The organism is Mongoliibacter sp. (genome assembly GCF_007692705.1).
Lineage (GTDB): Bacteria > Bacteroidota > Bacteroidia > Cytophagales > Cyclobacteriaceae > Mongoliibacter.
This window is the reverse complement of the sequence record NZ_REBN01000277.1, coordinates 1-44031: the sequence shown is the minus strand read 5'-3', so window position 1 is coordinate 44031 and position 44031 is coordinate 1. Positions and strand designations below refer to the sequence as shown.

The window sequence follows — 44031 nt, the reverse complement described above, 5'->3', positions numbered from 1 at the left end:
AATTCCTTCAACAATAGCATTTCTCCAAGAATTGAAAAATCTGTAACCGGGACATTGTGAATATTCAATTCTCTTAGGTTTACAAATATAAGCATAGGTCTCAAGGTTGAGATTGAAACCCTTTCAATAGAAAGTTTGGGGCTAGAAGTCCACAAGTGCAATGTTTCCATGTCAGGATCTTCAGACCCTTTGAAATATCCTTTGAGCAATGATTTCCACCTATCTTCCAAATTATCCCACCAATCTGTAAGAATTGAAGTCCTGTAGATCAAATGAAGATCAGGCATCATTTCCAATAGGTCAGGAACTTCAGCCTCTTCGATTGGAGCCGCATCCACATTTAAATATTCCAGTTTTTTCAAACTATGCAGATCAGTTAAAGTAGCTACAGCCGCCTTGGAAAAATCAAGATAAGTAAGCTCAGAAAGGTTAGCTAAGGGCTGTAAGGATTTAACTTTGGAATTCCTGCCCGATATACTAGTCAAGGTTTTGATGTCGGAAAGTGGAGCTAAATCCTGAATTTCTGTATCATCAAAGTTAAGGTGATTGATTTTTCTGAATTTTAAAACCGGTCCAAGACCTTTGATTGCAGATCCTGATATATCCAATGAATCCATACCAACGGTATAAGTCAAGCTTTCAACACTTGGAGTATTGTTTATTAAATCGGGATTAATTTCACCTAACACCTCTCTCCAAGCTTCCGGAAGACCCTCCCACCAAGTTTGTAGATTCTCTACATGGTGCATCAAAAGAACTCTTCTATTTCTTCTGGAAAACATATCCGCGCTGGCTTCTGAAATCCTGGTTCTATCTGCATAGACTCTTTGCAGTGAAGGGTTGTCATTTAGAGGAGAAATATCAGTTACCTCTGTCTGATTAATGTTTACTACTTTCAATTTAGAAAGTGCCGATAAAGGACTGATCTCCACAATATTGGTTTCCTGAAGATTGATTTCTTCAAGGCTCTCCAACTGACTTAACATTTCAAAATTAATCAGGTAATTATTGCTGATATCCAAATACTTGAGATCGGTTAGCTCATTGATATTCTCTACATTATTGAAACCACTTTCACTTAAATTCAAATGCCTCAAAGCAGAGAATGAATTCAATACCCCAAAGCTCATTATTGGAGTTTTCACTGCTCTTAATGTATGCAATTGTTTTAAATTGCCAAGTTCACTAAGATCTTGGATCTGAGTACCTGAAATATCCAAGACAGTAAGTTTATCTGAATATTTTATAAATTGTATATCCTCGGTTGGCGTATTTGCAATATTAAGATAGGTCAAAAACGTCACATTACTGATAGGATTCAGCTCTGTGATTCTGGTATTGCTAATATCTATGTATTTGAGGTCTCTAAGTGCTTCTATAGGTTCCAGATCAACCACATATTGGTTACCTGACATATTTATGCTATCAAGAGTACTTATCTTATATAAATGATCAAGAGTTACTGAATCACTTTCGCTCAAACCAATTTTTGATCTGAAATAACTTTCCCATGTATAAGAAACTGTTCCCCACCATTCTTGCAACTCTTCATCTCTACTGAGTTTTGTAGTATACATGCTGGCTATTTTGAGTTCATTTGTTTTTGGATCCACATTGACCTCAATAAACCTTTGTTTGGTATTGGTGATTTTTTCTTTATTGAGTCCCTGAGCTTCCAAAGTCCTATCCATGGATACTATAAAAGATAGCTCACCATTATCTCTTTCAAATGGCTTTACTTCTCTAATTTTAAATTTGAAACTAGCATCCCTGAAGAAAAACTCAATATCCTTGAGATAAGCTGTAATATCTTTATTTGTGATTACTTTTCTATCCAGTAATAGGTCGTCTTCAACCTGAACTTTCCCATCACGGAAAATCTTCAAATAACTTTCTCTTATAATAACATCCTTATCTCTGGCAGGAGTATCCTTACTTCCTACCGTATTCAGGAAATATTCTAAAAATTTCACTTGATCTTCTACTTTCTGACCAAGGTCCTTGACCTCTGATTTATTGTAGCCGCCAATGTCTTGGCTAAATACAAGTGAGGTAGTGCCAAGAAAAGTCAAGAAAAGCAGGAATAGAGGACTATTTCTGGTCATATATATATCTTAGTATAGATTCTTTATCTCCAGGGTTCAACTTTACCAGATTACTGATTAGCCAGCCTGTATTAAAACCTGGTCTATTGAATTGATTCAATTCAAAATACCAGTTATTGATTTGGAAGAAATGAAACTTCACATCATTTATTGTTTCAAATTTGATGCTACCTTTTTTCATCTCATAAAGAAAAAGCGTTAAATAATCCGGATCATACTCTTTAGGAGTATAAGCTTCGGGGGTATCTGAATCTTGAAATGCCTTCCTCAGGTTCATAAATCCAAGTTCATGGCTCAAAGGATGTAAGAACCCTTTAGCATCTCCCTCAGGCTTTTTGAATATATCTTTAAATGGCTTGAAAACAACTTTATCGATCACCCATTCATAACCCAATCCTTCCGGCTGGATTTTTAGGAATAAAGTTACATTTTCTCTTTTTCCCTTATATGTGAACACAGAACTGACTTCTGCGAACCAGTTTTCACGGTGAAAATGAATAAATTGAGGATAATTTTCTGATAGTACTTCGCTCAAAAACTGTTTCTTGGTTTCTGAATCAACTGAAGAAGTTTCATTATCGAAAAGTATACTTATAAATTTACCTCTAAGCTCTCTGTCTCTGTATAAGGGATCACCTTCATAATAGCGCTTATCCCCTTCAACAGATTCTTCAGCATTGAAGCGTCTGAAAAATTGATTTACTTGTTTGGTGGAAGCTGCAAATCTCCCATCATCTTTGGGTTGGCCGGGGCTATACAAACCTTGCCCCGGCGCCAACTCAACAGATAATATTGTAACTAATACTACTAAAATTAATTTTCTCATGCGGAGGTTTCAGTCACTCTGATATCACCCAACATTACATCCCAGAACTCAATGGTTCTACCTGCAATTTGAGTTTGTTTTTTCTCAACATAAATGGTGATATCCTTTTTGGTGGTATCTCTATAGTTCAAGCCACTTTCCAAAGAAGTACCTTCAAACCTTTGATAAACAGTAACTACACCTACATATCTTCCATCAGGCTGTCTTTCAAGATCGGAAATATAATGGATGTCGTACCAAGTAATATTTACCCTATCATAGTTAAGTGCCATCAGCCTTTCGAAGTATCTTCTTACTTTATAGTAAGCGATCTCTCTTCTACTCAAAGAAGAAACTCCCATTTCAGCATCTGGCGCAAAAAGCTCTTCTGCCCTGTCCATAACTCTGTTTGCTTCCGAAAACTGAGTTTCTTTACTGCCTATGATTGAGATATATTTAGACAAATCTTTCACCTTCTCTAGTGCAAGTGAATCAATTGCCTGCTTCCTTGCGGGACTAATATTGTCTGACTGCGCTAGGGAAACGACTGTCGTTGTAAAAAACAAAAACAGGAATAACTGGATAATTTTTTTCATGGTGATTTATTATTTCAGAATTATTTTTTTCTACGAAGTTCAAGCTCAGAGACTCTTCCGTTGTTATCAAGTCTGATGTCAGAGATGAAGTTAAGGTTCTTCTTGGTGTCCTTCAGGTAATTAAGATACTTATTGATGGTCGTAGGCTCATCATAGTCTTTAATTCCATTCTCTTCATGGATAACAATCAAAACAGGGGTGTCTTGGTTTGAAAACATTCCCATAGCTTCTGAAATTGTTCTGTTTGCAGTGTCGACATTTGAGGAATTGGAAATACTTGAGAAGTAATTTTCCAATTTACCTACTGCTACTTCCTCAGCAGAAGGTTGTGGCTCGGCAGCCGGCGGTGTCGGTGCAGGTTCTTCAACTGGAGCAGGTTCTGGAGCTGCTACAACTTTCTTTTTGCTTTTACAAGCTCCCATTGCTAACAAGCAGAACAATGCTAAGGTCAACAACCTGCTCAGGGGTGATTGGATGGTTCTTTTTTTCATTTTTGATCTTATTGTTTTTGTTTTTTTTGCTGATCGATTCCACTAAAAGCAAAAAGCATTCCATAGAATCGATGTTTATAGATCTATTAAGGTATTTTAATATCTGCAACTGAAATTCAGGTATTTCGATTACTTATTCGATCAATGGCGCAAATGTAAATGAAAATTCCAATTATTTGCATCATTGAAATTTGAGGAAATTAAAATTATTTTTTCACTTAAAAAAGTCATGCTGAAATTCAACATGACCTAATTCTTTGAATGGTATTATAATCAATTGAAAATTTCCTTCAATTTGTTCTCTAAAGATGGCCCTCTCAAATCTTTTGCTATGATTTTCCCCTCAGGATCAAGCATATATGTAGCTGGAATTGCATTGATTTGGTAAAGAGATGCTGCCTCTGAATTGAAGTACTTCAAATCTGAGACGTGCGTCCATGTAAGCTCATCATCCGCTATGGCTTTGACCCAAGCCTCTTTGGTCCTATCCAACGAAACACCGAAAACCTCGAAACCTTGATCTTTGTACTCATTGTATAATCTCACCACATTTGGATTTTCCTCTCTACATGGCCTACACCAAGCAGCCCAAAAATCAATCAAGACATATTTACCTCTCAAATCAGACAAGTTCACTACATCTCCGTCTGGATTAGGAAGCGAAATATCAGGTGCAGGTTGACCTACTGCCAAAATTCTCATCTCCTCTAATTGAACCATAAGGTTTTGTACATCTTTGAAGTCTGGATATTTTTCAGCCATTTTGGTTACTGTTTCATCCAAAAACTCAAAGTCTGATTTCGGATTGATCATGGCAAAAGACTGCAAAGCAGCAAAACTTCCATCCATTTCTCTAACCAATTCTTTAACCTTTTCCGCATGGCTTTGTTCTAGTTCAAGTGCATCTTGCTGCACCTTTCGTACCTTCTCCTGATCTTTGGCCTTCATCGCATCCATATATACCGTATTGAGGTAATTGATGTTACCTTGGTATTCTGCCATCAAAGCATTGATTTTCTGTACATTTTGCGAGTCATCAGAACCACTTACCTCCAAGCTGGTATCATCAGCAAAGTTGTAGGATATCTCAACATCCTGGTCATAAAGTGCCAATTTCACCTCTTTACTTCCCATCAGGTTTAGTAAATAAAACCCTGGTCCATCCAGTATTAAATTGTACTCAAACTTACCAGAACTATTGACAGGTATTTCAGCTATCTGCTCAGGAGTATCTTCATTGATGTAGGCAAGAACCACTTGCCCTGAAGGTATATTTTCCAGCTTGCCAGAAATTTTTACACTGCCATCAAACTCTCTTTTTTCACTTTCTCCACATGCCATTAAAGACATAGTGAAAAAAAGTAACAGGATATTTTTTATAGTTTTCATGTGTTTATAATTTGCTTTTCAGAGGTCACCCCGATGGATCGGGGCAGGCTATGGAATCTCTCCACCCCGATAGCTATCGGGGTCATCCCAGTATGTGAGAGTTGTTTCATGCCTGCCTGTCCGGTAGGCAAGCTCATTTTCATATGATTATAATTATTCTTCATTGAGCACTACATCCCAAGTACGAGTTGTAATCTATATTTTATTTTCTGTTCAATATATTTAATCTATTCGATAGAAATAATCGTATCGAATCACTAAGGCAGGAATGCTAACTTTAAGATGGACGGCTGAGATATTCTACCATCTAATAATTATCAGTTATCTAATAATTCTGACAATAATTTTGTAGCTACTTTTGGATCTGCCTTGCCCTGAGACTTTTTCATTACCTGTCCCATAAACATACCCATCAGACCTTTTTTACCTGACTTATATTCAGCTACTTTTGCTTCATTTTCAGCAAGTATACCTTCTACTATAGGTTTTAAGCTACTTTCGTCACTCTCTTGAATCAAGTTGAGCTGCTGCGCTATTTCCAGAGGTGAAAGCTCTTTTTTCTGAAGCATTTCTGGATAAATTTTTTGAGAAGCTACAGAAAAACTGACTTTGCCGTCATCTACTAAAGCAATCAAAGAAGCTAATTTTTCAGGACTTATGGGAAAGTCCTCCACGTGAAGGGTCAATTCATTGAGGTAAGACTTTACAGGACCCATCATCCAATTGGAAGCGGCTTTATAGTTTTTGGTTTTGGTACAGAGTGCCTCAAAATACAAGGCAATTTCCTTGCTATCCGTCAATACACCCGCATCGTATTCAGGTAATCCAAACTCATGAACAAACTTATGATGCAGTTCCCTCGGTAAGGATGGCATGGCTACTTTAATACTTTCAAGCCATTCTTCTGAAACAACTACAGGACTGAGATCAGGTTCCGGAAAATACCTGTAATCATTCAAGTCTTCTTTGGTCCGCATACTAGCAGTAGTTCCCGTTGTCGCGTCAAATGTCCTTGTTTCAGATATGATTTCTACACCTTTCTCAATCAATCCAATTTGTCTTTCATATTCATGTTCAATGGCTCTAGATACGTTCCTAAAGGAGTTCATGTTTTTAACTTCTACCTTTTTACCATATTCCTGCTCTCCTCTGATCCTAACGGAAATATTTGCATCACATCTCAAAGAACCTTCTTCCATATTGCCATCGCAAATATCGAGGTATCTGACAAGTTTTTTGATCTCTACCAAAAATGCATAAGCTTCTTCTGAAGACCTGATATCTGGTTCAGATACTATTTCGATAAGAGGGACTCCTGCCCTATTGAAATCTACAAGCGTATCAATTTCCCCAGCAAGGTGCATGGACTTACCAGCATCTTCTTCCATGTGGATTCGGGTGAGGGTTACTGATTTTTTGATACCATCAGAAAGCGATACTGGCACTTCCCCACCTACGCAGATTGGACCCTTGTCCTGTGTAATCTGATATCCTTTTGGAAGATCGGGATAAAAATAATTCTTCCTGGCAAAAATATTCTTTCTAGTGATTTCCGAATTACAAGCCAATCCCATTTTAATCGCAAATTCCACTGCTTTCCTATTCACTTTAGGAAGTGTTCCGGGATGCCCCATTGTTAATACAGAAATTTGGGTGTTAGGAAAATTCCCAAACTCTGTTGAATCAGTGGCATACATTTTACTTTTAGTAAGCAATTGTGCATGGACCTCAAGGCCCACTACCAGTTCATATTTATCTTTTAATTCTGCTGAAAGCATATTCTAGTTCTGTATTGTTTTAAAAACATTGGTCAAAAATGGAGGCAAAATCCACTAAAACCAAATTGATTTACTTAAAAGGCTTTAAGACCCAAACAATTCCTCTGCCTTAGTGATAACATTACTCAAGCCAGAGAGGTTCTTTCCTCCTGCCGTAGCGAAGAAAGGTTGTCCCCCGCCACCACCTTGGATTTCTTTGGCCAAATCTCTTACAAAATTGCCTGCATTAAAACCTTTTTCTTTAACAAGCTCTTCATCGATGATTACTGCTATCTGCGGCTTACCATCTATATCAGCAGCGATCACTGCCAATACTTTTGTAATTTCATTTCTCAGCTCGAAAGCCAGCTTTTTCAATGCATCCGCTGAAGGTAAAGTTACTTTTGCGGCAATAAAATTATATCCATTTACTTCCTTAACCGTCTTGATTAATTCTCCTTTTAATGCACCCGCCTCTTTGGTATGAAGTACTTCGATTTCTTTCCTCAATTCATTCCTTTCATTCAACAGCACTTCCAGAGACTTTTTAAGGTCTTTTGGGCTTTTGAGCAATTCCTGTATTTCTCCAAGTAACTGTAATTGCTGATTGACATACTCTTCAGCTACTTTAGCAGTAATGGCCTCAATTCTCCTTACTCCTGCTGAAATAGAGCCTTCTGAGACAATTTTAAAAATGCCAATTTCACCTGTAGCCCTGACATGGGTGCCGCCGCAAAGCTCAACAGAAAAATCTTTGTCAAAAGTAATCACTCGGACATAATCACCGTATTTTTCCCCAAACAAAGCCGTAGCACCCTGTTTCTTTGCTTCTTCTATTGGAATATTCCTTTGCTCATACAAGTGTATATTTTCTCTGATTTTCGAATTGACGATCATTTCTACCTTTGAGACCTCTTCTTCTGTCATCTTGGCAAAATGAGAAAAATCAAATCTCAACAATGACTCATTTACCAGGGAGCCTTTTTGTTGGACATGATCGCCAAGCACCTGCTTGAGAGCCGCATGTAAAAGGTGTGTTGCAGAATGATTATTCATCGAAGCTTTTCTCTTTATTGCATCAACTTCTGCCATAAACTCAGCACTTGGATCAGATGGAAGCCTGTCCACAAAATGAACGGTAAGGTCATTTTCTTTTTTGGTATCCAAAACTTTGATGGTCTCGCTAGAAGATTTTAAATAACCTTTGTCTCCTACCTGTCCACCACTTTCAGCATAAAATGGGGTTTTGTCTAAAACAAGCTGAAAACGATCCCCTTTTTTATCTTTTATTGCCCTATACTTGATTATCGAGCTTGACGCAGTTAAAGCATCATAGCCAACAAATTCAACAGCCTCTTCAGGACGGATCAAAACCCAGTCTCCTGTTTCTTGTTCTGCCGCGGCACGAGACCTGTTTTTCTGGATTTCCATTTCAGCAGCAAAGCCTTTTTCATCTACTGACAACCCATTTTCTCTTGCTATCAAAGAAGTTAGATCCAAAGGGAAACCATAAGTGTCATACAATTCAAAGGCAACTTTACCAGTGATAAATCCAACTCCAGATTTTGCCTGTTCTTCTTTGATTTGCTCAAGTTTTTTTAGTCCATTGTCCAAAGTCCTCAAAAAAGATGCTTCTTCTTCCATGATTACTTTGGCTATAAAATCCTGCTGAAAAGCAACTTCGGGAAAAATATCTCCAAAATTCTCGGCTAGCAGAGGCATGAGTTCATAAAGGAATGGTTTCTGTAGACCCAGAAAGGTATAGCCATACCTAACAGCTCTCCTTAAGATTCTCCTGATAACATACCCTGCTTTATTGTTGGAAGGAAGCTGTCCATCTGCAATTGTAAAAGCAATAGCCCGAATATGATCCACAATCACCCTCATGGCTATATCCAACTTTTCATCCTTTCCGTATTGCTTACCTGATTTTTCTTCCAACAAATTGATAAATGGCGTGAAAATATCAGTATCGTAATTGGAAGACTTGAATTGAATGGCGCGAACAAGTCTTTCAAATCCCATTCCTGTATCTACATGCTTGGCTGGCAAATCCTTCAAAGACCCGTCTGATAACCTATTGAACTGCATAAAAACCAAATTCCAGATCTCAATGACCTGTGGGTGATCATTATTTACCAGCTCATATCCACTTAATTCCTCGATTTCTTTATCCGGCCTCAGGTCAATATGAATTTCTGAGCAAGGTCCACAAGGACCTGTATCTCCCATTTCCCAAAAATTATCCTTTTTATTCCCAAAAAGTATCCTGTCTTCAGGAACTATATTTTTCCATATATCGAAAGCTTCAATGTCTTTACCCAATCCATCTTCCTCATCTCCACCAAATACAGAAACATAAAGTCTCTCCTTTGGAAGGTCATAAACATTCGTTAAAAGTTCCCATGCCCATTCGATGGCCTCCTTTTTGAAGTAGTCTCCAAATGACCAATTTCCGAGCATTTCAAACATAGTATGGTGATAAGTATCCACACCAACTTCTTCTAAATCATTGTGTTTACCTGAAACTCTTAAACACTTTTGGCTGTTAGCTACTCTCGTGACTTTCGCCAGTTCATTGCCTAGAAAGAAATCCTTAAACTGATTCATACCAGCATTGGTAAACATCAGCGTTGGATCATTTTTGACAACGATCGGAGAAGAAGGTACAAATTGGTGCTGCTTGGATTTGAAAAATTCGATAAAAGTACTTCTGATCTGTTTGGCTTCCATGTAAGCTTTTGACTATGTTCGGATTGTATTGATTATTGTCTATCTTTGCGGACTTTAAAGTGGAATCACCCAAGCCCATAAGGGCTACAAAATTATAAGAATTAGCCTGCAAATTGTAATGAGTAGAATAAAATATTACTACGACCCTAAATCCTGTAAATACGAAAGATATAAAAGAAGCAAATGGGACACCCTCCTCAATGGACTGGGATTTTTGTCTTTGTCTTCTGTTTTGGCAATCGTATTTATCATTGTTTTCAACTTTTACTTCGATAGCCCCAAAGAGCTTTTGCTGAAAAGAGAAAATTCTGAACTGAAATTCTATTACCAACTTATGGAAGAGGAGGTTGGGAAAATGAATGACATGCTTACAGACTTACAACAGCGTGACGACAACCTTTACCGTATCATTTTCGAATCAGAGCCAATAGCCCCTGAAATAAGGCAAGCTGGAGTAGGCGGATCAGACAAGTACAAAGAAATCAGAGAAAAAGGTCTTAATCAGGAAAAAATGATCATTTCGCTGAACGCTAAAATAGATGCGCTGAAAAGACAAATGTATGTGCAGTCGGTAAGTTACGATGAAGTATCAGAATTAGCTTTGAGAAAAGAAGAATATTGGGCATCCGTCCCGGCTATTCAGCCCATATTGAACGAGGACCTCAACCTATTGGCTTCGGGTTTCGGCATGCGTGTACACCCTATCCTTAAAGTACGGAAATTGCATACAGGAGTGGATTTTGCCGCTCCAAAGGGAACTCCGATCTATGCCACAGGAGATGGAATAGTCAAAACCGCCAAAACTATTTTTGGTGGCTATGGCAAATATGTTGAAATAGACCATGGTTTTGGTTTTGTTACCAGATATGCCCATATGAATGATTTCAAAGTGAGAGCTGGTCAGAAAGTCAAAAGAGGAGATCAAATAGGTACTGTTGGCAATACAGGCTCATCAACTGCTCCACATGTTCATTACGAAGTGATCAAGGATGACAGGTTTGTCAATCCTGTACAGTATTTCTTCAAGGATCTAACTCCCGAGGAATATGACAAAATCCTCGAGCTGGCTTCTAAAGAAAATCAATCTCTCTCTTAAGTTTGTCCATACCGAATTTGCCTAATATGCGAAGAAGCCCTACCACATCAGTCAGGGCTTCTTTATTTTTAAAAGAATCTCAAAACTGTCAATCCCCTCACTTTAACAAAATGTTTCGTATTCCATATTACAATTATTGATTTCATAATTTGTTTTGAACAATTCCTCCATTTTCATTCTCATACTTATTTTTAAAAAAGACTTTGAAAACAGAGCCTTTTCCCAATTCACTTTCTACCTCAATACTTCCTCCAGCATTGGTGATAATTTTTTTGGCTAAATAAAGGCCCACACCACTGCCTTCCACATGGTCATGCGCCCTTCTGAATCTTGAAAAAATCTCATGCTTTTTATTATCTGGGATTCCCAGGCCATTGTCATGAACAGATAAGATGATCCCATCATCTGATTTTTCTGTTTTGATGGTCATCTCAGGTGCCCTATCATTTGCTTTGTATTTGATGGCATTACTCATCAGGTTAGATAGAATTCCTCTGAGATTCTTTCTTGTAAAGGGAATTTCAGGCACCTTAAGATCCAGTTTTATAGTTGCTTTGGATTTGATTATTTTATCCTTCATGGTACGTTCAATGTCACTGATGAACCCCTTCAGGTCAATACTTTCATAGGCGTCTAACTCCTGCTCTATTTTGACGATATCAGAGAGCTCGTCTATAATGTGGGACAGGTTTGAAACAGATTGACCCATCATTTCTGTCAGTTCCAATTCATCATTTGACTGAAGTTTTTCTGACTCCTTTAGATACTGTACCAATGAAGTCAAGCTTGCCAATGGCCCTTTCAAGTCATGGGAAACTGAATAGATGAAGGTATCATGGTCCGCGTTTATCCTGAAAAGTTTGTCCTGGACATTTTTCAGCTCTGTTATATCGTTGAAGGTAATAATGACCCCATTTGCCTGATTATTCTCCTGTTTGATGTAGGGCAATGCCTTCATCTGATACCACCTGCCTTCCACAGTCTGCACTTCCTTTTCTACCGAATCACCGTTGGCAATTACTTTCCAGATATCATCTATCAAGGTTGAAAACCTGATATTGGTGGAAATATCGCTTAAAAGTCGTCCAATATCACTTTCTTTCAGGTTCACCTGCCTGATGGCAGAAGGAGTGAATTTTCTTAGAACAAGGTCTTTGTCCACGTACAGCTGTGCATTGATAGTGGACTTGAAGTAATTGTTCAGATCATCATTCAGCTCAGCCAGTTCCTTGATTTTCAATTGATATTCATTATTCACTGTCTGCAATTCTTCATTGACAGACTGCAGTTCTTCATTTGTGCTTTGCATTTCCTCATTACTGGATATTAGCTCTTCATTATAAGATGAAATATTGTCATTGGAAATGGCCAGTGCCTCATGCGCCTCTCCCAATCTGTGTTTCGCCTCTGCAAGTTCTTCTTTGATATCTTCCATATATCGCTTGGTATGGGCTTCCATTCCAAAGATTTCAACATCTTTATTAGCGATATTCTTTGTTTGTGCATCACTGAACAAAATAAGGGTTACATTTTGTGATGTATTATTTTCCGATAGAAATGGTTTGATAAAAACATTCACATATTCAAAATTTTCACTTTTTTTGATTTTAACATCCTTGATAACTTTTTCCTTATTCTCTTTCACTGCCTTTCGTAAAGTGGTCGAGGTGGCAATAGCTAGTTCTTCGGGAAGCATTTCAAGCAGGTTGAAATTGAAAATTTTGGGAAGTAAGTATTTCTCGTAATTCCCGTAGGTATGTTGGATTTCAAATTCAGAATCCACCCATACTCCTGCCTGGTATCCAGATTCTGCAAGCAAGGTTTGGTTGACCAGCTCAGTAAGATTCCCCTTAAAAATATTTTTCTGAGGCGAAGAGCTGATCAAATTTGGGTTGATAAACTGTCTTTGCATACCGGGAGTACTGTAGGTGGTATCCCTAAGTCTGCGGACTAATTCCTGATTTCTATAGACTTTCCATTTTTTATTTACATCCTCAAAGGATTTTTTCAAATCCCCCAGACTTTCGCTAGGGCCTAAAAACAAATACCCTCCCAAGTTAAGGCAAAAATGTAGCGAGGAAAGTATTTTCCTTTGTAAAATCGGATTGAGATAGATAAGAAGATTTCTACAGCTGATCAGATCTATCTTACCATAAGGAGGTTGTTTGATGATATCATGATCGGCAAAAATGATCATTTTTCTGATATTGTCCCTTACCTTATACTTTTCATTGTCTTTTATAAAGAATTTATCAAGCCTTTCTTTAGATACATCTTTGGTAATGTTATTAGAATAAATTCCTTTAGAAGCATGAAGCAAGGCTGCCTTGTCTATATCGCTGGCAAAAATCTTTACTTCCAGATTTTTCTTAAGCTCCGTGAGATGTTCTACGATTAGGATTGCTAGGGAATAGGCTTCTTCTCCGGTTGCACATCCAACTACCCAAACCTTCAGTGTGTCAACCTGGAGTTTATTAGAAATAATATTGGGGATTACCTCTGCTTTGATAATTTCAAAAGCCTCTGAATCCCTAAAAAATTTTGTAACACTGATTAAAAATTCTTTTGCCAAAACACCTATTTCTGTGGCATCTGCTTCCAAAAAATCGGCATAATCATCCAGTGTCGCCATCTTGGTTTTAGTCATTCTGATAGCAATCCGTCTAAGGATAGTGGTTCGTTTGTATTCTGAAAAATCTAGGGGTGTGTTTTTCTGGATCAGATTAAGAATCCTCAGTAGAGAAGCTTCATCTACTTTTGAGCTTTGATGTGTCAAATCTTTTTCCAAAAACACCCTTTGCAAATGATAAATGATTTCCTCGGGAATCAACTGCGGAGAACGGATCACATCCACATTTCCCGATTCTATGACACTGTTAGGCATTCCATCAAATTTTGCTGTATCAGGATCCTGAACGATCACAAATCCACCATTTCTTTTGATAGCCTCAGCACCTTTGGTTCCATCTTTACCTGTCCCTGAAAGAATCACAGCAATGCTTTTTTCCCCCTGATCGTCAGCCAAAGAATCGAAAAAAATATCTATAGCCATATTGGGTTGATTGGGCCTACTATCCGACAATTGGAGCTTTCGACTTTTGATCGTCATGTTTTTCCCTTTGGGGATAAGGTAAACACAGTTAGACTCCACAAACATTCCGCTTTCTGCAATAAATATTTTCAGTTTACTATGTTTTTCAAGCAACTCTGCCATAAAGCTTTTATGATCAGGAGACAGGTGCTGAATTATCACATAGGCTACCTCATCTTCTGGTGTGTGATCAAAAAGCAAGTGTATAGCTTCCATCCCGCCTGCTGAAGCACCAATGGCAATAATATGTGTGTCTTGCGTGTAATCCTCTTCGTTATGTTTCATTGTATTATGGTTTAAAAGTGACAAAAGGTGATCGTAATCGAGGTGGGAATCATATAAAAATCCTCTTACCCTATCAAAAAATGGTTTTAGTGTATCAATACTTTAAGCCAAACAATTACCAATAATCAGTATAGATTAATATTAACAATTATATAGCCAAGATTACCATGTTGAGGCATATATATTTTAAACGGTAAACAAACATATTGGCTAAAAATAAAATATGTAATGAATTGATTTACAATAGTTTAAAAATTTCATTTTAAAATGAAGAGAGTTTTATTAATAAAATGCTGTTAAAAATCATTGAATTCGAATAATTAGACTTTTCATGGGTCCTTCCATGCAACGAAATAGGAATTCACAGATGGGTGTATTGACTCAAAGCAACTTGCAATGCCTTAGATATAATCCTGTTTACAAGTTTTCTTTCAAGTAAAGGGGTAATTCCGCTTATTCAATTCTGTCCCTCATAAGTTTTTACTCAAACTTAAATCTTTTAAAAATCCCCAATTCTAAACCTCTTCTCTAAGGCCCTAAACGTGCGGTAACATTTACGGTCTTCAATCATTTTTAAATTTAAATATTGTTTGGCAAGCACCTATCCCAATTGATAGGTGCCTAGATCATCAGGCTATATTGTGCAGCTTGATTTTATTGAAAAGTGTTTTTCTGTCTATCCCCAGCTGCTTGGCAGCTTTTGTTTTGTTATACTGATTTTCCAGCAGTGCTTTTTTGATGGCCTCTGCCTCTGCATTGGCTGCTATCTCTTTCAAATCCACATGATCTACTGTAACTTGCCCGGAATTGTTTTGAGAGGTTTCTCCAGCTGGAGAATCACCATCATCCTTGAACGCAAATTTATTCGCATGAACTATTTCATGTGGAATAGCAGAAATCTTAACCTCATCCCCATCTGTTAAAAGTAGCGATCTTCTGATAATATTTCTCATTTCCCTCAGGTTACCAGGCCACTCATATTGCCCAAAAAGCTCGGCAACTTCATGCGAAAACCCATTGACTTCTTTTTTAAGCTCCTTGTTGGCCAACTGCAAGAAATGTTCAGCAAATAGCATGATGTCTTTTCCTCTTTTGCGGAGAGGTGGTACACTGATGATAAATTCATTGAACCTATAAAAGAGATCTTCTCTAAATTTACCTTTTCCAACAGCATCTTTCAGGTTTTCATTAGAAGCAACAATGATCCTCACATCTATGCTCTTGTCTTTTACGCCTCCAATCCTCCTTAATTTTTTTTCCTGAACCAACCTTAAAAGACCAACTTGAATATCATAGGATAAATTGGCTATCTCATCAAGAAATATGGTTCCGCCATCGGCCAATTCAAATTGTCCTTCTTTGGAGGCAAGTGCACCAGTAAATGCTCCTTTCTCATGTCCCCAGAGTTCGCTCCCTGCAAGGTCTCTTGTAAGAGCACCACAGTCAATCGCTACAAATGGCTTGTCTTTTCTTTCACTGAGGTCGTGAATAGTCCTGGCTATATTTTCTTTGCCTGCTCCACTTTCTCCGTAGATGATTACAGAAAAATTGGTAGGAGCTACCAGAGAAACTTCCTTCAACAGGTTTTTGGAAGCACTGTCCTTACCCCAAATGTAGTCAGCATCACCTTTTGGCAATTTGATGTTTTTACTTTCTGCCTGCTTTTCTTCTGTATCAGAGATTGCAGGTGAAATGGTGGGTGTATTCATCGCCCTGTCAATAAGGCTGAGTATTTCATCAGGTATCAAGGGCTTGACCACATAATCAAACGCCCCTTTTTTCATCACTTCTACTGCAACCCTGACATCTGAATAACCCGTAATGATTGCGAGTTTGGTCATAGGAGAAATCTTCTTTACTTCCTGTAAAATCTCGGGACCTTCAATATCCCTCAATTTAAAGTCGCAAAGTATAAGGTCAAAATTGTTCTTTTTGACCAATTCAAGCCCATTTACGCCGCTCATTGTGGTTTCTACATCATGTCCTTTCTTAGACAGAAAGCGTTTAAGCAAATTACAGATATCAAGATTGTCGTCAATAACTAATATTTTCGCCATAAAATCGGTTTAATTCAATCTACTATTTGGTCAATTTCAGATAAGGAAAATGGTTTACTTAGAAATGCCAAAGCTCCTTTAGATTTGGCTTTACTTCTCATTTCTCCATGATCAAAAGCACTCATCATAATTATTGATAAGCTTGGAAAGCTTTCCTTTACTTGGGGAAGGTTTTCTAGACCATTCCCATCCGGTAGGTTAACATCTAAAAATAAGAAATCAGGATTAATTTTTTCCAATTGATTTTTACCTTCCCTCAAATTCTCTGCTGTAAATACCTCAAATCCCTTTTTCTTAAGGAATCTGGATAACAAACTCAATATACCTACTTCATCATCTATAATCAAAACTACCCTTTTCACCATAGGTTATTAATCCTTAACTTTCCTGTAACTGTAACTTCCCATTTATTGAACCCTATTTACTTAAAACGAACAAAGGATTCAAGATAAATTTAAAAGTATCAAAAGACAGCTTTCAACTGTCTTTTGATATTGTTAATGCTTAGGAAGCCTAACATTTTAATTTCAAACATGATTCAAACTATACTCGGCGACCTGAGATCACCCTGAAAAGAATTGAAATAATTGCTAAAACCAGCAATATATGTATCAATCCCCCTACACTGTAAACAAACGCGCCAAAGATCCAGCCTATAACTAAAATAACTGCGATCAAATACAATAAATTTCCCATCTTTTAAATATTTAAAGTTTAAATAATATTTTCTAAAAATTTTTTCAAACTTTATGCCTAAAGGAGAAACGTACAATTAAGGGGTACATCATACTTATTCTGCAAAATGCCTCCTTTTTGATTGGGATATTTGGGGCATGAAAACCCCATTTTGAGCACTTATTATTTTATTTGAATACACTTATGGACAAAATAAAGTCTTTTACCATTCTTACACTTACTTTAATCATACTGGGTGGTGTCATTTCAATATATACACTTTATAGAATCAATCATTTCAATAAGATCAAGATAATCAATGACCAGATGGTCAGGTATACCAATGATATTCATGCTAAAGTTTTGGAAAATGAAATTGCGATTTTGAGTTTTGCCGGGACTTTTGATTCTACATTTTTAAATAGTATACAGCATATTCAATTTGATATTTCCAGAAAAATTGATAGTTTAAAAGAGCTGGCTTACGAGATAGATCAAGATATTTCAGGAATTGATTCTATTGTAGCTTTAATCGATAAAAGAATGGATATTTTTGAAAGCTCACTTTCAGAAAATCCTGAACAAGAACAATTTCTGGCTTTTGTCAAGACACACAGAAAAGACATTTACCTGCAATTTAGCCAAAGAATAAAGGGTTTTAACAACCTCATTTTAAACAATTTAAAAACAGAACTTCAAGCTAAAGAACAGGGGCTAATCAACAACTTAAATGTCCTTGCTGTAATCATATTTGCAGTAGCAGCAATCGCAATAATGGCAGTAATAATCAGCTTTAATTCTTTTTCCAGGTATAAGATCGAGCAAGAAGAAAACACTAGAAAGCTGGCAGAATACAAAGAGTTATTGGAGGAACAGGTTTATCAACTTAATATTTCAAATAAGGAGCTGGAACAGTTTGCATATGTAGCTTCTCACGACCTACAAGAACCCCTGAGAAAAATCACCTCTTTCAACGACTTGCTACAGGATCAATATAAGGACGTCTTGGAGGGAGATGGTAAGCTTTATCTGGAAAGAATAGCATATGCTGCCAATAGAATGAGAAAACTTATTACAGATCTTCTTCAATACAGTAGAGCCGGTAGACAAAAAGAAGAAGAAGGTAACTTGAAACTTTCTGAAGTCGCATATGATGTATTAGAAGATTTGTATGTAATTATCAAAGAAAAATCGGCGGATATCCAAGTTGGTAACTTACCGGATATATGGGGATCCTACACAGATTGGAGAACAGTTTTCCAAAACCTTATCAGTAATGCTGTGAAATTTTCTAAAAAAGATACTCCGCCTATAATCCGTATTACATCTGAAATTGCCCCAAGAGAGTTGGTCAATGAACATATTGAAGATCCTGACGATAAGGTCGAATATTACCACATAACAGTGACGGATAATGGAATTGGCTTCAATCAGGAGTATGCTGACAAAATTTTCATCATTTTTCAAAGGCTTTATGGAAAAGACATTTATGATGGAACAGGAATTGGCCTAGCCATTTGCAAAAAAATATTCGATAAAATGGAAGGTACAATATATGCGGAATCTCAGGTCGGTAAAGGCGCCACGTTTCATTTGATTTTTCCTGACTATGGAGAAAATTCTTAAAGAAGAATCCTACAGCCAAATTGGGTTAGGATTTTAAAGAATTCTGATAGATTCATTCATGTGAAAAATTCAATTATACGGGAAAAATATATTTTAAAAGGACAAGGTTTTATAGGAATTATACTATAGAATTACAATTGGTTAAGTAAATTAAAAGTCCTAATTCATTTACAACAAAAATTATTTTACTAATTTCGTAACTACATAGAATTTATAAGCCCATTTGCAATATGAAAACTGAAAGAGTAATGAATATCCTAGTAGCAGAAGATGACATTGATGACAGACTGCTCATCACTAAGGCATTCAAAGAATCCTTTGACAAGGCCAACCTGATCTGCGTTGAAAATGGTGAAGTACTTATTCAGTACCTTAAAAGAGAAGGAAAGTTTATCGATGAAGAAAAATACCCACTCCCTAATCTTATTCTGCTTGACCTAAACATGCCAAAAAAAGATGGTCGTGAGGCATTAGTAGAAATAAAATCCGATGCTGAATTGAAAAAAATTCCCGTTATCATTTTTACCACCTCCCAATTGGAAGACGACATCAAAATCACTTATAAAAGTGGAACCAATAGTTACATCACTAAACCGGGAACATTTGACGGATTACTGGAAGTGGGAAAAGAACTTGAAACCTATTGGGGCAGAACAGTTTTGTTACCGGATTAATCCATAACCTTATTAATGATTCCTATGGAAGAAAATAAGAAGAAGGTATTGTATGTAGACGATGATGCAGATGACTTTTTATTGGTTGAAAGAATGCTTCATGGGTACAAACACATGGATTTTGAAATGACCCATGCGGGAAGTTTTGAGCAAGCAAAAGCACATTTGGATGGCAATTTTGATGCATACCTAGTAGATTACAGACTAGGGTCGAAATCTGGAATTGAGGTTCTGGAATTGATTAAAAGTACGAAAAAACACGCTCCTGTAATTATACTTACAGGAATGGAGAATGGGCAGGTAGACGACCAAGCTAGAGAATCAGGCGCTTCTGACTATCTGGTAAAAGGAGCTTTTGATGCGCAGATGTTAAGCAGGTCTATCAGGTATGCTATCAGAGATGCCGAATTACATGAAAGCTTGGATATAGCAGGCCGCAAATTCAAGAATATTTTTGAAAGAGCAGCAGACCCCATTATTTTGGTAAATAGGCTTTCTTTAATCATTGATTTTAATCCTTCATTCCTTCAGAAATTCAGTTACAATCTGGGTAAAAATGACTTCCACTCACTCCATTTTACCGATTTACTGGTAAAAAAAGAAGATAAGGAATTCCTCAAGGAAGTATTGAAGAGCAATACGGATGTCCTGGATTTTGAAGCTGATATCAAGATCAGTCCAGATCAGAATATTATGGCTCTGGTAAGTGTGGTCATGAATGAGACTAGCAAAGAACTCTATCAAATCATGATCAAAGATTTGACTGAATTAAAAATCAAGGAAGAAGAACTGTATAACCTAAAAAGATTCTCTTCTACAGGAAGAATTGCCAGAATATTAGCTCACGAAGTGAAAAATCCGCTCACTACAATATTGCTGTCAGCAGAGCAATTGTGTTATGAATTGCCACCGGAGGTGAAAGAAGAAAGTGGTGACCTTGTCGAAACTATCAAGAAAAACTGTACCAGAATCAATCAGTTGATAACTGAGCTCTTAGAGTCTACCCGATTTACCGAATTAGAAGCCAAAAAATATCCTTTAAATCAAATTTTGGAAGAAGCACTTGAGGAGGTAGAGGAAAGAATTGAGCTGAAAAATATAAAACTCATCAAACAGCTCTCAAATGATATAGGTGATGTAAACGTTGATGTTTCTAAAGTGAAAATCGCTTTTGTCAATATTATGGTCAACGCTATAGAAGCCCTGCACCATGATTTTGGTATTCTTAGGGTACGTTCTGTTGTAAAAGCCAATAAATGCCAGGTAGAAATTTCTGATAATGGTGTAGGTATTCCGGAAGAAAAACTTGACCGGCTATTTGAACCATTTTATACAAGTAAACCAACCGGATCCGGTCTTGGGCTAACAAACACACAAAATATAATTTTTAGCCATGGAGGCAGCCTTAGGGTACAGAGTAAAGAGGGAATCGGTACTACCTTCTATATTGCATTGGACTGTGTCTAATCATATCAAAAAGTGGTCGTGCCTATGGCACGACCTCTTTTAGATAAATATTTCTGAAATGTTTAACCCTATTAGGAAAAGAGTTTTAAAAAAATCATCCCTCAAGGTCTGACTTTATTTTCTCATACCTTTTCTTAATATCATCACCGAGTTTTTCAGCGTTTTTCTCCAACCAATCCCAGCTTTCTTTAGTCCCTTCTTCTAAATCTGCTTTAGTACTTTTGGTACTACGTTGCACTTTGGCTACATTAATTTCCCACCAGGACTCTACATTGGACATGTGCCTTTCAGCGGCCTCCTCCATCTCATCGCGTCTTTCTTTGGCTTCTATTTTAGCATCTTCATATCTTTTTTCAAGGTCTTCCCACTCCTTTTTTGCATCCTGGGCGGTATTTTGATAAGAAGACTCTACATCAGATACAAGCATACTATATCTTCTGTCCAAAACTGTCCAGTTATGATTCGCTTCTCTATTTACAGCTGTTTCAACACTGTCGACATAACTTTCCAACTTGTCTATACTTTCTTTTTGCTCTTCGCTATTCCCTTTTTGATCACATGAGACCACCATAAATAATCCCATTCCTATTCCGAGTAATACTGCATTTGTTCGTTGCATGATAAATAATGTTTGGTTCAACAAAAGTTTATTTATCTATAGAATTGCAAAAGGGATTCCACAAGAGTAGTATTCTTTAAAGACTTGATAGTTTAAGCTTAAACAACTGATTTTTAGTATCTTAATACTATATTTTTTTCAATAAAATTCCCTGATAATTTCAAGTGATGAAGCAACAATTCCACAAATATTGGAAAAAGTGCCCCAGCTCTGTAATAAATACATACTGATTAAAAACGGTGATCAAAAAATGATATAAAGCAATAAAGAATAAAATTTATCCTATTATAATATAAATGGAGGTTAAAAAATCTAACCTCCATTTGTTCCAATTACTTCTTTCGGTCTTGTAAAGTATTAAAAACACCTCAAAAAGACTTAAGAATCTCAGTTCCCTCTTTCTGAACCATTATTGGTCAAAAGCTTTGACGCTTTCAATTCCTCCTTGAATGCCACACCACCTTTAATACCAAAGTCCAAAGTTCGGATTGGGAAAGGGATCATGATATCATTTTCATCAAATGCTTTCTTAATTGCTTTGAAAGCATAATTCTTTGCACCTACAAATGCTTTATTTTCACGGGTATAATCCAACCAAATATTTGCAGTAAAATCTATAGAGCTATCTCCAAACTCTGTCCAATGAATGGTTATTTCTTGATCTTTGATTCGGCCTGGAGTATCCTCTAATGCTTCCAAAACTATGTTTTCCACTTTTTCCAGGTCATCTCCATAACTTACACCGCACGCTACTCTGAGCCTACGCTGACCTGATTCTGTAAAGTTTGTAAAGTCATCTTCAAACAAAAACCTATTGGGAACATATACAATGGGACCATCGAATGTCTTTACTTTGGTGACACGCAGATTAATGTCTACCACATTCCCCATTGTATCATTTTGTGTTGCAATCACATCACCAATTGCAAAGGGTTGTTTGAATGTGATATATATACCTGACATGAAGTTGGCTGCGGTGTCTTGAAATGCGAATCCTAGTGCTAGTCCTAAAATACCCAAGCCGGCTAGAATGGAGGCGACAGTACCCGAAAGATTAAGAATGGATAATGCTACGACCAAACCAACGATAAATACAGCGATATAAAGAATTCTGCTTAAAAAACCTGTGATGGTTTTATCTACATTAAAACTGGTTAGTTGTCTTTTCGAAAATCTCCTTATCACTTTTGCAGCCAAAAGGCCAAGAAATATCACCAATATTGCCAAAGCCAAATTGGGAAGCAAACGGACTATTGCTATTGCCCAGCCCTCTAACTTATCTATTAAAGCATTGATTAATTCTCCAGTATTCATATTTCTTATATTTATATCTCCAAACTTTATTTATAATTCCAATTCAATAAATCCAAACCGGATACATATTAAACAGTTGATTCAATTTTTACTTATCAGGCACACTAGGAGGCTTGATTTGATTCACCCTTTTCAGTTTACATTTAAAATGAGTATGATTATCCTACAAAAGATGCCTTCAAACTTAAAAAAGCAGTAATTACGCCAGAAACCGTTGACTAAAAGAGTAATCCTATAATTAAACTAATTAAAGATTTTATATATTCATTTTTATTTAAAATCGAAAACTCCCATAATTCCTACCAAAAAATTTTAATCAGTTCTGTTCATACTGAATTACATTCCCCAAAACATGGTATTAATTCCACACTTGAATTAAGGATTGTCAAAAGAAAAATTGGCGAATTATGTCAACTCAGCTCATTTACAGGCCCTAAAGTTGATTTCTATGGTAAAATTACTAGGGGCATGGTTTATGAATAATAAGTATTGAATTATATTCTTAACTAAAACTTTATAGACTATGAGTGCTTTTCAAGACAAAATAAAAGGAAACTGGAACGAGATTAAAGGTAAATTAAAGCAGAAGTATGGTGAGCTTTCAGAAGATGAGTTGACTTATGCTGAAGGTCAAGAAGATGAGCTTCTTGGTAAGATTCAAAAGAAAACTGGAAAGTCTAAAGAAGAAATTAAAGGCTTTATAGATAGTTTATAATCAACTTTTGCATTTAAAAAAACCCTGCTTTTTCAAGCCGGGTTTTTTTATGTTTTAAATGATGTTGATGTCGGTTAGATTTTTTAATCTTTCCAAATTTTGATTTTACCTAAGCTGAGCTCCTTAAAGCAAACTTGTCAGCAATCTTTAAACTATTCTAAAACGGGTATCCTATAGCAAAATTAAGAACCATATTTTCTCTCCTCCACTCCCCACTTCTAAACTCAAGACTTTGTTGCCATCTTTCTTGAGGTTCCAGCCAAGGCTTACGAACCGGTATGGCCAAATCAAGCCTTAGTACAAAAAGCTGGATATCTATTCTCAATCCAAATCCAGCACCTACTCCAAGCTCTTCCGCCCAGTCACTACTGAACCTACCTCCTGGGAGTGCCTCATTTTCATTATAAAGCCATACGTTTCCGGCATCGACAAAAAAAGCTCCCTTCAGATACTTATTGAAAGGAAACCTGTATTCCATATTTCCTTCTAATCTTATGTCTCCCGCCTGATCAAAGAAACCTCCAGTACCTATACTTTGAGGCACAAAAACACCAGGGCCCAAAGACCTTATCCTGAAAGACCTGACACTTCTTGGTCCACCGGCAAAAAATTGCTTCACGAATGGTAAAGAAGAAGAATTCCCTAAAGGAACACCTAAACCACCAAAGAACCTGGTCACCAAATTATGTTCATCTGTAAATCTATGGTAATATACAAAGTCTACCTCTCCTTTGATATATTGGGCATAATCCAATCCAAAAATGAAATCGGGATTTTCAGAACCTACCAATCTGTTTAAACCTTTAAATAAATTTCCTGCTAAATCTATGGTAGAGGTAATCATAATCGGATTTTTACGCTCAGAATCCACCAGCTGATTGTAATTCCAGGTATAATTCATTCCCGAAATAAATTGCTGTTCAAAGCTTCTTCTTAAAAATGGGTTAGAATTAAGGATTTCCTCAAATACGGGGGTAGTATTGGCCAAATCCACAATGCTCAAGCTGATTGGATTAAATTCATGGTACTGATACCTGTTGACGTTCCATAAATATCCAAATGTAGCTTTATAAGAATTAAGCTGATAAAGATCAGTTCTATTTTGATATTCATATCCCAAAGAAATCTTGGTTTTAGGAATTGAGTAATTGAACCTGTTCATAATTGGAACTGGAAACAAAACTCTTGGAAAAATCAATGAACCTGTTAGTCCTAGTTCAATCGACCTAAGTGCTTCCCTGCTTCCTGAGGCAATCTGTTGCTCGTAACCTACTTTACCAGTTAGGTTAAAAGTCTCTCCTCCACGAAAAAGGTTTCTATTCTGGTAATTCAAAATCAGAGCAGGTCCCACAAAACTATTAGACTTTGTAACCCCCTGTATTTCTGCCCTTAAACCTCTTTTATCTAAAGGTGATAGTAAAATCCTGGCATCAAGTGGGTAAGTTCCATCATTTAACATTTCCTCGCTCTCTTGAAACGTAATATTGACATATCTGAAATTCCCAATACTGGAGAGCCTATTGGAAGTCAATCTTGAGGTTTGAGGGTTGAATTTTTGCCCTGGTTCAAAAAGTATATAATTCTCAAGAAGGTCTGGACGGAAAACTATATCATCTTGGATCACCTTGATCCCTCCTACCCTGGTAGTGTCCTGATCCTCCGTTTCAGAAGTTACAGTGAAATTTGGATATACCCTTATTTGTTGAATGGTATAAGGATGCAGTGATTTTTCAGGCGCTTCATTTTTAAGTCTAAGGTAAAGGTCATAGCCTCTATTTTCATATTGGTTGGTGTCGGATTCAAAAATCAATAAATCCGCATTAAAGTTATAATACCCCTTTAACTTCAATGCCCTATCAATCCGCTCTCTTTCAGATTTCAATTTATCCAAATCAAAACGTGTCCCCTCTTTCAACTCAGTTTTGTCCAAATCTCTTTTAATTTCTTCCATGATACCCAAAGTATCTCCCAAAAGCTTATAAGTTTTCAATTTATAGCCTTCGGAAAAATCAATTTCATATTTAATGGAAGCAAATTTCTCCTTGTCATCTACTTTATAATCCGTCTTATAGAAAAAATAACCTTTGTTTTCCATCCTATTTCCAAGTATATCCATGGTTCTTTCAGGCTGCACATCGGATAAGTAGACTGGACTCTCACCAAATCTATTTTTAAGAAACTTATTGATAAAACCAGGCTTTTCTTTACTCCCTTTATAATGTGCCCAAAGGCCAAAGCGCTGACCAAGAACTTTACTGTTTGGCTGAGGCCTTAGTAAGCCTTCCAATTCATCCTCCAATTCATTTACTTCTCTTTTGGGAAGTTCAGCTGATAGGTCCAATTCGGCCCCAATGTATAATTTCTCACCCTCAGGAATAAATTTCTTCACCCCGCAAGAGCTCAGCAGAAAAATCATGCAAAGAAATATGTAAAACCTTTCACTCATTAATATTCTATTTCGTCTAAATCATCTATCAGTTCCAAGTCTTCTTCTTCTATAGCTTCATCTACCTCTCTTTGTCTCCACAAATCCTTCAATGCATTGAATTCTCTATTGAAAATAAAAGAAATTCCGGTTACTATAAGTTGTCCGTCAATCACAGATTCAAACTGATTTCGACGGTAAGCTTTTGCTCTCCACCGACCTTTCTCATCCAACAGATATTCCAAACTTACATCTCCAAAAAGTGCATCACCTTGCCCAGCCCTTTCACGAGCCCCCCCTTCGACGTCCATCTGACCACCTACTGATATAATCAGGCGATCATCCATCAGTCTTTGCCGCGCTGCTAAATTAAGTTGTGTACGGTCTTCTGCTCCTCCATTCTCATAATCCGTAAACGAATCCAAATCCATATCCAGACTAAATCCTGACTCGCCAAATAGGCGATCAGATAAGGCATTAAGTTGAGAGGAAAGCACCTGAGAAACACTTGACCTGGCTATATTGACCGACCCTCCAGATGAACCGTCATTTCCCATTGTTGGAAAAAACTGATTTAGCACAAGAAGCGCAAATACCTGTTTGGTAACCTCATCTTCCTCTTCATTAATTTGCTGAATCTTACTATATACTGCTCCGCCAAAAGCTCCGCGGTCCTGCTCTTGGATATCCAAATCAAAACTGATTTGAGGTTGTAATAGCTCGCCACCAATATTCAAATAAACTTGAAAACGAAGTACTTGCCTAAACTGACTTCTAGTGTCTGCTCCAGAGCCACTGAGCTGTGCCTGCATGAGCTCTGCAGCTGAGGTCCTTACATTGTATATAGCCCTGAGATTCAGATTAGCGTCTAATGGATCACCATTCCATATCACGGAACTGCCTTCAGCCAACTCAAACCTACGATTGACCAGATTGTAAAGGTTGAGTTCATAATGTCCGCTTTTAACTTCATATCTGCCTGAAAGTGAGATGTCACCATTTGGATTCATCAACATGTTGAGGTCAGCTTCACCTTGCAGTCTGAGGTTGTCACCTGTCCTTTCATCAACAATTACATTGAAAATAGCCTGTGGATCTATTTGCAAATTTGCTTTGACATCATAACCAACTAATCCCCTTGTACTGATCTCAGTTTCCCGCTTGTTTAGGAGATCATATGGATCTGCATGGTTAACAAAAATCACAACACCGGTACGTTCCACTACGTCTAACTGGCTTTCAGGAATTATAAAAGTAAAATTAGTGCCATTATTGATTTTCAACTGTACATCAAGTTTTGGTAGTTCAGTTGTACCTTTGACATCCATATCCAAACTGATATTTGCTCTTCCAAAGAATAGGTCGTTGTCACTACGAGTAGAATTCAAAACTTGGAAATTTTCAGAACGTATTTTAAGATCCAGACCTATTTCAGAAAAATCTTCTGTATCTATTTTTCCATCAATATTAAATTCCTGTCCTGACTCATCTCTTATATCAAAATCTTCAAAATACAAACCAAGGTTATCAACTCTGATTTTATCATCTGTCACAGAAAATTTGTTATTGAGCTGACTTACTACTAAAGATACATCGTTAAAATCCAATACCCCATCATAAACAGGGTCTTGCATACTCCCCGTAACATTTACTTTTCCACTTAAAAACCCTTGGGTATTCCTAAGTTCATCTCCAGCCAGTTTTTCAATCATAGCCATCTGGAATTCATTCAGCCTTAATTCCAGATCCAAACGAGAGCTTTCTGCACTTGCTTCAATGACACCATCCAAATCTAAATCCAACATCCCCTCTTTCAATGCCAATTTAAAATCATATTCCTTCAAAGTTCTTGCTTCTGCATCAATACTGAGTACTCCTAGCGGAATTTCCAAAACCTCAAGGTTACTTACCTTAAAATCTGCCAATACTCCAACAGCCTCCCAAAGATTAACCGCTGTAAACTCTCCATTGGCTGTACCCTTCACAATGGGATTTTCCTGGTTAAGAAAACTGGTAAATGTACTTAAGTTAAAATCTTTGAACTGAACACCGACATGCTCCTCATCTGTACTTAGGATTTCATTACTCAGCTTTAACTCCTGATTATTTCTTGAAAAAACAAAGTCTTCAAACCTGAGGTGATTTTCAGCATAATAAACAGCATTTGATTCAGGAATCTGCCAAGCCCTTGAATTGAATATCAGACCTTCCGGATCAATGTGGTAAACCAAAGTATCACCACTTAATTTTAATACTGACTTCAGATCGATAATTGGATCATCATCTAAAAGAGATAAAAATGCAAATTTGATATCATTCTCCTTAAAAGTACCGATAACCCTTGTTTCACCCATATCGATAGGGCCATATAACAATTCCTTAAAACCGGCAGATAGGCTGAGGCTATTAGAATCACCATCAAGGTCTAGCTCAAAGGATCTAATCTTTGCATCAGTGTATTCTAAGTTTGGCAAGTATATTTGCGTCTGAAGTGAGGCTAATGCTGCATCAAAATTAAAAGTGAAACTTACTGTATCCAACTCCTCAATTCCAGCAACCAAAAGCTGATCAATAAAAGGTGTAGGCTTAAACTGAAATTCTGCCTTGGCTTTAACGGACTTATTCTGTAAGCTGTCAGCCTCTCCAGTAACCAATTCAGAAAAATAAGATTGCATGGCATTTCCCAATACCTGGGCCGAGCTATTGGCTTCTGCTTCTCCTTTTAAGAAATCTGAATCCAACTTTAATGTAGTCAAACTGTCAGAAAGTCTTGCTTCCAAATCAATATGCCCTATTGGATATGCTTGTCTATCATAATACATAAAGGCATCCTCAAGCTTGATTTCGGCTCTAAGATCATCCATGCTTCCTGAAATCTTTCCCCCTAGTTTCATCCTCGCATTGATATCCTGGGCAGTAAGCCTCATGGCCTGTGTCTCTAAGTTTTTGAGATCCAACATGAATGTCAACTCGGGATTGATTGTATCCAATCTTGCTCTTGCTTCAAACTGAACATCAATGATTTCCTTATCAATGGAAAGGAGAAGGTCTGCAACCGTATCCTTAGCCTCTACCTTAAACACCAAAGCAGAAAGATCATAATCAGCCCATTGAAGCTGTGAAATTTCTGTATCAAGAAAACCTTGAAAATCATATAGGTTGGAACCTTCCCCTTCAGCTGTCATTTTAAGACTTATGGGCTTTAACTCCGGGATTTGGAGTATTTTACCCAAATCAAGTTCCTGTAACTCCACTGAGGTCTTTAATTGAATATTGGTTTTATCTTCAAAATCGGCCTTAAAAAATGCATTTCCGTCACTCGATTTAAGTGAAGCATCTGCATGGAGTTGGTGGATACTTCCTTTAGCATTGGCGGTAAGAGAAATATTTTGGGGAATATCAAAATCAATGTCAAATTCCGCCAATAATGCAACTAGTTCCCGTTCCTTTGATTGAAACTCAAATTTATAAAGGTCAACATACAACTGTTCAACATCTGTATAATTCGTAAGGGTCAAATTATTCAATAAAAAAGAAGTATGCTTGCCGTAACTTGCTTTAAAGTTGGGGATTTCTAGGTCCTGCATATCCCCCCTTAAGTGGCCACTAGCTGAAATCCCTTTTTTTCTAATTTCTTTAAAGTAATTTTCTTGCCCCAATTCAGGAACAAAAAACAAAGCAATTGAAGCATCAGTCTGAAAGGACTTAAGGTTAAGCTCAAATGAGCTTCTATCAGGATTGTTTATCAATTGGTCTATGGAGGTATAATCCAACCGCATTCCAGCCTCTAAATTGGTGGAATTAGCACTAAATCTCAGGTTGTCTAAAATAATTTTTTCGTCATCGACTTTTAATTCAAAGCTGAGTCTTTTCAAGTCCAAACCACTGTGGTCTCTAAATGAAAACTCATCCAAATTCAAACCCGTTTTTTTATCTTTTAGGAAAATTCCATGTGCCTGTAGATTAAGCCCTTCAAATTTGATAAAGTCCGGATTGAACTCTCCCCTAACCAACCTAGCATTATCAGATTGGTAGCTGAAGTTGTTATTTTTAAAATCAAAATCAGACAATTCTATAAACCAATCGGGCCATTCAAAAGGAATGCTATCTGAAACTGATTGCTCGGAGCTTGAAGGCGATTCAGTACCAGAGACCATTTTGATGTTAATATCAGAATCATGGAGCCCAAATGATTTCAGCAAAATCTTTTGTTGTTCAAGATCAGCCTCTGGCAATTCTACCCAAAAGTCTCCTATATCCAAATTAGCCTCTATGCCATCCGGAATGGAATGAAATTTCCAGTTTGCCTGCTTGATATTAAATCTCTCAAGAACCAAAAGTGGCAGTGGTAAATCGGAGTCTGTTGATTCTTCAGGCTCAGGAAAAGCTTTAAATTGCCTGTAGTCAATTTTGGAGCCGATAATGGAAAATTCATCTATTCCGAAATTCATTTTGTTCAGGTCAATTTCATCTAATCTCACCCGAATTTCATCCCAGTCTGCGCTAAGGTCAACTCCTAATTCCCCATCATAATACCTGATTCTGAAATCCTTAAAATTAATAGGACCAACGGTGAGTCTGGGAAATTTTGACCCCTCTCCTGCATTGTCTACGTCATTCGGACTTTTATCAGTGACATCATCATCATCTTCTTCTTCAGTAAAAGCATCGATCAAAAAATCAAAGTTAAAAGTACCTTTATCAGCATCCCTATTAATATTTGCTCTTAACCCTTCCCATTGCAAAGTAGAGATTTTGATATCTCCACTACTGATCAATGGTCTTATAGCCACTCCAGTCTCTATGTTTTTGGAATAAATAAGCGTATCTCCGTTTAAATCTTCCAGAAATAAACCCTCCAGAAATAAATTTCCCGAAAAAGTCACAAAAAGTCTGTCTATGGAAACTTTGGTAGAGGTCTTACCACTCACGTAGGAAGTCGCTTTATTTACTATTATATCCTGACCCCAAGGACTCCTGATAAATAAAATCAAAGCAATCACCAAGACAAATAGAACCGTCAAGGTGATACCCAATATTTTTAAAAATTTAAGGATGTATAGTCTGATAATTAGTGAAATTTAAAACCCTATTCAATCACAAATATATACCTTTCATTAAGCTGATTCAATTAAGTATTCAATCGGCTGATAATCATCCAGGTATTCTGAAAGCTTATACTCAAAAAGCAGGCTATAATTGACTAAAGCAATACATTGATTTATGTATCAACTCAAAATTACTGCATTTAGTTGATCTAAATTAGACTTTTTCTAAAGGCTGTCATTTATTCTTTTGAAGTTTTTATCAAATCAACATTAATAAACAGTTAAGTTTCTCTAATCAAGAGGTAAAATATTTATTTTAACTTTTATAATTCCACTACAAAGTTACATTTGTAAGGCAACCAAGACCTCATGGAAATTTTTACAAGCCTTTTGATTTTATTGACAGTTTACTTTCTGGCAGTTTTGGGGCTGATTCAAGGGTTTATCCCAGGGGCGACCAAGCAGGTTTCCAGCATTAAAGGAGAAGATAAGGAAGTTTTAAGTGTTAAAAGAGTCTTGTTGATCAGCTTTTTATTGTCCGTATTTGTTACTGCTATAATGCTTTATTTTTTTATTTTCCCAAATTATACCTTTGCATAATAGTATAAAGCCTTATTTTAGGGTATTGAATTATTTTTGATGTCAAATCATCTAACCAACAACCCAACACCAAGATCAATCATGAACTATATTATCAGACCTTGCGAAGAAAAGGATTTACCAGAGCTTATCGAATTATGTGCTGCCCATGCTGAATATGAAAAAAATGAATACAGCAAAGAAGGCAAGCTCGAAGGTTTAAGGGGTGCTATTTTCGGAAAAGTGAAACAGCTCAATTGCTGGATTGTAGAAATTGACGGCAAAGCAGAAGGTTTTACTACCTATACTTTTGATTTTTCCACTTGGGATGCCGCCCCATTTCTCTACATGGATTGTCTTTATCTCAATGAAAACTGTAGGGGAAAAGGCATTGGTGCAGATATCATGGAACGAATCAGAGAAGAGGCAAGAAAAAATAATTGTCAAAACATACAATGGCAAACTCCTGAATTCAATGCCAGAGCCATCAAATTTTATGTGGGATTAGGAAGTACTGGGAAACAAAAAATGAGGTTTTTCCTCCAACCCTAATGTGTTCATCCAATGAACACCTATCCTCATTTTATTCCTTTTTCAGATTACTTTGAAGTGCTCTCTTAAATGGATGAAACTTCACCAATTTCTCATTGTAGGACTATTTTAAAAAAGACAGAACTGCTCCCATAGCATAAAATCTACCTACTAAGGACATGTCTAGCCCTTAACTTTAGGCATTCCAATACCAGAATAGGTATCAAACTTTAAGAAAAAAATAAGGTAAGGTATAAGGCATAAAAAAGCCCAAGCAAACTTTATTGCTTGGGCTTCTTAAATCTATTTCTGAAAATTATTACATATTACTGATTTCAGCTTTGGTTTCTTTTGCCAATTCAAAATCCGGTTGCACTTCAAGTGCTTGGTTGATTGCTTCTAAAGCTTCTTCTTTATTTTGCATGGCAATATATATCATAGCTTTTAGATTCAGACCTGCAGCTTTCAGATTTACTTCCTGAGTGTCGTTATCGGTAGTCGGGAATCCTACTTTTTCGCTGGAAGCCTTATTGTTTTTGATCAGCATATTCACTGAATTCAAAGCCTCTTCAGATTTATCAAGCGTATATTGCATGTAAGCTGTTTTGTAAAGAGAGAACAGGTTTCCTGTCAATAGATAGTGCCTCTCAAAATTTGGCAAAGCCCTATCCATCGCTCCCAATTGTTCCAGTGAATATGCAGCAATCTCAAGCCCTGTGACACTTTTATCGTTCATTTCTAGCAGATCAATAGCAGAAACTGCTGCAGAGGTATACTGTCCTGCATCAAAATACAGGGTTGCCAAAAGCTCCGGGTACCTCGTGTTTGTAGGATTTCTCTCCATCAATTCAAAAAGTTTCATCCTTGCAACAGAAAAATCGTTGTAGCGCATCGCTGCTTGGTAAATTCTTTGATCAGTTTCATTTCTTTTACGAACCGCTTCACTGTCTTGAGATGGTGCCTGTACTTCGGCATCCTGTGCGATCGCTGTCATGGCCATACACATAAACAGGCCAAATATTAAGGTAATCTTATTCTTCATGGGTAGTTATTATTTCTTTTGTAATCCTTTTCGGTCGGCTAATTTATACAATAAGTCCAAAGCTTCATCTTTATTGTTCTGAATTTGTCCTTCTAATATTGCTTCTTTGATTTCTTCTTTTAATTCTCCGACAATTTTCGAGGGCTGAAGCTCAAAAATCGCCATAATTTCTTCACCTGTGACAGGAGGCTGAAAATTTCTCACCTGGTCCTTTTCTTCAACCTCAATTATCTTCTGTTCAACTTTATCAAAATTAGCTAGAAAGCGCTGCACTTTATTGTTGTTTTTTGAAGTAATATCAGCCCTACACAAGGTCATCAAATCATCCACATCATCTCCGGCATCAAATAGAAGACGTCTGATTGCAGAATCAGTGACCTTATCCGAAACCAAAGAAATTGGTCTTAGGTGCAGCCTGACCAATTTTTGCACATATTTCATGCGCTCATCCATAGGTAATTTCAAACGCCTGAAAATACCAGGCAACATCCTGGCTCCTTTGTCTTCGTGCCCATGAAATGTCCATCCCACTTTATTGTTAAATCGTTTGGTTGGTGGCTTCCCAATATCATGCATAATCGCTGCCCAACGCAACCATAGCTTATCTGTATTTTGACAAATATTATCCAGCACCTGTAATGTGTGATAAAAATTATCTTTGTGGGACTTGTCCCCTACAGAATCCACACCTTGCAATTCCACCATTTCGGGAAAAAATTGATGAAGTAAGTTACTTACAAAAAGTAATTTAAAACCGTATGACGGCTTATCGACCATTATAATTTTATTCAATTCATCTATGATCCGCTCAGCTGAAACAATCTGTAATCGGTGAGCATTGTGAATGATGGAATCAAATGTATCGGCATGGATATCAAAATTAAGCTGACTTGCAAATCTGATTGCCCGCATCATTCTTAGAGGATCATCTGAAAAAGTCAATATTGGATCAGTAGGTGTTCTGATAATTTTACGCTTGATATCCTTAATCCCGTCAAAGGGATCAATAAGCTCCCCGAAACTTTCGGAATTGACAGAAATCGCCATTGCATTAATAGTGAAATCCCTTCTAATCTGATCTTCCTGCAATGTTCCGTCTTCGACAATGGGCTTTCTTGAGTCGTGCCTGTAGGACTCCTTTCTGGCTCCTACAAATTCTATATCCCAATCGTCAAGCCTGATATTGGCTGTTCCGAAATTTTTAAAAACATTCAATGGAACATGCTGATCAAAACTGTCGGCTACCTTTTGGGCTAACGTAATTCCACTGCCAACACAGACAAAATCTATATCCTTTGAAGGCCTTTTTAAGATCAAATCCCTGACATAACCTCCTACTACAAAGGTCTCGAGCCCTAATTCATCCGCGACACTTCCTACCCTTTCAAAAATCCCAAGTTTATCCAGTTCTTTTTTAAAATTCATCCTTTTAATATTTTGATATCCCCATCAGGGCTCAAAAACATTTCTTTCGTTCCCGCACTCAAGAGAGGGAAAAAGTCTTTAGTCTCAAAATCCACATCTTGATCCTCCAAATAATTCAAGATCAAAACCTGTCCATAGCTAAACAAAAGTTTATTCCAGAAATCCTTTTTGATCAAAGAAAATTTAATCTTACCCTCTTGGACGGGACCATTATGAAGAAAACGCCCCTTGATGGTATGATACACTGTAGGCTTGGTTGCGAATTCTATGATATCAAGAGATACATCAGCAAACTGTTCTGAAATACTTCTCAATTGAAATACATCAAAGATCAAAAAAATACCCTCCTGATCATCTTTATCCTTATTCCACCTTTCCAAGCTTACGAATTCAAGCACTTTACCATGACCTTCTTTGACTTTTAGCCTGCCTTGTTCCTTCAGTATATTGATGATATCTTTGATTTCCACGCTTTATTTTTTCCGCAAAAATACTGCGGATAATTGAGAGGACGGTAATTTTTAGCAGAAAAGATGGTTTTTGCTAATTTGAAACCCCGCTGAAAAATCCCAAAGCTTTACAGCTTACACTTAATTATCAGGGAAAAATGATCTGGGTTTTATTTTTTTAATGGCAATGAGTATCGCACCAAATTGCAAAAATGATATGGGCTAGGAAATAAAAAGCAAACAAATATCGGTCTCATCCATACCAGTTTAATGGCCATACTCAAAATTTCATACAGCTTTACGGCAAGCGATTCAAATATTTCTCCTACCTTTGGATCCCATAAGAATTCAAACAATTTAAAAGTAAAAGCCCGCACCATTCTTATGGCCTCATCCACAAAATACATCTTTATAACCGGAGGAGTGACCTCCTCTCTAGGAAAAGGAATAATTGCTGCCTCATTGGCAAAGTTGCTCCAATCCAGAGGGTTCAGTGTCACTATCCAAAAGTTTGATCCCTACCTGAACATAGATCCAGGAACCCTAAACCCTTACGAACACGGAGAATGTTACGTCACTGAAGATGGTGCTGAGACAGACCTTGATCTTGGGCATTATGAGAGATTTCTTAACTCATCCACCTCCCAGGACAATAATGTTACTACAGGTAGGATATACAACAATGTTATTACCAAAGAAAGAAAAGGTGAATACCTTGGAAAGACTGTTCAGGTAATACCTCATATTACAGATGAGATTAAGAGAAATTTTTTCAAACTTGGAGAAGATGGTAAATATGACGTTGTAATTACTGAAATTGGTGGCTGCGTGGGTGATATTGAATCATTACCCTTTATTGAGGCAGTCCGCCAAGCAAAATGGGACATAGGTTCCAACAACTCCCTTGTTATTCACCTGACTTTAATACCTTATCTGGCTGCTGCCAAAGAGCTAAAAACCAAGCCAACACAGCACTCTGTAAAGCAACTATTAGAAGCTGGTATACAGCCTGATATATTAGTTTGCCGAACTGAATACCACCTGCCCCAAGAAGTAAAAAAGAAGCTTGCCTTATTCTGCAATGTTCAGCTCAACTGCGTTATAGAAGCCATGGATGCCGAAACCATCTATGATGTGCCATTGTTAATGAAAAAAGAAAAATTGGATGAAAGGGTTATGGCCAAACTCAAACTTTCATCCAAAAGCAATACAGATCTGGAACAATGGAAGGATTTTCTTGGAAGGTTAAAAAATCCAACCCAGGAAGTCACTATTGGCTTGGTAGGTAAATACGTTTCCCTACCAGATGCTTATAAGTCCATTATTGAGGCTTTTATTCATGCAGGTGCGGCAAGCGAATGTAAAGTTCACCTAAAGTTAATTTCTTCAGAAGAGTTGCACCCGGAAACCGTGGCCAAAAAGCTTGAAGAGCTGGATGGTATTGTGGTTGCTCCTGGGTTTGGAGAAAGAGGTCTTGAAGGGAAAATTGAAACAGTTAAATATGCCAGAGAAAACAATATACCCTTCTTTGGGATTTGCCTCGGAATGCAGGTAGCCGTAATTGAATTTGCCCGGAATGTATTGGGGCACGAAAAAGCTAACAGCACGGAAATGGATCCGGAAACTCCTTTTCCGTTTATCGCACTGATGGAAGAACAAAAAAATCTTGAACAAATGGGTGGAACCATGAGGTTAGGTTCGTATCCTTGCGAATTGAAAAGGGGAAGTAAGTCTGCTATCGCATATGGAAAACTGAAAATTCAGGAAAGGCATAGACACAGATACGAGTTCAACAATCAATATCTGAGCGAAATAGAGGAGGCAGGAATGATAGCAGCAGGAATCAATCCTGAAACAAAATTGGTTGAAATTGTGGAAATCAAAAACCATCCATGGTTTGTAGGTGCACAATTCCATCCAGAATACAAGAGCACTGTTTTAAACCCACATCCTCTATTTGTGAAGTTCATTACAGCCACTATAGATAACAAGAAAATTAAGTAATTATTAAGACTCTATTTTACCTTCAAAGTAACCCAAATTCATTCAGTTTCATGAAAACTACAGATTTTGGGTTACTTTTGCATTTCAAAAAAAGAGTATAAAGTTAGTTTTATGGATAGAAACCAAGCGACAGGGCTAATCCTATTCGCCGCAGTATTGCTGATATATTCGTTTTTCTTTGCGAGTGCACCAGAGCCTCTACCAGAAGAAAATGCTGAAGCTGCGCAGACAGCAATCGCTGAGCAAAAGTCAGAAAATCAGGAAGTACTGGACTTACCATTGGATGAACCTGACAGTATTCAGGATGTCAATGCCCAAAGGCAATTTGGTGTATTTGCTGCCATGACCAAAGGTCAGGAAGATTTGGTCAAAATTGAAAATGACAAAATGATTGTCACCTTTTCGACAAAGGGTGCAGAAATCAAGGAAGTCGAGTTAAAAGAATTTAAAACTTGGGACCAAAGACCTCTTTTACTATTAGATGAAAATAGTTCTGATTTAGATTATTTCATCCAAACAGATAAAGGAGAATTAAGTCTAAACCAATTCTATTTCAATCCAACAATTTCATCCATTGATCTAGATGGTGTAAATGCTCAGGTAATTACTTTCATAGCTCAAAGTGGAAGCGGGCAGGTCGTAAGAACCTACACACTACCAGAAGACAGCTATTTATTGGGGAAATCACTTGAGTTTTCGGGGCTTAGCGGAAACCTAAGTAGCACTGACGTAAAAATTGTATGGAATGACAGACTACTAAGGCAAGAGCAGGATTTAGAAGAGTCCAGGAGGAAAACCAATATCAATTGGTACAAAATATCAGGTAAACACAATGACTTGAGTCTGACTTCTGATTCTGATGATGATCAAATATCTGAGCCTTTAAAATGGATGAGTTTTAGCCAAAGGTTCTTCACCTCAGGAATTATTGCTGAAAACCAGTTCAATTCAGGTGAGTTTGAGCAAGAGACTCCAAAAGATACCCTATCTGTCAAAAATATGAAGGCTATCATGAGCCTTCCGCTTGAAAACAGCCGTGCAGACCTCAGCTACTATTTCGGACCAAACAACTATAATGTACTCAAAAAAGTCACTCCCGGCTTTGAAGAAAATGTATACATGGGTTATGTTTTTGTGAGTTGGGTCAATAAATACATAATAGTAAACCTGTTCCAGTTTTTGGAGAGATATTTTACCAACTATGGTATCATCATCATCCTGATAGTATTGATTATCAAAATTGCCTTGTTCCCTTTGACCTACAAATCATATATAGGAATGGCCAAGATGCGAGTAATCAAACCTGAGATAGATGAATTGAAAGCCAAGTATCCGGATGATCCTACCAAAATGCAGCAGGAACAGATGAAGTTATTTGGAAAGCTTGGTGTCAGCCCGATTTCAGGCTGTCTGCCGATGGTCTTTCAGATGCCTTTCCTCTTTGCGATGTTTTTCTTTTTCCCCAACTCTATAGAATTGAGGCAAGAATCATTCCTTTGGGCCCATGACCTTTCAACCTACGACGCTATATTTTATTTGCCTTTCACTATTCCTTTTTATGGCGCACATGTCAGTTTATTTACTTTATTGATGACCGTATCGCAAATTGCATACACACACTTCAATAATCAGCTGACTGCACAAACAGGACCAATGAAAAATATAGGCTATATCATGCCGGTAATATTTATGTTCGTGCTCAATTCTTTTCCAGCGGCATTAAGTTTCTACTACTTTGTTTCCAATATGGTTACCTTTGGACAGCAGGCTTTGATCAAACTATTTGTAGATGATGCAAAAATTCGCCAAAAGGTGGAGGAAAGTAAAGTCAAAAATGCGAATAAGAAAAAATCAAAGTTCCAACAAAAGCTTGAAGATGCCATGAAGGCAGCTGAGGCGAACAAGAAAAAATAATTAAAGAGACCTGAAAGGGTCTCTTTTTTTGTTCAAACCCTCATTTTCAATAGCTTAAAGGTATCCACATACGGATGTGGAAAACAATTCGTTTACAGGTAGAATATAAATTATATATTTGTAAGCCTTAGAAACCAATAAACTGACACACCATGATTGAAATTACCTACTATGGGCATTCTGCCTTTTTGGTGAAAGTGGGGGGTAAATCCATCATTTTTGACCCTTTTATCAGCCCAAATGAAAAAGCTTCTCAAATAGATGTTTCATCTCTAAAAGCAGATTATGTACTTATCAGCCATGGCCATGAAGACCATGTTGCAGATGCAGAGGCCATAACCAAATCTTCAGATGCAATGCTTGTAGCCAACTACGAAGTTGCGGTTTGGTTTGCTGAAAAAGGCGTTGAAAAATACCACCCCATGAACCATGGAGGTAGCAAAAAATTTGATTTTGGAAGTGTAAAGTATGTGAATGCCATTCATAGCAGTACATTACCGGACGGATCCTCGGGGGGAAACCCAGGAGGTTTTGTGATTCAACATGAAGATGGTTGCTTTTACTATGCGGGTGATACTGCACTGACTTATGATATGAAATTAATAGCCGAGGAATTCAAAGTGGATTTTGCATTTATGCCTATCGGGGATAATTTCACAATGGGTATTGAAGATGCCATAAAAGCAGCAGATTTTGTAGGGACCAAGAAAATCATAGGTATGCACTATGATACATTTCCCTACATCGAAATCAATCTTGAGGATGCAAAAAAAGCAGCTGCAAAAGCAGGAAAAGAATTGATTTTACTTAATATTGGAGAATCTATAAAGATCTGAAGAACCTAATGGGAAAAGTTATTGCAATAGCAAATCAAAAGGGAGGCGTCGGCAAGACTACCACTGCCATGAATCTGGCAGCAAGTTTGGCTGTTCTCGAATTTAAGACCCTTGTCATTGACGCTGATCCACAGGCCAATACCACCTCTGGTTTAGGTCACGACCCAAAAGGTATAGATACCAGCATTTATGAATGTATGGTAGATGGTATAGACATTAGCAGCATTATTCTCAAAACTGAAATAGAGCATTTGGAATTGGTGCCATCACACATTGACCTAGTCGGTGCAGAGGTAGAAATGATCAACCTTGACAACAGGGAAGAAAAAATGAAGAATGTCATTGCAAAGGTCAGAGATCTTTATGATTTCGTCATCATTGATTGTTCTCCCTCCCTAGGTCTTATTACCATCAATGCCCTTACAGCTGCAAACTCAGTGATCATTCCAGTCCAATGTGAATATTTCGCTTTGGAAGGATTGGGTAAATTACTCAATACGATAAAAATTATACAAACAAGGTTGAATCCTGATTTAGAAATAGAAGGGATTTTGCTTACGATGTATGATGTAAGATTGAGATTGAGTAATCAGGTAGTATCTGAAGTAAGAATGCACTTCAAAACCTTGGTTTTTGAAACCATCATCCCAAGAAATGTGAGACTCAGCGAATCCCCGAGTTTCGGTCTTCCGGTCATCGCTTTTGATGCAGATGGCAAAGGAGCGGTAGCTTACCTCAACCTTGCACACGAAATTGCCATCAAAAACGGGATGAAAAAAACAACTGACGCATAAATTTTATGGCTGATAAAAAACCTACACCAAAAAAATCCGCATTGGGCAGAGGCCTGGGCGCATTACTTGAAGATTCTCCTCAAAAGGTCAAAAAACAAGAACTTGTACCCTCCCACCCCTCTGCTGGCATTTATGAAATTTCCTTAGATGAAATCCAGGTAAATCCTTTTCAGCCAAGAACTCATTTCGATAAAGAATCTCTTCAAGAATTGGCGGATTCTATACTTGTTCAAGGCATTATTCAACCTGTTACTGTAAGAAAGTTAGCAGATAAGGAATTTCAGCTTATCTCTGGTGAAAGGAGGTTTCAGGCCTCCAAAATCGCAGGACTGAATAAAATACCTGCCTATGTAAGGACTGCCAACGACCAACAAATGTTGGAAATGGCTCTTATCGAAAATATCCAGCGAGAAAACCTAAATGCGCTGGAAATTGCTCATTCTTACCAAAGACTATTGGCAGAATGCGACCTCAAACAAGAGCAGTTGGGAGAAAGAGTAGGTAAAAATAGAACGACGGTCAACAATTACCTCAGGTTATTGAAATTACCACCTGATATCCAAGCAGGATTAAGGGACAATAGAATCTCCATGGGGCATGCCCGGGCTATTATCAATGTGGAAGATATAGACCGTCAGTTGGCTATTTATAATAGAACTATAGCTGAAGAACTGAGCGTTAGAAAGGTAGAAGCTTTGGTTAAAGCTTTAAATGAAGGACCTGAAGAAAAAACTACAGATAAAATGCAGGGCATGGATCCTGTCAAAAAATATGAAATGGGGAAAATACAGCAAAGTCTATCTTCTCATTTTGGCAGTAAAGTACAGTTGAAGTCCAATGGAAAAGACAAAGGCGAAATCAAAATCCCTTTTAGATCTACAGAGGATTTGAACAGAATTCTTGAAATACTGGAGATCATTTGAGCCTTGAAAACGGCAAATCCAAAAATCAATCACTGTAAAAGAATACTGGCAATGATTCCAAAAGGAATCATTGCTATTTTCATTTTTGCGATTTGTAATAGTACAAATTTGCAAGCACAAGAGATAGATACGCTTTCATTAGATGTCAGAGAATTACCCGAGATTAATTTAAAAGGTTCAAATGTCAAAGACCCTAAAAAAGCCACCATTCTTTCAGCGATATTGCCAGGAGCTGGTCAAGTTTACAACGGAATGGCATGGAAGGTTCCTTTGATTTATGGAGGATTTGCAACCAATATTTTCTTTATAGACTTCAATAACCGGAGGTATTTGGCACTTAAAGAAGGCTTGTTTCAGTTGGACGATGGAGAACCAAATAATTTCCCTAATCTCAATAGAGATGGGCTCGTGAGACAGGTGAATTTCTGGAGAAGAAATAGAGATTTGAATTATTTTCTCTTTATTGGTATCTATGCCTTGAATATCGTAGACGCACATGTGGATGCTCACCTTTCCTCTTTTGATGTAAGTGAGGACCTCACCTTCCGATTTGAGCCCGTGTTTGAAAATCTTTGGGCGGGAACAAATATGATGGGATTATCATTGAAAATTAATTTTAAATGAACATACTACTATTAGGATATGGTAAAATGGGCAAGATTATCGGTGAAATAGCCGAAAGCAGGGGCCATCATATCGCAGGAAAAATAAATATCGAAAACAGACAAGACTTAGAAAGTCTCGATTGTAAATCTATTGATGTTGCTATTGAATTCAGCCAACCCAATGCTGCATTCGAAAACATCAGTTGGGCAATTAGGAAGGGAATTCCAGTTGTTTCGGGTACTACCGGTTGGCTGGACAAGAAACCCGACATAGAAAGGTTGACCAAGGAAAACAAGACCGCGTTCTTTTATGCTTCCAACTTCAGTGTCGGAGTCAACATTTTCTTCAAAGTAAATAAGTTTCTGGCCAGTCTTATGAAAGAACAGGGCGATTACAATGTTTCTTTAGAGGAAATCCATCACACAGAAAAAAAAGATGCTCCAAGTGGGACGGCAATTACACTGGCAGAAGGTATTATTGACAATATTCCCAAGGTACAAAACTGGAAAATGTCCGATGATGGTGCCGAAAGCGAACAGTCCTTGCCAATTACTTCCAAGAGAATTGATCCTGCTCCCGGTACACATATAGTGCGCTATCAATCTGAAATCGACGATATTGAAATTTCCCATACTGCTCATAGCAGGAAAGGCTTTGCGCTTGGTGCAGTTTTGGTATCTGAATGGATAAAAGAAAAAAAAGGTGTTTTAACAATGGATGATTTCCTATCTTTCTAAAATTTTCAACTACAATGACAGGAGAAAAAAAGAAAAAGTCAGCTACCAGAGAATGGGTAGACGCACTCATATTTGCAGTTATTGCTGCTTCCTTGATCAGGTGGCTCTTATTAGAACCATTTACCATTCCAACGGCATCTATGGAAAAATCCCTACTAGTAGGCGATTTTCTTTTTGTGAGTAAGATGCATTATGGCACAAGAATTCCCAAAACACCACTTCAACTACCCCTGACACACCAGAAAATATGGGGAACGGATGCCAATTCATATTTAGATTGGATTCAGCTTCCTTACATGAGATTACCTGGTTTTACTTCTGTAAAAAGGAATGATGTGGTGGTTTTCAACTACCCGGCGGAATTTGAGTTTCCTGTAGATCTCAAAACAAATTACATCAAAAGGGCTGTTGCCATTCCTGGAGATGTAATTGAAATCCAAGGAACACAGGTCTTTATCAATGGTGAATTGGGTGAAAACCCAGCAGAAATGCAGTTTTCCTATGATGTGATGACAAATAGAAATCTAAGCTCAGACTTCTTTGCTGACTATGGTGTAAACCCTGACAGTTATATTCCTTTTTCCAACGGAGCAGGTTACATGGTCATGGCCACAGAAGAAACGATTGAAAGACTAAAAAAATCACCTGCCATAGGTAATGTAAATATGAGATTGGACAGATCTGATCTTGGGGATCCTAGGGTATTTCCTGATGGCGCATATTTCGGATGGAACAAGGACCATATGGGACCGTTAGAAATCCCGGAAAAAGGCTGGAGCATTACTTTGGACAAAGACAATATTGCCAAATATGCCTTCACAATTGAAAAATATGAAGGTCATGACAATGTGGAAGTAAGAGACAATGAACTCTATATTGATGGTCAAAAAGTAGAAAATTATACTTTCAAGCAGAACTACTATTTTATGATGGGTGACAACAGGCACGACTCACTGGATTCAAGGTATTGGGGGTTTGTTCCGGAAGATCACATTGTTGGAAAGGCTTGGTTCTTATGGCTTTCTCTAGACAAGCATAAATCCATGTTCAATAAAATAAGATGGAACCGATTCTTTAACGGAATCCACTAAATTAAAAAGGTCAGCCAAATCAGCTGACCTTTTTTTGAGAATTTTTTCAAAATAAAACTTAAACAACTAAGAAAGGATAGTTAGTAGTTAATTTCACTTTTCACTATTTACACTATCCCCTATCCCCTACTC

The 44031-nt window shown here is 37.4% G+C and carries 34 protein-coding genes; 15 read left to right on the top strand and 19 right to left on the bottom strand.

From position 1 onward, the window contains the following. The 8 genes from EA341_RS18830 to alaS form a co-directional block, all read right to left on the bottom strand. The coding region (locus EA341_RS18830) for a leucine-rich repeat domain-containing protein (RefSeq protein ID WP_293016723.1) at positions 1-2105 on the bottom strand (2105 nt) is incomplete at its 3' end. Further along, positions 2092-2931, bottom strand: coding sequence for a hypothetical protein (locus tag EA341_RS18825; RefSeq protein WP_293016722.1), 840 nt, complete (start codon positions 2929-2931; stop codon positions 2092-2094). The genes EA341_RS18825 and EA341_RS18830, both read right to left, overlap by 14 nt. Beyond that, positions 2928-3506: a hypothetical protein gene (locus tag EA341_RS18820; protein ID WP_293016721.1), complete on the bottom strand. Its 579-nt coding sequence runs from the start codon at positions 3504-3506 to the stop codon at positions 2928-2930. Before EA341_RS18820 ends, EA341_RS18825 begins: the two co-directional genes overlap by 4 nt. 20 nt (positions 3507-3526) lie before the next feature. Beyond that, entirely contained in the window at positions 3527-3997 is a 471-nt protein-coding gene (locus tag EA341_RS18815; protein ID WP_293016720.1) for a nucleoid-structuring protein H-NS, read from the bottom strand. Between the two features lie 273 nt (positions 3998-4270). Beyond that, positions 4271-5386: a TlpA disulfide reductase family protein gene (locus EA341_RS18810; protein ID WP_293016719.1), complete on the bottom strand. Its 1116-nt coding sequence runs from the start codon at positions 5384-5386 to the stop codon at positions 4271-4273. Continuing rightward, positions 5383-5523: a hypothetical protein gene (locus EA341_RS18805; RefSeq protein WP_293016718.1), complete on the bottom strand. Its 141-nt coding sequence runs from the start codon at positions 5521-5523 to the stop codon at positions 5383-5385. Before EA341_RS18805 ends, EA341_RS18810 begins: the two co-directional genes overlap by 4 nt. 180 nt (positions 5524-5703) lie before the next feature. Further along, positions 5704-7164, bottom strand: a complete 1461-nt coding sequence (gene gatB / locus EA341_RS18800) for an Asp-tRNA(Asn)/Glu-tRNA(Gln) amidotransferase subunit GatB (protein WP_293016717.1) — start codon at positions 7162-7164, stop codon at positions 5704-5706. Positions 7165-7248: 84 nt separating this feature from the next. Beyond that, positions 7249-9876 carry an alanine--tRNA ligase gene (gene alaS / locus EA341_RS18795; RefSeq protein ID WP_293016716.1) on the bottom strand — a complete coding sequence of 876 codons (2628 nt, stop codon included), beginning with the start codon at positions 9874-9876 and terminating at the stop codon, positions 7249-7251. Between the two features lie 118 nt (positions 9877-9994). Here alaS and EA341_RS18790 point away from each other — a divergent pair, with 118 nt between their 5' ends. Beyond that, a complete protein-coding gene (locus EA341_RS18790; RefSeq protein WP_293016715.1) occupies positions 9995-10972 on the top strand; it encodes a M23 family metallopeptidase in 978 nt (325 codons plus the stop codon). Positions 10973-11114: 142 nt separating this feature from the next. On the opposite strand, the gene EA341_RS18785 is transcribed toward EA341_RS18790, so the two are convergent. From EA341_RS18785 to EA341_RS18770, 4 genes are all read right to left on the bottom strand, one after another. Continuing rightward, positions 11115-14348, bottom strand: coding sequence for a chemotaxis protein CheB (locus tag EA341_RS18785; protein WP_293016714.1), 3234 nt, complete (start codon positions 14346-14348; stop codon positions 11115-11117). A gap of 629 nt (positions 14349-14977) precedes the next feature. Continuing rightward, entirely contained in the window at positions 14978-16405 is a 1428-nt protein-coding gene (locus EA341_RS18780) for a sigma-54 dependent transcriptional regulator (RefSeq protein WP_293016713.1), read from the bottom strand. 14 nt (positions 16406-16419) lie between these two features. Further along, positions 16420-16770: a response regulator gene (locus tag EA341_RS18775; protein WP_293016712.1), complete on the bottom strand. Its 351-nt coding sequence runs from the start codon at positions 16768-16770 to the stop codon at positions 16420-16422. A 178-nt stretch (positions 16771-16948) separates the two neighbouring features. Further along, entirely contained in the window at positions 16949-17101 is a 153-nt protein-coding gene (locus EA341_RS18770) for a lmo0937 family membrane protein (protein WP_293016711.1), read from the bottom strand. Between the two features lie 183 nt (positions 17102-17284). On the opposite strand from EA341_RS18770, the gene EA341_RS18765 reads away from it, so the two are divergent. The 3 genes from EA341_RS18765 to EA341_RS18755 all read left to right on the top strand — a co-directional run bounded on the left by EA341_RS18765 (position 17285) and on the right by EA341_RS18755 (position 20847). Next, positions 17285-18706 (top strand): ATP-binding protein, encoded by a 1422-nt coding sequence (locus EA341_RS18765; RefSeq protein WP_293016710.1) that lies wholly within the window; start codon positions 17285-17287, stop codon positions 18704-18706. A gap of 230 nt (positions 18707-18936) precedes the next feature. Continuing rightward, complete coding sequence (locus EA341_RS18760; RefSeq protein ID WP_293016708.1) at positions 18937-19380, top strand: response regulator; 444 nt, start codon at positions 18937-18939, stop codon at positions 19378-19380. Between the two features lie 15 nt (positions 19381-19395). Beyond that, entirely contained in the window at positions 19396-20847 is a 1452-nt protein-coding gene (locus EA341_RS18755) for a hybrid sensor histidine kinase/response regulator (RefSeq protein WP_293016707.1), read from the top strand. Between the two features lie 94 nt (positions 20848-20941). On the opposite strand, the gene EA341_RS18750 is transcribed toward EA341_RS18755, so the two are convergent. Continuing rightward, positions 20942-21466: a hypothetical protein gene (locus EA341_RS18750; protein WP_293016706.1), complete on the bottom strand. Its 525-nt coding sequence runs from the start codon at positions 21464-21466 to the stop codon at positions 20942-20944. Between the two features lie 387 nt (positions 21467-21853). Further along, a complete protein-coding gene (locus tag EA341_RS18745) occupies positions 21854-22780 on the bottom strand; it encodes a mechanosensitive ion channel family protein (RefSeq protein ID WP_293016705.1) in 927 nt (308 codons plus the stop codon). A gap of 523 nt (positions 22781-23303) precedes the next feature. Between EA341_RS18745 and EA341_RS18740 the strand changes: the two genes are divergently transcribed. Further along, positions 23304-23495, top strand: a complete 192-nt coding sequence (locus tag EA341_RS18740; RefSeq protein WP_293016703.1) for a CsbD family protein — start codon at positions 23304-23306, stop codon at positions 23493-23495. Positions 23496-23652: 157 nt separating this feature from the next. On the opposite strand, the gene EA341_RS18735 is transcribed toward EA341_RS18740, so the two are convergent. After that, positions 23653-25884: a BamA/TamA family outer membrane protein gene (locus EA341_RS18735; protein ID WP_367127870.1), complete on the bottom strand. Its 2232-nt coding sequence runs from the start codon at positions 25882-25884 to the stop codon at positions 23653-23655. A gap of 56 nt (positions 25885-25940) precedes the next feature. Further along, positions 25941-30956 (bottom strand): translocation/assembly module TamB, encoded by a 5016-nt coding sequence (locus tag EA341_RS18730; protein WP_293016701.1) that lies wholly within the window; start codon positions 30954-30956, stop codon positions 25941-25943. A 381-nt stretch (positions 30957-31337) separates the two neighbouring features. Between EA341_RS18730 and EA341_RS18725 the strand changes: the two genes are divergently transcribed. Together EA341_RS18725 and EA341_RS18720 are read left to right on the top strand one after the other, a co-directional pair. Next, a complete protein-coding gene (locus EA341_RS18725; RefSeq protein WP_293016700.1) occupies positions 31338-31568 on the top strand; it encodes a hypothetical protein in 231 nt (76 codons plus the stop codon). Positions 31569-31649: 81 nt separating this feature from the next. Beyond that, on the top strand, positions 31650-32099 hold the full coding sequence (locus EA341_RS18720; protein ID WP_293016699.1) for a GNAT family N-acetyltransferase: 450 nt from the start codon (positions 31650-31652) through the stop codon (positions 32097-32099). A gap of 298 nt (positions 32100-32397) precedes the next feature. Here the strand turns inward: EA341_RS18720 and EA341_RS18715 are convergent, their stop codons facing one another. Genes EA341_RS18715 through EA341_RS18705 form a run of 3 tightly spaced genes read right to left on the bottom strand, consistent with a single transcriptional unit; the run spans position 32398 to position 35015 of the window. Beyond that, a complete protein-coding gene (locus EA341_RS18715) occupies positions 32398-33120 on the bottom strand; it encodes a tetratricopeptide repeat protein (protein ID WP_293016698.1) in 723 nt (240 codons plus the stop codon). 9 nt (positions 33121-33129) lie between these two features. After that, positions 33130-34545, bottom strand: coding sequence for an HD domain-containing protein (locus EA341_RS18710; RefSeq protein ID WP_293016697.1), 1416 nt, complete (start codon positions 34543-34545; stop codon positions 33130-33132). Next, positions 34542-35015, bottom strand: coding sequence for a hypothetical protein (locus EA341_RS18705; protein ID WP_293016696.1), 474 nt, complete (start codon positions 35013-35015; stop codon positions 34542-34544). The genes EA341_RS18710 and EA341_RS18705 overlap by 4 nt, the downstream gene beginning before the upstream one ends. 363 nt (positions 35016-35378) lie before the next feature. Here EA341_RS18705 and EA341_RS18700 point away from each other — a divergent pair, with 363 nt between their 5' ends. From EA341_RS18700 to lepB, 8 genes are all read left to right on the top strand, one after another. Continuing rightward, positions 35379-36998 (top strand): CTP synthase, encoded by a 1620-nt coding sequence (locus EA341_RS18700; RefSeq protein WP_293016695.1) that lies wholly within the window; start codon positions 35379-35381, stop codon positions 36996-36998. 111 nt (positions 36999-37109) lie between these two features. Beyond that, on the top strand, positions 37110-38912 hold the full coding sequence (gene yidC / locus EA341_RS18695; protein WP_293016694.1) for a membrane protein insertase YidC: 1803 nt from the start codon (positions 37110-37112) through the stop codon (positions 38910-38912). Positions 38913-39064: 152 nt separating this feature from the next. Then, positions 39065-39748, top strand: coding sequence for a metal-dependent hydrolase (locus tag EA341_RS18690; RefSeq protein ID WP_293016693.1), 684 nt, complete (start codon positions 39065-39067; stop codon positions 39746-39748). An 8-nt stretch (positions 39749-39756) separates the two neighbouring features. After that, positions 39757-40542: an AAA family ATPase gene (locus EA341_RS18685; protein ID WP_293016692.1), complete on the top strand. Its 786-nt coding sequence runs from the start codon at positions 39757-39759 to the stop codon at positions 40540-40542. 5 nt (positions 40543-40547) lie between these two features. Continuing rightward, complete coding sequence (locus EA341_RS18680; RefSeq protein WP_293016691.1) at positions 40548-41465, top strand: ParB/RepB/Spo0J family partition protein; 918 nt, start codon at positions 40548-40550, stop codon at positions 41463-41465. Between the two features lie 108 nt (positions 41466-41573). Further along, positions 41574-42089 carry a DUF5683 domain-containing protein gene (locus EA341_RS18675; RefSeq protein ID WP_293016690.1) on the top strand — a complete coding sequence of 172 codons (516 nt, stop codon included), beginning with the start codon at positions 41574-41576 and terminating at the stop codon, positions 42087-42089. Further along, entirely contained in the window at positions 42086-42808 is a 723-nt protein-coding gene (gene dapB, locus EA341_RS18670; protein ID WP_293016689.1) for a 4-hydroxy-tetrahydrodipicolinate reductase, read from the top strand. The genes EA341_RS18675 and dapB overlap by 4 nt, the downstream gene beginning before the upstream one ends. A 14-nt stretch (positions 42809-42822) precedes the next feature. Next, a complete protein-coding gene (gene lepB, locus EA341_RS18665; RefSeq protein WP_293016688.1) occupies positions 42823-43899 on the top strand; it encodes a signal peptidase I in 1077 nt (358 codons plus the stop codon). Positions 43900-44031: the final 132 nt, after the last annotated feature.

What these genes read in the sequence shown, in the direction of transcription:
- yidC (WP_293016694.1), top strand. Translation starts at nt 37,110, where the DNA reads ATGGATAGAAACCAAGCGACAGGGCTAATCCTATTCGCCGCAGTATTG.
- EA341_RS18680 (WP_293016691.1), top strand. Translation starts at nt 40,548, where the DNA reads ATGGCTGATAAAAAACCTACACCAAAAAAATCCGCATTGGGCAGAGGC.
- EA341_RS18810 (WP_293016719.1), bottom strand. Translation starts at nt 5,386, where the DNA reads ATGAAAACTATAAAAAATATCCTGTTACTTTTTTTCACTATGTCTTTA.
- EA341_RS18710 (WP_293016697.1), bottom strand. Translation starts at nt 34,545, where the DNA reads ATGAATTTTAAAAAAGAACTGGATAAACTTGGGATTTTTGAAAGGGTA.
- EA341_RS18785 (WP_293016714.1), bottom strand. Translation starts at nt 14,348, where the DNA reads ATGAAACATAACGAAGAGGATTACACGCAAGACACACATATTATTGCC.
- EA341_RS18715 (WP_293016698.1), bottom strand. Translation starts at nt 33,120, where the DNA reads ATGAAGAATAAGATTACCTTAATATTTGGCCTGTTTATGTGTATGGCC.
- EA341_RS18700 (WP_293016695.1), top strand. Translation starts at nt 35,379, where the DNA reads ATGGCCTCATCCACAAAATACATCTTTATAACCGGAGGAGTGACCTCC.
- EA341_RS18825 (WP_293016722.1), bottom strand. Translation starts at nt 2,931, where the DNA reads ATGAGAAAATTAATTTTAGTAGTATTAGTTACAATATTATCTGTTGAG.
- EA341_RS18755 (WP_293016707.1), top strand. Translation starts at nt 19,396, where the DNA reads ATGATTCCTATGGAAGAAAATAAGAAGAAGGTATTGTATGTAGACGAT.
- EA341_RS18750 (WP_293016706.1), bottom strand. Translation starts at nt 21,466, where the DNA reads ATGCAACGAACAAATGCAGTATTACTCGGAATAGGAATGGGATTATTT.
- EA341_RS18685 (WP_293016692.1), top strand. Translation starts at nt 39,757, where the DNA reads ATGGGAAAAGTTATTGCAATAGCAAATCAAAAGGGAGGCGTCGGCAAG.
- EA341_RS18760 (WP_293016708.1), top strand. Translation starts at nt 18,937, where the DNA reads ATGAAAACTGAAAGAGTAATGAATATCCTAGTAGCAGAAGATGACATT.
- dapB (WP_293016689.1), top strand. Translation starts at nt 42,086, where the DNA reads ATGAACATACTACTATTAGGATATGGTAAAATGGGCAAGATTATCGGT.
- EA341_RS18725 (WP_293016700.1), top strand. Translation starts at nt 31,338, where the DNA reads ATGGAAATTTTTACAAGCCTTTTGATTTTATTGACAGTTTACTTTCTG.
- EA341_RS18805 (WP_293016718.1), bottom strand. Translation starts at nt 5,523, where the DNA reads ATGAGCTTGCCTACCGGACAGGCAGGCATGAAACAACTCTCACATACT.
- EA341_RS18780 (WP_293016713.1), bottom strand. Translation starts at nt 16,405, where the DNA reads ATGGCGAAAATATTAGTTATTGACGACAATCTTGATATCTGTAATTTG.
- EA341_RS18815 (WP_293016720.1), bottom strand. Translation starts at nt 3,997, where the DNA reads ATGAAAAAAAGAACCATCCAATCACCCCTGAGCAGGTTGTTGACCTTA.
- lepB (WP_293016688.1), top strand. Translation starts at nt 42,823, where the DNA reads ATGACAGGAGAAAAAAAGAAAAAGTCAGCTACCAGAGAATGGGTAGAC.
- EA341_RS18770 (WP_293016711.1), bottom strand. Translation starts at nt 17,101, where the DNA reads ATGGGAAATTTATTGTATTTGATCGCAGTTATTTTAGTTATAGGCTGG.
- EA341_RS18790 (WP_293016715.1), top strand. Translation starts at nt 9,995, where the DNA reads ATGAGTAGAATAAAATATTACTACGACCCTAAATCCTGTAAATACGAA.
- EA341_RS18740 (WP_293016703.1), top strand. Translation starts at nt 23,304, where the DNA reads ATGAGTGCTTTTCAAGACAAAATAAAAGGAAACTGGAACGAGATTAAA.
- EA341_RS18775 (WP_293016712.1), bottom strand. Translation starts at nt 16,770, where the DNA reads ATGGTGAAAAGGGTAGTTTTGATTATAGATGATGAAGTAGGTATATTG.
- EA341_RS18765 (WP_293016710.1), top strand. Translation starts at nt 17,285, where the DNA reads ATGGACAAAATAAAGTCTTTTACCATTCTTACACTTACTTTAATCATA.
- alaS (WP_293016716.1), bottom strand. Translation starts at nt 9,876, where the DNA reads ATGGAAGCCAAACAGATCAGAAGTACTTTTATCGAATTTTTCAAATCC.
- EA341_RS18720 (WP_293016699.1), top strand. Translation starts at nt 31,650, where the DNA reads ATGAACTATATTATCAGACCTTGCGAAGAAAAGGATTTACCAGAGCTT.
- EA341_RS18690 (WP_293016693.1), top strand. Translation starts at nt 39,065, where the DNA reads ATGATTGAAATTACCTACTATGGGCATTCTGCCTTTTTGGTGAAAGTG.
- EA341_RS18745 (WP_293016705.1), bottom strand. Translation starts at nt 22,780, where the DNA reads ATGAATACTGGAGAATTAATCAATGCTTTAATAGATAAGTTAGAGGGC.
- EA341_RS18820 (WP_293016721.1), bottom strand. Translation starts at nt 3,506, where the DNA reads ATGAAAAAAATTATCCAGTTATTCCTGTTTTTGTTTTTTACAACGACA.
- gatB (WP_293016717.1), bottom strand. Translation starts at nt 7,164, where the DNA reads ATGCTTTCAGCAGAATTAAAAGATAAATATGAACTGGTAGTGGGCCTT.